The 57671-nt window shown below is 40.5% G+C and carries 39 protein-coding genes and 1 pseudogene (2 of these 40 cut by a window edge); 17 read left to right on the forward strand and 23 right to left on the reverse strand.

The features are described from left to right. The 10 genes from HMPREF9009_RS22155 to HMPREF9009_RS22200 all read right to left on the reverse strand — a co-directional run. Window positions 1-544, reverse strand: the 5' portion of a protein-coding gene (locus HMPREF9009_RS22155) for an alpha-L-rhamnosidase-related protein (protein WP_053095325.1). Its footprint begins 1676 nt before the window's first position; 544 of the gene's 2220 nt are visible here — the first part of the coding sequence; it begins with the start codon at window positions 542-544; its stop codon lies off the left edge, out of view. Between the two features lie 3 nt (window positions 545-547). After that, the gene (gene bglX, locus HMPREF9009_RS22160) at window positions 548-2779 is read right to left on the reverse strand and encodes a beta-glucosidase BglX (protein WP_053095329.1); all 2232 of its coding nucleotides are present in this window, start codon (window positions 2777-2779) and stop codon (window positions 548-550) included. A 23-nt stretch (window positions 2780-2802) separates the two neighbouring features. Further along, the gene (locus HMPREF9009_RS22165) at window positions 2803-4197 is read right to left on the reverse strand and encodes a sulfatase family protein (protein ID WP_004315868.1); all 1395 of its coding nucleotides are present in this window, start codon (window positions 4195-4197) and stop codon (window positions 2803-2805) included. Window positions 4198-4227: 30 nt separating this feature from the next. Then, window positions 4228-6984: a family 78 glycoside hydrolase catalytic domain gene (locus tag HMPREF9009_RS22170; protein ID WP_049703281.1), complete on the reverse strand. Its 2757-nt coding sequence runs from the start codon at window positions 6982-6984 to the stop codon at window positions 4228-4230. After that, a complete protein-coding gene (locus tag HMPREF9009_RS22175; RefSeq protein ID WP_049703282.1) occupies window positions 6974-8449 on the reverse strand; it encodes a sulfatase family protein in 1476 nt (491 codons plus the stop codon). The genes HMPREF9009_RS22170 and HMPREF9009_RS22175 overlap by 11 nt, the downstream gene beginning before the upstream one ends. A 91-nt stretch (window positions 8450-8540) precedes the next feature. Further along, complete coding sequence (locus HMPREF9009_RS22180; protein ID WP_049703283.1) at window positions 8541-9998, reverse strand: sulfatase-like hydrolase/transferase; 1458 nt, start codon at window positions 9996-9998, stop codon at window positions 8541-8543. Between the two features lie 142 nt (window positions 9999-10140). After that, window positions 10141-10809: a carboxypeptidase-like regulatory domain-containing protein gene (locus HMPREF9009_RS22185; RefSeq protein ID WP_008997691.1), complete on the reverse strand. Its 669-nt coding sequence runs from the start codon at window positions 10807-10809 to the stop codon at window positions 10141-10143. An 11-nt stretch (window positions 10810-10820) separates the two neighbouring features. Beyond that, window positions 10821-12548 (reverse strand): RagB/SusD family nutrient uptake outer membrane protein, encoded by a 1728-nt coding sequence (locus tag HMPREF9009_RS22190; protein ID WP_049703284.1) that lies wholly within the window; start codon window positions 12546-12548, stop codon window positions 10821-10823. Window positions 12549-12559: 11 nt separating this feature from the next. Next, complete coding sequence (locus HMPREF9009_RS22195; protein ID WP_049703285.1) at window positions 12560-15841, reverse strand: TonB-dependent receptor; 3282 nt, start codon at window positions 15839-15841, stop codon at window positions 12560-12562. A 246-nt stretch (window positions 15842-16087) separates the two neighbouring features. Continuing rightward, window positions 16088-17110: a FecR family protein gene (locus tag HMPREF9009_RS22200; RefSeq protein ID WP_049703286.1), complete on the reverse strand. Its 1023-nt coding sequence runs from the start codon at window positions 17108-17110 to the stop codon at window positions 16088-16090. Window positions 17111-17244: 134 nt separating this feature from the next. On the opposite strand from HMPREF9009_RS22200, the gene HMPREF9009_RS22205 reads away from it, so the two are divergent. Then, window positions 17245-17820, forward strand: coding sequence for an RNA polymerase sigma-70 factor (locus tag HMPREF9009_RS22205; protein ID WP_049703287.1), 576 nt, complete (start codon window positions 17245-17247; stop codon window positions 17818-17820). 313 nt (window positions 17821-18133) lie between these two features. On the opposite strand, the gene HMPREF9009_RS22210 is transcribed toward HMPREF9009_RS22205, so the two are convergent. From HMPREF9009_RS22210 to HMPREF9009_RS22220, 3 genes are all read right to left on the reverse strand, one after another. Further along, on the reverse strand, window positions 18134-20029 hold the full coding sequence (locus HMPREF9009_RS22210) for a sensor histidine kinase (protein WP_049703288.1): 1896 nt from the start codon (window positions 20027-20029) through the stop codon (window positions 18134-18136). Between the two features lie 116 nt (window positions 20030-20145). Beyond that, entirely contained in the window at window positions 20146-22782 is a 2637-nt protein-coding gene (locus HMPREF9009_RS22215; RefSeq protein WP_049703289.1) for a valine--tRNA ligase, read from the reverse strand. 64 nt (window positions 22783-22846) lie between these two features. Further along, entirely contained in the window at window positions 22847-23485 is a 639-nt protein-coding gene (locus HMPREF9009_RS22220) for a hypothetical protein (protein ID WP_049703290.1), read from the reverse strand. A gap of 140 nt (window positions 23486-23625) precedes the next feature. On the opposite strand from HMPREF9009_RS22220, the gene HMPREF9009_RS22225 reads away from it, so the two are divergent. The 9 genes from HMPREF9009_RS22225 (at window position 23626) to mazG (ending at window position 32525) form a co-directional block, all read left to right on the forward strand. Then, a complete protein-coding gene (locus HMPREF9009_RS22225) occupies window positions 23626-24678 on the forward strand; it encodes a DUF3810 domain-containing protein (RefSeq protein ID WP_049703291.1) in 1053 nt (350 codons plus the stop codon). 79 nt (window positions 24679-24757) lie between these two features. Next, on the forward strand, window positions 24758-25660 hold the full coding sequence (locus HMPREF9009_RS22230; RefSeq protein ID WP_004315852.1) for a helix-turn-helix transcriptional regulator: 903 nt from the start codon (window positions 24758-24760) through the stop codon (window positions 25658-25660). Window positions 25661-26053: 393 nt separating this feature from the next. Continuing rightward, the gene (locus HMPREF9009_RS22235; protein WP_008645402.1) at window positions 26054-26611 is read left to right on the forward strand and encodes a PD-(D/E)XK nuclease family protein; all 558 of its coding nucleotides are present in this window, start codon (window positions 26054-26056) and stop codon (window positions 26609-26611) included. A 2-nt stretch (window positions 26612-26613) separates the two neighbouring features. Beyond that, window positions 26614-27732 carry a hypothetical protein gene (locus HMPREF9009_RS22240; RefSeq protein ID WP_004315851.1) on the forward strand — a complete coding sequence of 373 codons (1119 nt, stop codon included), beginning with the start codon at window positions 26614-26616 and terminating at the stop codon, window positions 27730-27732. Window positions 27733-27738: 6 nt separating this feature from the next. Beyond that, window positions 27739-29013: a DUF805 domain-containing protein gene (locus HMPREF9009_RS22245; protein ID WP_004315850.1), complete on the forward strand. Its 1275-nt coding sequence runs from the start codon at window positions 27739-27741 to the stop codon at window positions 29011-29013. Between the two features lie 11 nt (window positions 29014-29024). Beyond that, complete coding sequence (locus HMPREF9009_RS22250) at window positions 29025-29612, forward strand: hypothetical protein (protein ID WP_008771153.1); 588 nt, start codon at window positions 29025-29027, stop codon at window positions 29610-29612. Window positions 29613-29623: 11 nt separating this feature from the next. Then, window positions 29624-30394 (forward strand): zinc ribbon domain-containing protein, encoded by a 771-nt coding sequence (locus HMPREF9009_RS22255; protein WP_004315848.1) that lies wholly within the window; start codon window positions 29624-29626, stop codon window positions 30392-30394. 135 nt (window positions 30395-30529) lie between these two features. Continuing rightward, a complete protein-coding gene (locus HMPREF9009_RS22260; protein ID WP_008771152.1) occupies window positions 30530-31699 on the forward strand; it encodes an ATP-binding protein in 1170 nt (389 codons plus the stop codon). A 37-nt stretch (window positions 31700-31736) separates the two neighbouring features. Beyond that, entirely contained in the window at window positions 31737-32525 is a 789-nt protein-coding gene (gene mazG / locus HMPREF9009_RS22265; protein ID WP_008020955.1) for a nucleoside triphosphate pyrophosphohydrolase, read from the forward strand. Between the two features lie 218 nt (window positions 32526-32743). On the opposite strand, the gene HMPREF9009_RS22270 is transcribed toward mazG, so the two are convergent. The 7 genes from HMPREF9009_RS22270 to rpsA all read right to left on the reverse strand — a co-directional run bounded on the left by HMPREF9009_RS22270 (window position 32744) and on the right by rpsA (window position 40149). Then, on the reverse strand, window positions 32744-33211 hold the full coding sequence (locus HMPREF9009_RS22270; RefSeq protein WP_049703292.1) for a hypothetical protein: 468 nt from the start codon (window positions 33209-33211) through the stop codon (window positions 32744-32746). Window positions 33212-33238: 27 nt separating this feature from the next. After that, entirely contained in the window at window positions 33239-33616 is a 378-nt protein-coding gene (locus HMPREF9009_RS22275) for a hypothetical protein (protein ID WP_004315844.1), read from the reverse strand. 47 nt (window positions 33617-33663) lie between these two features. After that, complete coding sequence (locus HMPREF9009_RS22280) at window positions 33664-34215, reverse strand: RNA polymerase sigma factor (protein ID WP_008016827.1); 552 nt, start codon at window positions 34213-34215, stop codon at window positions 33664-33666. Window positions 34216-34239: 24 nt separating this feature from the next. After that, window positions 34240-35781: a L,D-transpeptidase family protein gene (locus tag HMPREF9009_RS22285; protein ID WP_232313659.1), complete on the reverse strand. Its 1542-nt coding sequence runs from the start codon at window positions 35779-35781 to the stop codon at window positions 34240-34242. Continuing rightward, window positions 35771-36709 (reverse strand): ribonuclease Z, encoded by a 939-nt coding sequence (locus tag HMPREF9009_RS22290; RefSeq protein ID WP_049703294.1) that lies wholly within the window; start codon window positions 36707-36709, stop codon window positions 35771-35773. Before HMPREF9009_RS22290 ends, HMPREF9009_RS22285 begins: the two co-directional genes overlap by 11 nt. Window positions 36710-36852: 143 nt before the next feature. Then, window positions 36853-37854, reverse strand: coding sequence for an IS110 family transposase (locus HMPREF9009_RS22295; RefSeq protein WP_004297445.1), 1002 nt, complete (start codon window positions 37852-37854; stop codon window positions 36853-36855). 495 nt (window positions 37855-38349) lie between these two features. Next, the gene (rpsA, locus tag HMPREF9009_RS22300; RefSeq protein WP_008645692.1) at window positions 38350-40149 is read right to left on the reverse strand and encodes a 30S ribosomal protein S1; all 1800 of its coding nucleotides are present in this window, start codon (window positions 40147-40149) and stop codon (window positions 38350-38352) included. 96 nt (window positions 40150-40245) lie between these two features. Here rpsA and HMPREF9009_RS22305 point away from each other — a divergent pair, with 96 nt between their 5' ends. Beyond that, window positions 40246-46287: a DUF3320 domain-containing protein gene (locus tag HMPREF9009_RS22305; RefSeq protein ID WP_049703295.1), complete on the forward strand. Its 6042-nt coding sequence runs from the start codon at window positions 40246-40248 to the stop codon at window positions 46285-46287. A 50-nt stretch (window positions 46288-46337) separates the two neighbouring features. On the opposite strand, the gene HMPREF9009_RS22310 is transcribed toward HMPREF9009_RS22305, so the two are convergent. From HMPREF9009_RS22310 to HMPREF9009_RS22320, 3 genes are all read right to left on the reverse strand, one after another. Beyond that, window positions 46338-47468: a retron St85 family RNA-directed DNA polymerase gene (locus tag HMPREF9009_RS22310; protein WP_049703296.1), complete on the reverse strand. Its 1131-nt coding sequence runs from the start codon at window positions 47466-47468 to the stop codon at window positions 46338-46340. Window positions 47469-47675: 207 nt separating this feature from the next. Continuing rightward, the gene (locus HMPREF9009_RS22315; protein WP_049703297.1) at window positions 47676-49883 is read right to left on the reverse strand and encodes a DUF5686 family protein; all 2208 of its coding nucleotides are present in this window, start codon (window positions 49881-49883) and stop codon (window positions 47676-47678) included. Between the two features lie 168 nt (window positions 49884-50051). After that, window positions 50052-50876, reverse strand: a complete 825-nt coding sequence (locus HMPREF9009_RS22320; RefSeq protein WP_008645685.1) for an Rpn family recombination-promoting nuclease/putative transposase — start codon at window positions 50874-50876, stop codon at window positions 50052-50054. Between the two features lie 1122 nt (window positions 50877-51998). On the opposite strand from HMPREF9009_RS22320, the gene HMPREF9009_RS22325 reads away from it, so the two are divergent. The 6 genes and pseudogenes from HMPREF9009_RS22325 to HMPREF9009_RS22350 all read left to right on the forward strand — a co-directional run. Further along, the gene (locus tag HMPREF9009_RS22325; protein ID WP_008771147.1) at window positions 51999-52472 is read left to right on the forward strand and encodes a hypothetical protein; all 474 of its coding nucleotides are present in this window, start codon (window positions 51999-52001) and stop codon (window positions 52470-52472) included. 139 nt (window positions 52473-52611) lie between these two features. After that, the gene (locus HMPREF9009_RS22330; RefSeq protein WP_008020941.1) at window positions 52612-54801 is read left to right on the forward strand and encodes a glutamine synthetase III family protein; all 2190 of its coding nucleotides are present in this window, start codon (window positions 52612-52614) and stop codon (window positions 54799-54801) included. A 116-nt stretch (window positions 54802-54917) separates the two neighbouring features. Continuing rightward, window positions 54918-55619 carry a Crp/Fnr family transcriptional regulator gene (locus HMPREF9009_RS22335; protein WP_009039694.1) on the forward strand — a complete coding sequence of 234 codons (702 nt, stop codon included), beginning with the start codon at window positions 54918-54920 and terminating at the stop codon, window positions 55617-55619. Window positions 55620-55653: 34 nt separating this feature from the next. After that, the gene (locus HMPREF9009_RS22340; protein ID WP_008645681.1) at window positions 55654-56208 is read left to right on the forward strand and encodes an RNA polymerase sigma factor; all 555 of its coding nucleotides are present in this window, start codon (window positions 55654-55656) and stop codon (window positions 56206-56208) included. Between the two features lie 67 nt (window positions 56209-56275). Further along, window positions 56276-57436 (forward strand): FecR family protein, encoded by a 1161-nt coding sequence (locus tag HMPREF9009_RS22345; RefSeq protein ID WP_008645680.1) that lies wholly within the window; start codon window positions 56276-56278, stop codon window positions 57434-57436. 29 nt (window positions 57437-57465) lie between these two features. Then, a pseudogene (locus tag HMPREF9009_RS22350) lies at window positions 57466-57671 on the forward strand (SusC/RagA family TonB-linked outer membrane protein); its annotated part runs 2098 nt beyond the window's last position; the annotation flags it as partial.

Raw genomic sequence — 57671 nt, forward strand, 5'->3', positions numbered from 1 at the left:
CCTTGTCCCAAAAAGCCACCTTTTTTTCCGCATCAAAGCCGATATTGGATTCCGGCAACCTAAAATTGGGCTTTATACCCTTCGGAATATAAAATGACGGATGTATGCTCACCTTCCAACTATCATCACTTATATATCGTTGTTTGCCAATCGTCAAATCTACAGAAATTCCTGCCGTCGGACTATTTCTATGACTAAATCCCTCTTTTCCGAAATACCAGACCAAAAGAGCAATGGTGTTTTTCCCGGGCACTAATCCTTTTACATCCTGAAGAATATCACAGTAAGTATCTTTCGGATTAGGACCTCTTTTCAACCCTCCCTCTCTAACAACCAGTTCACCGTTTATCCACAACCAATATTTTGAATCAGCCGCAATCTTCAGCAAGTTATGCGACGCATCTTTCTCTACCGATATTTCTTTTCTAAAACATAGCCAGGAACCGGGAGTTACTTCAGCCGGATAAGTTATTATTTCAGCTTGAATCGTGTGCATTCCAATCAGGCTCAATAAGATACACACTAGCTTTTTAAGTTCATTCATTGATTATTGTTTTAATTCAACTCTTGTTTTCTTCACATTCAAAGCGCTATTCCCTACCATCACATCAAATAATCCGGGCTCAACGGTCCAACCTTTACAAGCGGATTCAAATCCCAATTCCTTTTCCGTCAGCATAAAACTGATTTCTTTCTCTTCACCCGGTTGCAGTTCCACTTGTTGGAACCCACGCAATTCTTTCACCGGTCTTGTAAGAGAAGCTACCAAATCCCGGATATACAATTGTACAGTTTCTTTTCCTGCATATTTACCAGTATTTTTCACCTTTACACAAACTTCCAAAGGAGTTTTCAGGCTAAATACCGAATCCTTTACTACTGGTTCTGAAATTAAAAAATCAGTATAGCTCAAACCATAACCAAAAGGATATGCAGGTTCAAAATCAATATCCTGATAACGACACGAATAACCTATCTCTTTATTCTCTGGACGACCGGTGTTTTTATAATTATAATAAATCGGAATCTGCCCTACATGCGCCGGGAATGTCATCGGAAGTTTTCCCGAAGGATTATAATCTCCGGCCAACACATCTGCAATGGCATTTCCCGCTTCCGTTCCCAACCACCAAGTTAATAATATGGCATCTGCATGGGGAGTCATTTCATTAAAAATCATTGGCCTGCCACCCATCAGCAAAACAACCACATTTTTACCTGTCTTTTTCAACTCTTTCACTAGCAACTGATGATTGGGATGGATGTTGATATCAGCACGTGATTTGGCTTCTCCACTATTTTCAAAGCGCTCGCCTACTGCCACAATTACCACATCCGACTGCATTGCAGCATTACGGGCATCCATCAAATGAAGTTCATTTGTTGCCAAATCATAACCATCCGCATACACAACGTCGGACTCAGGATATTTATTTTTCAATCCTTCATACACAGTCACCACCTCATCTACAATACCCTCATTCGCCCAAAAGCCCAGCATATCTTTCTGAGATTTAGCCAAAGAACCGATAACTGCAATTTTTTTCGGGTTATTCAAAGGTAAAGAACCTTGGTCATTCTTTAATAAAACGATAGACTTGGCACCAGCCTCCCGGGAAAGGTTTTTCAATTCTTCAGAAAGAACAACCTCCTTTTCACGTGTCTCGTCACAATAAAGAAAAGGATTATCAAACAATCCCAACTCAAACTTCTTAAACAAAATACGACGCACAGCATCATCAATATAATCTTCTGACACAGTACCTTCTTCAACAAGTTTCTTCAAATGAATATGATAAGCTCTGGACTCCATATCAATGTCACAACCTGCTAGAATCGCCTTCTCTGCCGCCCCCTTCAAATCTGAAACATAGCCATGAGGAATCATCTCACGAATAGAACCCCAATCAGAAACAGTCAACCCATTGAAGTTCCAGGAACCTTTCAATAAATCACGCTGAATATAAGTATTCCCTGTTGCCGGTATACCATTTATATCATTAAAACTATTCATAAAAGAAGCGACACCTGCATCAACTGCCGCTTTAAAAGGCGGAAGATAAACTTCATGCAATGTCTGTTCGGAAATATCTACCGTATTATAATCTTTTCCTGCAATACATGCTCCGTACGCCGCAAAATGTTTGGCACAAGCCATAATAGTGTGTGGATCCGACAAATCATCTCCCTGAAAACCGTTAACCCGGGCTTGGGCAACTTTACACCCATACCAGGTATCTTCTCCTGCTCCTTCCATTACACGTCCCCAACGGGCGTCACGACTAATATCAATCATTGGAGCAAAGGTCCAGTGAACGCCTTGCGCAGAAGCCTCTTTTGCAGCACCGGCAGCTGTACGTTTCATCAAGTCAAGATCAAAACTGGCAGCCTCGCCCAATGGAATAGGATAGATAGTCCGCAGACCATGCACAACGTCCAAACCAAACATCAAAGGAATACGTAGACGTGACTGCATTGCATATTCCTGCAACTCACGGGTATGTTTGACACTTTTTATATTCAACATGGAACCGACTTTCCCGGCTTTAATTTGTTCTATTTTAGTAGGATCTTCCACTACCGGTCCGGTTGCCTGCCAATTGCCTGTATATTGATTCAACTGCCCTATTTTTTCATCCAGAGTCATCAATTTCAATACGGAATCAACTCTCTGTTCATATTTATCGGGAATACTAAGTGTAGAGACCTTATCCGATATATTTCCTCCACACGAAACCAAAAACAACATTCCCGTAGCAAGTTTTACAAATGTCTTCATACTTTCTCTATTATTTAGTTTTATCATTTAATTACTTTTATCAAATTATCGACTCTCGTACGCATACGCCCGGCCAAATCAGCTTTATTCTTAATCAGATTCTTTTTTTCATAAGGGTCTTTTTTAATATCAAAAAGTTCCTCATAAATAGGAGTATGCGATTGATTATTCACAAAATATCGCATATATTTATAACGCTTCGTTACAAGTCCTTCCGTCTGTGGTATATACACATACCATCCTTTTTTATCTAAATTCATTAGGTGCTCGTAAAGAAATTCCTGCCTCCATTTTATCTTTTTACCTTCCATCAAAGGACGCAGACTTTCTCCTTGCATCTTTTCAAGCTGCCTTATCCCTGCATAATCCAGCATGGTTGAGGTCAGGTCAATATTCAACGCTATCTCATCAATTTTCTTTACCGGTTTCTCTAATCGCGGATCATAAATCACCAAAGGCAATCTGATTGACTCCTCATGTCCATACCATTTCCCTTCCAAACCATGCTCTCCCAAATAATAACCATTGTCACTAGTGAAAATAATCAGTGTATTCTTATCGAGTCCCATTTCCTTCAGCCTTTTTCTCAACTTGCCTATTGCCTCATCAATCCCCGCAATCAACCGATAATATCCTTTCACAGAAGACTGATACTTCTCATCCGTTCCGTATCTATTCTTAAAACGCACATATCCTTCATTTTCCCATTTACCATCTTTTCTAAAAGATTCGGGAAATAATCGATAGTAATTTTCTCCAAAAGTCTCCGGTTTATCAAAGAATTCGTCTTCGTACATAAAACTATATTTCTTATCAAAAGGAAACGGATCCTGTTCCGATTCGGTATGTGGACTTTTAAAACTCACTGACAGACAAAAGGGCTTCGTTTCATCCCTATTAGCCAAAAACTCGTCTATCTGTTCGGAAATCAGCCCCGTCAGATGCCTGGGATTGCCATCCTTATCTTTTTGATAATATGTTCCTTGTCCCGCAAGCCCCCTCCAATAATCAAACTCTTTTTGAGGTAAATAATTTCCTACACCATACTTTCCGATAAAACCGACATAATACCCATTGTCTTTCATTAACATTGGATATGTGTTTTTCAGTGCCTCTCCCCGTAAAGTACCCGAAAAGTCCGTAATTCCGTTACGGCGATTATACATACCAGTAAATATACTCGCTCTGCTGCAACAAGAAATGGCAGATGTGGCATACATATTGGTAAAAACCGTACCATCGTTTGCCAAACAATCGATATGAGGAGTTTGAATAGTGGTCTTGTTCATATACCCTACCGCATCATATCGCAAATCATCCGCCAAAAGAAACACAATGTTCATTTTTCCTTTTTCATAAGCCATCACCATTTGGGAACTCAAAGCTAAAATTCCCAACGAAAACAGATTATATTTCATTATTTATATTGTTACGTTTAACACTCGGTTCTACACCTCAAAAATATAATTGCCGGAACCCACGGATACTAATATATAGTTTTCATTATGAGTCTCAAGAATCCGACATTCTCCGACATCTTTCAAAGGTATGCCGCTTTCCGTGATTTCTTCTGCAGCTTTTGCCGGCAAATAAACAATCGCTTCGGAATTGGCCGGTATTTGTACATATAACCGGATTTTTCCAGATTTACGCACCCAACGGCAGGCAATATCCCCGTATGGCGAAGTGTATGAAGTAGAAGCCGAATTAATTCCTATCGGCATTTGAGGTTTTATTTTTATCTTCTTAAAACCAACAGATTCCCTTTGCTGGCTTATTCCACCCAAACCACTAAAGAACCATTCCATCAAATGCCCAAGCATACAGTGATTATTCGATACAAAACCATACGCCTGCCAGGATTCCGTCAGCGCAGTAGCCCCATAAGCCAGTTGCCATCCATACCCGGGGACGTCATATTTGGTATTCATTTTATAAATGATATCAGAATCTCCGTTTTCTTCCAAGACTCTCAACAAATAACGATAACCGATATCTCCGGAGGTCAAAGCGTAATTACGATTCTTAATATCATTAATCAAGTTCTGATATACAACCTCCCGATTCTGTTCCTCCACCAATCCGAAATAGAGAGAAATTGCATTCGCAGTCTGACTGTTACGGTCATATTGCTTAGTGGCAGTATTATAAAATTTCTCATTATAAGCCTTTCGGATGCAAGTAGCCAATTGTGTAAAACGCTCTTCATCCTTTTCCTCTCCAAGCAGTTTTGCTATTTGAGACATTATCGACGCATTGTAATAATACATACCGGTTGAGGTCACTCCATTCGATGTTAACTGCGAATACCCCGGATGCTTAGGTCCCAAATCAAACCAATCCCCCAAGCCATAAGCAACAATATAATTATCCGCACGAGTCGACAAATATTCCAAATATCGCTTCATATACGGATAATAAGCAGATAGCAGACTTTTATCTCCATACCATCTATAAACATACCAAGGTATAATAATAAATGCACTTCCCCATTCCGGAGAGTTCTCGAATCCATCGGCAAAACGTACATACTCCGGAGCAATAGAAGGAACAATGCCTTCCTGTGTCTGAGAATCTTTTATATCCCCCATCACTTTGCTATACAAACCATCCAACTGATACCTGTATTGCATGGCATGCTGCATAAGGTGAGCCACTTCAAGCCATCCAAGTTTCTCCCGGTGAGGGCAGTCGGTCAAAATACTTGCCAAGTTACTACGTATCGACCAGTCAATTAACTCATAGATCTTATTGAACATCGGCAGGGAACAAGAAAAAGACCCTGCTTCCGGAGAAGAATTTGTAGTATGCATCCCTGTCAATTCTACCAATTCAAGCTTTTCAATATTAGATACTTCAACATATCTGAATCCATAATATGTGAACTGCGGTTGCCATTCTTCCACCCCTTTTCCACTTAACGTGTAATTCCATAAATAAGGTCCACCCGACGCCCGTTGATTGACCGTACTATCTTTTTCCAGAAGTTCGCCGGGTTTCATCGTCATTTTATGCCCGCTATGACCTTTTACTTTCAAACGAATTATTCCTGAAAAGTTCTGTCCGAAATCAAAAACCCAATTCCCCTTTGAATTCTTATACTTCCGGACAACAGGAAGTATATCACGTACTGTAAGCGGAGCAGAGACTTGCGCTTTCAACCCCATCTCCGTTTTTGCAATAACCGGAGTTTTCCACGAATCATCATCAAATCCGGGATTCATCCAGGAAACCTGATATTTTCGGGCATCATAATCCTCTCCTCCATAAATACTCGAATAAGTAATCGGGCTTTCACAGACTTTCCAACTCCGGTCCGTAACAACTACCTCGGAAGAACCATCCGCATACTTTAAAGATAAGGCTAATTTCACCTTGGGAGCTCCAAAAGAAATCAATTGTTTGAAATAACGCTCACGAGGTACATTATAAAACCCGTTTCCCAGCATAACTCCCATCACATTTCTTTTCTTCAGTAATGCTGTCACATCAAAAGTCTGATAAAGAGCCGTCTTTGCATAATTTGTCCATCCCGGATCTAAAAAATGGTTTCCCACTTTCTCCCCGTTTATATAGAAATCAAAATGTCCCAATCCTGAAATATTCACAATCGCTTCTTTGACTTCTTTATTTATAGGTAGTTCTTTTCGGAACATTGGCAATTTATATCCACCCACTTTCCGATCACCGATCATCTTCCGAACCAATGGAGCATGTATTCCCGGATATAAGTTTTTCGCAGAATCATCCTTTTCCAAAGCAATCCATTGAGCCTTTCCCCAATCCCGTTCCTTCATCATGCCGGTCACAAACGAACCTTGTCTGCTCCATGCGGATTCTTCGCCTGCTTCATTCCAAACCTTGACTTTCCAATAATATCTAGTCGCGGAATGAAGTTCTTTACCTTGGAAAGGAACAAGGACGGAATTTGAAGAAAGAAACGTTCCTGAATCCCAAACAGTACCTTTATCGGCTGTCAGGGCATCCTCAGTATCTGCCACCAATATGCGATAAGCAGATTGGCGATAACCACGTTGCTGACATGCAACCTTCCAACCAAAACGCGGGGACTTACTTCCTATTCCCGACGGTTCAATTTGTTGTTCACATGTTATCTCATAAACGCTAAAAAGTGAAGTATTCCTTGAATGAACCGGCAAAACAGCCAGTAATAAAAGATATATGAAATATATATTATTTTTCATAGGTCACTACTTTAAAATTATCTCCACGTTCTTTCATCCATTTAACCAATAAACTACGGTGCTTTTTAAGAATCTCCCAGTACTCTTTTGAATAAGCCAAATTTATCGTTTCACCGGGATCTGTCATTAAATCAAACAATTGCTCATTACGTTCACCCGATGAATATATAGCATATTTATAGCGTCCGGTACGAATCATGCGCCCTTTTCTTGTCCTGTCTTTCAAATGATCCGCCAACTCCGCCACCACAAAATCACGCCAACGCTCTTCAGTTGGAAATATAGCCCGACGCAAACTCATTCCCGCAAAATTCGTCTTCGGGCTCACCCCGGCATAATCACAAAATGTCGGGACAAGATCGACTAAAGAAACTAAACCGGAGTTAACACCCCCCCGCTGCCACTTTTCCGGCAATACCATAATTAAAGGAACTTTGACAGATTCCTCGTAAAAACTAAGTTTTGCCGCCCATTCGTGAGCAGCCATACCGTCACCATGATCTGAAGTAAATATAATAAGAGAATTTTCGTACATTCCATTACGTTTCAAGGCTTCTATCACCTCCCCAATCTCCTTGTCAACCAACTCCGTCAATCGATAATACGAATTTAAGTAAGCCTGCCATTCTCTTCCGGAAAACCGGGACGACAACTGCACCTCATCTCCATAAGGGTTCGGCTTGACGCGTTTGTCTATTATGAACTCCGGCTCATCTACATTTTTACTGAAATTTCCGGGCAATGGCGGCAAATAAGACAACGAATCAGGATGTACCCCCATTGGTTCCGGCAATTTATATTTTCCAAAAGGACGAATATTCAACAAGGAATCCGACATTGTTTCCCAACCGACTTTACGGGGATACATACAAATATCGTGGGGGTTATGATAACTGACCGCCAAAAACAAGGGCTTCTCTCTTTTATCATAACCATCCAAAAACGAAACGACCGCATCCGTCAATGGCGGATCTGTTTCCGCTCCCAGCAACCAATGCTTGTTAGGTGCGTCCCAAAAAGGAAGTAATTCAAAACCATGCAAATATTTTATCTCATGTTTTGAACGCTGCGGATAAATTTCAGGAATATGCCATTTTCCTGCCCATACAGTCCGATAACCATTCTCACCCAACAGGTCACCGACGGTATGTATGCCTTCGCTTAGTTTTGAATTGTCATTCCATTCAACTCCCGCTTCACGAGCCATCAGTCCCGTCACGATACTTGCACGTGAGGGGCCGGAAACAGGAGAAGTACAATAAGCGTTCGTAAAACGAATTCCATCATTAGCCAAAGCATCCATATTGGGGGTATACAGGAAAGGATTACCCGCCGCACTCATGGCATTTACATTCTGTTGATCCGTAAAGATTAGAATAATATGCGGACGCTTCTGCGCAAAGCCCAAGAGCGGCAGTGCACAACAAGAAGACAACCAAACTTTCGTTATGCTTGAACGTTTCATCTCATTATAGTTCTATTTTTGTTTATACCTACTGAAAATAATCTAATTGTCACTGCCCGATCGCTTGCAAATCGAGATTATACTCCCAACATTACAACTTTTTATTATCAATCAGTTGTCTTTTTGCCGCATTCTGCCAAATCAACGGATCTTTTCTTTGCTTTAAGTCCTCATAAAGAGCTTTTCTCAAACGAACAAGTTCCGCTTTATATTCTTTTGAATAAACTAAATTGTTCAGTTCCCAAGGATCGCTTTCCAAATCATACAATTCATCCGTATCTGTAAGGTTCCATACATATTTCATACGTTTGTCACGTATCATACGTTGCACGAACAAACCAAATTGCTGACCGTTGTAATTACTGAACGCATATTCCCTCCAGTCTGAGGCCTCCTTTTTTTCTTCGATCAGAGGTAACAAGGACTCTCCCTGCGTTTTATAATCCAACTGATACATATCACAAAATGTTGCAGCCATATCCAGTTGATTATTGACAAACCGATCGACGATCCGATGTGACACTCCGGGAATTTTCATCACTAGAGGTACATGTACTTCCTCTTCATACATTACATAGTGCTTATCCACCATGTTATGTGAACCGGCAGCGTCTCCATGATCTGTAGTATATACAATAAGCGTGTTATCATACACTCCCATTTCCTTCAAAGCCTCAATAACCATACCTACAGCATCATCCAATTGAGTGATATTGGCAAAATAACGCTGCAAATAACCCTGCCACATCTCCCAATTCGAATCTTCCAACTCCCAATTATAAATCTGCTGTCTCTGAATATAGGGTTTATTCGACAAATCATCCCTGTAGTTCGGCCATTCCTGTATTTTTTCCTTATCATACATAGCGAGAAACTCACGAACAGGATAACATGGTAAATGCGGATCACTCGTATCAAAACGGACATGCCATTTTTTACCTTCGGATTGATATTTCTTAATCATTTCAATCACACGTTGTGCCAACCAATGTGTACGGGACTGCATTTTATCAACCGGATCATATCCTCCCATTACCCATCGGGAGTCCTGCCAGACATAATCAGGAAGATTATTCTTCTTACGCCAATTATTATAACTCCACTCCGGCACATAATCATCAAATCCGAAATCTTTCGGAGATTTCCGGTCGCTGACATGCCATTTACCAACATATCCCATCTTTATATCTTTCTCTGATAATTTCTCGGTCCACGTCGGACCATTGAAAGGAGTGACAGGCAACGTTATATCATAATTCCAAAGTCCCTTATGTTGTTCCGGCCATTTACCGGAAATCAAACTTTGACGGGCAGGACAACTTGTTGGTATACACGAATAGGAATTAGTAAAAATAACTCCTTCCGAAGCGAGTTTATCGATATTAGGGGTTTTCACCAAGCCTTTCCCTGAAAACCCTGTACAATCATAACGGTGTTGGTCCGCCTGAATAAAAAGTATATTCACATTTTCCGGTTTATTATCTTGTGCTTCCATCGTTTGAGAAGCGGTTAACAAACACAATCCTGAAATAAAAAAGTTATTTTTCATCTTTGATTCACTTTAACTCTAAATGTATTTTCTTGGTGAATGTTTCCTCAATGAAACACTTGTATTTTTTATGGCAAATAGCTCTAAAGTAGGAGGGACAAATCCCTCCTACGATAAAAAGTTTATCACAAAAATTCATTACTTACTCAAACATTATAGGAATCATTTTGCTATGATTGTAATCTCCTCCATTGGCAATATGAGTTACTCCTACACGGATATAATAGGTCGTCCCTTTTTTCAAATCCAAACCACTTACTTCGTAGGTGACTTCTGCCTCTTCTGAAGTCGCATGCTTCACTGCCTTTCTTTGAGTATTAGGCAAATCCGCAAATATAAAATTCGGATACTCGTTCCACATCACAGAATAATAATTAAACTTATTACCTTCGTTCCCACGAGCCTTGAAATGTACTACAAATTTCGTAGGATCACTCTTGTCATAGTCAACACTAAAATCAAATACTGAAACTCTGGGAGTCAATTTATATTCCCTATCAAGAGTACAACCATCCGTTATCGTTATTTCATCCTGAGCATTATCTATAATAGAAGCCCCGTTCTTACGAACATTCACTCTGTATGTACCTGCAACTAAACGTGATAAATTAAAATGACCGTCAGGTTTTGAAGTCACACTGCCATTAGCCGCTACAACAGGCTCCAAAACGACATCCACATCAGCTAACCCTTCACCTGTTACAGCATCCAACACGTATCCACTTAATGTTCCTTGTTCAAACTCGTTCATGTCATCACACGAATAACCAATGAACATACAAACCAATATATATAAACAAATCTTTTTCATAATCATGTTTTTTATTTCCATTCTTCATTTTGTTCTAAGTTCGGATTTCTAAGCAATTCTTCTTTAGGTAAAGGCAAAAAATAAAATTTCTCTAAAAACACCGGTTTATTCGTTTTATCATGGCGCTGTACGCGACGTGTATAGGTATAAGAAATCTCTTCACCATTTATCTTTTTACGTATCTCCATTGCTGTCACTTGATTGTTTAGTTTAAGATGTGCTAATTTCCAACGACGCAAATCCCAATAACGTTTATTTTCAAAAGCCAATTCTATATATCTTTCATTTTGAACCAATGTCCTAAAATCATCTTTAGATATGTTTTCTGGTATTCCATAACGTTCGTCATCACCTGGAAGTATACCGGCACGCTTACGAATCAATTTTAGTTGTTCTACGCCTTCTTCCGTTTCTCCAATTTCATTCGCTGCTTCAGCCAAGCCCAACAAGACCTCAGCATATCGAAGTTCAACCCATTGTGTATAGCTTCCTTTTCCATAGCCATAATCACCTTTCGTTCCGTCCAAAGACTCATCTGTCATTTTTCTCATATAATATCCTGTACTTGTTGCAGATTGATGAGAATCAATACCATCAAAATTATACATTGGAGAATTAGGGTCGGTGGATTCTGAAACAAATGTATACACCTTTTCGTTTCTTGGTCCGTATGTATCTCCATTCCATACGACAGTTGCTCGAAGGCGAGGGTCACGATAATCATACGGATTGGTTTCCGGATTACTTTTTACATACGGAGTACCATCTTTCATGGGAAACGCATCTACTAACTCCTGTACCGGACAATTGGCTGTTGCATCACCCACTGCCTGCGAACGCATCATATTACCCGCATCCCAACCATGAGTAATAGTTCCCTTTTTATAATCTTTAAACCATATTATTTCTTTGTTGTTCTCTCCTTTTTCTTTCCAAATTTCCGAAAATGTCGGATGCAAATCATAAACATCCAGTTCAATCACATCCTTATAGGTGTCGTATGCATCCTCCCAATATTTTCTTTCATTAGTCGGATTAAACATCGGACTTGCTCTATACAACTGTATTCTTGCACAGTATGCAAGTGCTGCTCCCTTTGTAATTCTTCCCCAGTTATCTCCACTGTATGTAATCGATAACAAATCTGCAGCTTCCTTCAATTCCTTTATAACAAAATCAAAACTTTCATCTGTCGTATTCCTTTTAGGATACAACAAACTCTCATCCGTTTCATCTTTGTCTATTACTTTAGTTATGATAGGTACTCCTCCATACACCTTTATCATTTCCCAATACAGATGAGCACGGAAGAATCTCACTTCTCCTATAAAACGGTCACGTCGTTCCTTTTGAGCCTGAGTAGCATTAGTTGGTAAAATATATCGTTCTTCAATATTTTGCAAAAACTCATTAGCCTTGCGTATACCACCATAATACCATTTTTGATACGGTACATCCGTACGATCGGCACCAAAACGCACACCATTTATCCAATTCACTGCACGACCATTATATCCACTACGAGCTTCATCGGAAATTATTCCCAACTCAGCGAGTCCGGGTCGTTCAAATAAACCGGTCGGCATCCAATTGGCATAAAATGAATTAACATTCAGCTCAATCATATTAGGATCACTCCACACATACGAATCATCAATAGCGCCTAAATTCTTTTTATCCAAAACATCTTCGCAAGAAACGGCTAAAAATGCGATTAAATAAAATATGTATTTTTTCATTGTATACTCATTTAAAAAGTTATGTTTACTCCCATATTGAAAACCCTTTGTTGAGGATAATAATTCGGTCCTCCATCCTGTTTTTCCGGATCATACCCCGGCATATGATCTATAGAGAACAAATTGCTTCCGCCAACATATATCCGCAAACGGTCCACTCCCACTCTCGACAATAAATCTTTTGATATGGAATATCCTAATTCTACATTCTTCAATCGAACATAGTTACCATTAATCAACCAGAATGTGGATGATTTATTATTTGACGGATGGTCAGGGCCCCAGGCCTTAGGATAGCGTGCATCACGATTATCCGGAGTCCAATGGTCTTCATACAAATATTTAGGCAAATTGGAAGCACCATTAATAAACATTTGAGTGGCAAAACCACTTAACATCACATTCCTGTTGGCAGCTCCCTGGAACAAAGCACTAAAATCAAAACCTTTCCATGAAGCCGAAAGATTCAAGCCAAACATTATTTCAGGAGTGTTGCTATAAGGAGAAACGACTTTCTTATCACGTTCGTCTATAATTCCGTCATTATTTAAATCTGCATATTTCACATCACCGGCCGTTGGCTGTGTTCCTTTAAACCGCGGCCATGCGGCTGCTTCTTCATCACTCTGAAATAATCCGAGTGCAACAAAACAAGCCCGATATCCCATTGTTTTTCCTACCGGAATATTCCAAGGTTCCGCCCCTGCAGCATAATCTTTTTCTATAACCTTATTTCTTGACCAACTCACATTTCCACCCACATGATACCGAAAGTCTCCTATTTTATTATCGTGCTTTACTTGCAGTTCAAACCCTTTCACTTTCACAACACCATAATTTTCAGAAGGCAAAGTTGCACCGAAAGTTTGAGGCATTGAAGCATTCCTTGAACCTAAGATATCGTATGTACGTTTATAGAACACATCCGCTTCCACAGCAAGTAATCCCTTATAAATAGATGCGTCCACCCCAAAATTGAATGTTGCAGTTTTTTCCCAAGTTAAATCAACATTCGGAATGCCACCGCTTACAATTGATTTTATCGGTGCTTGATTAAAAATATAGGCATCACCAAACGAATAGTTAGTCAACCACTGCCAGCCTCCTACAGCATCATTACCCAAGATACCGTACGAACCTCTGACTTTCAAATTATCCAAATTAGAAAACTTCTTCATGAAAGCTTCTTCCGATAGCCGCCATCCCAAAGATACTGAAGGAAAAAATCCCCATCTACGATCCGGGTGAAATTTTAATGACCCGTCATAACGGAACGAAAATTCAGCCAGATATTTGCCTTTGTAATCATAATTAAAGCGCCCTATGAAACCTTTGCGAGCATCTTGAGCAGGAGTTCCCCAATTTGACTGTTCTTCATCATCTCCACCTGCAAACAGCTGATCAATAGAAGTGAATGGAAAATTAGTTCTTGAAGCCCCTAATGTAGATCCCAATGATTCAAATTGTTCGTACACCAACAATCCGGACATAGAATGTCCTTTTATCTTTTTATTATATGTTAATGTCAAAGTAGATGTCATATTATTTCCAATGTACATTTCTTCCGAAAGAGAGGTTTTACCAAAAATGCGCTCATTGGCAACACTACCATCATCTCCCAACAAATAGAGAGAATAAGGAGTTAAAAATGACTTCGAATGGTTCGCACCTCGCACGTAGCTAAACAAAGCATTAAACTTCAATCCGTCTACATAAGGAATTTTTATATCAAAGCCTAGTTTAGCCCGATAATTATTCTTTTTATTTCTTTTATACCCGCTATCGTCACGTTCTGCTACTGGATGTCTACTACCCATATCATAGTAACTACCATCCGCGTTATAAATCTTTTCTAATGGAGACCGTCTAACCACATACTCAAATAATGAAGCAGAACCAACTTGTGGTTGTTCTAAAGTACTCTCCATCCCTTCCAAATCTAAACGGACATTGATATAATTATTGATTTTTGCATCAATATTAGCTCGCAGATTATAACGTTTATAATCAATTCCATCATACATCCCTTCATCGTGCAAATATCCTAAAGACATAAAATATTTGATCCGATCACTTCCACCGTTCACACTCATGTTATATTTCTGATTCAATGAATGCTTTTTGAAAGTTTCTCCAAACCAATCAGAACTCTCTGTTCGTGCTTTTTGAATTTGTTCATCATTGTAAAACAAATGCGCGTCTGAAGAGTTATTTATATCATATCCCATATTAGTTTGTGCCTCATTCCAAAGAGTTGCATACTCATAAGCGTTGAGTAATTCCGGATAAGCAGTAGGTGTAGAGATACCTAAATTTGTAGAGAAAGAGAATTTAGGTCTGCCATTCTCACCACGTTTCGTCGTAACCAATATTACGCCATTAGCTGCGCGAGAACCATATACCGCCGCAGATGCATCCTTCAATACCGAAATATTCTCTATTTCATCAATGTTAATCGCATCAAAAGCTTCTTTATTCACTTGAATCCCGTCAACAACATATAATACGGGCGCATCGTTCCAGGATGACTTCCCACGAATCAGCACTGATGCTCCTTGTCCCGGAAATCCATTTGCAGCCATTGAAATCACACCGGGCAATCTACCTGCCAATAAAGTGGAAGTATTACTTGCATGGGTTTCTGCGATATCTTTAGAAGAAATAGTCGCAACAGAACCGGTCAAATTTACCTTTTTCTGCGTACCATAACCCACCACTACTACTTCATCAAGCAGTTTTGTATCTTCTTCCAAGACTACTTTTAATGTTTTTCCTTCTTTTACCTTAACTAATTGAGGTTGATAACCGATATAGGATACGTTAATCATTGCTTTATCTGACGATACAGATAGAGTAAAATTTCCTTCGATATCAGTTACAGTACCAACAGAACCGTCTTTTTCTTTAATAGTAGCTCCTATGACAGGCTCATCATTTCTATCGACGACTTTACCGGAAACTTTCATTTTTTTATCTTGTTCAGGTACCAAAATATCTGTTGATAGAATTATTTTCTTATCCAATACTGAAAACTTCACACCCGTGCCGGCAAAAACTTCTTTCAAAACTTGAAAGATATTACTGTTATTGGCAGATACGGATACACGACGGCTCAAATCAACATGCTTGTTGTTAAAAAAGAAGTCAAAATCCGATTGAGCTTCTATTTCCTCCAAGATTTCCCCTACTGTTTGGTTACGCACATCAATACTTATCATTGCTTGCTGTGCATACACTTCAGTAGCCCATGTGATACTGACAGAACAAATGAGGCAAATAATAAATAGTTTCATAGATAGTGGAATTTGTTTTAAGGTAATCCAAAACGAGTTTATCATCCGTAATAATTGGATGCTACAATAATTTTGCATAATTTTGTAATGACTTAAAGTTAATAAAAAGTTTATCTAAGCTTGTCGCCAAACAAGCGGTAGAAAGATTTACTTATTTTCATACGGGAGATACGCCAATATCTTCCCGTATGTTTTTCTTTTAAGGAGCTCTGTTCTTCATATTATTTATTTTTTAAGGTTCGTAAATCAATAAATCTCTATTCTACTTTTCTCATCTTTTATATCAGCAGAATCTATGTATCGCCAACGAATTCGGGATGAGATTTTAAAATATTCCAATATTCTTTCTAAACGCTGATGTGTGAATGTTCCGGTAAACGAATATTTTTTCAAACGTTCATTCTTTATTATAAATTCTACGTTATATCGTTTCTCCAACATTCGCAAACTTTCTTCCAAAGGAGTGTCCTTGAAAATGATTTTCCCCTCTTTCCAAGCAATCTCTGACTCACCGGAAGTAGTGTAAAGTTGTACTTTACTATCTTTAAAATCATAGACCAATTTTTGTCCTGGCTTCATCAGCACTTTTTTCGAAACATTGTCACGCTTGAAAATAAAGCCGATCTTTCCTTCAACTAATGTCGCCGACACTCTGTCTTCCTTTTCATAAGCTTCTACATTGAAATGAGTTCCGAGCACTTCTATCTGCGATTGGTGAGAGGTAGAAACGACAAATTTCTTTTCCGGATTCTTAGCCACTTCAAAATAGGCTTCTCCCTGCAAACTTACATTTCTCGTGTCGCTATCGAAGCGTGAGGGATAACTCAAAGTAGATTCGGAATTCAGGAAAACCAACGTGCCATCGGGCAATGTCAGAGAAGTCATCATTCCGGGATTTGTTTTCACTTCCATCATTTGTGCCAATTCCTGTTCGCTTCCTCCCCAATGTTGTACCATCAGAGTAACGAGAAGTGGAATGAACAGCACTGCTGCCGCACGTTGCGCCCATTGCCACCACATCGTTCCCTTGTGTCTGTTACCCGACATTCTACTTTTCACCTTCAACAATGCTTTCTCCGTATCGACTTTCTTCATAACATTAACTGTATCCGTGGCAAGATAAAGAGCATGTATCTGTTTTGCCATCCGTCGATTTTCGTCCGATTCGCTCATCCACATCTCAACTTGCAGACGTTCTTCTTCCGTTGCCACCCCTTCACAATAACGTGGAAGCAGTTCTTCTATCGTATTTCTATCTGTTTTATCCATATCTTTTTTTATTGCCTTTTACTATAAGACAAGGGAGAATAGGAAGACTCCTAAACTAAAAACCATTTTTTTTAGAAAAATCTTTGTTTCTATCTAAAAAAGCTATATTTGCAGTTAAATTATGGAGCTAATACATGAAAGGAACTTATCAATCAGACAATGATTTTCTATTATCAGCCGTTCAACGCGGAGATCAAAAAGCATTCGATACACTGTTTCGGAGATATTATCCGATGCTGTGCGCATATGGTCACCGGTTTGTCGAGTTGGAAGATGCAGAAGAGATTGTAGAGGATTCTCTTTTATGGATTTGGGAAAATCGGGAAACACTGGTTATCGAGTCCTCTCTTAATTCTTATCTTTTTAAGATGGTGTATCGCAGGGCTTTGAACAAGCTTGCACATATCGATGCCACCCAACGGGCGGATACCCGCTTTTATGAAGAAATGCAGGAAATGCTGCAAGATACGGACTATTACCAGATTGAAGAACTTGTAAAACGGATTGAAGATGCTATCGCGGCACTGCCCGAAAGTTATCGGGAAGCTTTTGTGATGCACCGATTCCGGGATATGAGTTACAAGGAGATTGCAGAAACACTGGGGGTATCGCCCAAAACAATAGATTACCGTATTCAACAAGCGTTAAAGCAACTGCGCGTGGATTTGAAGGATTATCTTCCGTTACTACTACCTCTCTTATTTCCCTAGAGAGACGAAACATATAAGTAACCACCAATATTATTTCATTTGGCTATTACCTGTCAGCTAAAGTATTAATAGATAACTTGCGTTGTATTAAAGATAAACTTCCGTTCCTCTAAGGCAAAAGTTCCCTTTGACCTGAAACAAACTATAAACGAAAGTTCCAATTATATAAATGCAACCTTCATTTTTATAAATGCAAGTTTCATTTATAAAAACAAAGCTTCCGTTTATAGATTTCTCTTAGACAAAAACAACTTTGGCAGTAAGGAAAAGGAAGTTTGCAATAAGGAGACAGTAACTTATCTATTAACTAACTTCATCTCTTTCTATAAGGAAGTGTAAACCAGAAAGTAGATCCTTTCCCTTCTTCTGAATCTACTCCTATTTTTCCCCCGAGACGCTCAACAATCGTACGACAAATGGAAAGTCCTAAGCCAGTACCTTGAATGAATGGGTTATATTTTACGAATCGTTCGAAAACATGTTCACACTGTTCGTTTGACATACCACAGCCGGTATCTGATACATAAAAATAAATAGTATCGGTGTCTGTCATACGATACCCCATACAGATAGTGCCTGTTTGAGTAAATTTGATAGCGTTATTGACAAAGTTGGCAAGCAATTGTATCAGTCGATTCTTATCAATATAAAAAAGACAATCCGGCAAGCGTTCGGTAAATGCAAGGGTAACATCACTGTTTTTCAAACGTAACCGCATACTTTGTTCGATTTCCTCCATTGTCTGATTAACATCGATCGAGGAAGGATAGAAATCAAATGTTCCGGCTTCAATCTTCGACAAATCCAGAATATCATTAATTAATTGGAGCAACAAGTCGGTATTTGTTTCGATGATATCTGCGTACTCGCGCATTTCGACAGGATCTTCTGTATGGGGAAGCATATTTGAAAAGCCCACGATTGCGTTCAAAGGAGTACGTATTTCATGGCTCATGTTCGCCAAAAAGGCAGATTTCAATTGATTAGCCTGCTCCGCTTTCTCCACCGCTTCACTCAAACGGCTATACGCTTTCCGAAGAATACGAATATAATAGACAATAGCAGCTATCAAAAGTAATAGAAAAACAGAACTAGCAATAATCTTAACATAGTGTTGCTGAAAAAAAGTTTGAGGTTTATCAATATATACAGCATCGTCGGGATAACGACTTGACGGAATATTATAAGACTTTAATACAGGATAACAAAGATAGGAATTTCCTTCCCCTCCCACTCCACCCGGAATATTGCGGGCTTGTTCCCCATTCAATATACGATTCAGGATTTCCAGCAAAGAATCGCAAAAAGACTCTGTCGATACATAATACCCTCCTGCGAAAGTATTGTTCGACAAATTTTCGGGAGATAGCAAAAACAGAGGTGAGGGAGTAAAATTGGTTATAATTTCCTGTATGTGGTCGAAAAGGTAGTTGTTATCATTTTCATTATGGGACTCAAACCAGGAATAGTAAATAATCCCTGTATTAGGTTTATAACTATGCAGGGTATCCAGCAACATTTCTGTCGATAATTGAGTGGTAGAAAGCAGATCCAAACGTAAATCCGGAAAATGCTCTTCGACGGCTTCCTTTACATCTCTACGGGTTTCTTCACTAATATATCTGTCGTCTGAAATAAATGCCAGACGTTGCATATCCGGTATTAGTTTATAAATCAGTTCCACTGTTTCCTTCACATAATAATGCTGCTTTAAAAGTGTCAGATTATAGCCTCTTCTCCATTCTTCACCGGGGACACTATTGGTTTCTGTTAGTGGAGCATGAGACAGCAAAACGTCGAGAGAAGCAGGCAGGCGGTCGCGGGCATTTGTCACTATTACCGGAACGTCTTTCCATACGTCATCAAACAGTTCACGGCAGACAATCCATCCCGGATCTCCAATCAAGACAATGGCAGCGGGAGCTACCGAGTATTTCTCCCGTAAATGGGTGACTACGGCATCTGCTTCCATCTTATTAGACAAAGCTGGTACGGAAAGGGATTCCGCTTTGGCAGATATACCCTGCTTCTGAAGAGCATCGTGTATACACCAATAGAAATTTTTAGCCCAAGGCAGATTAAAATTAATGGAATTCAAAACCAGTACTTCTTTATTTGTTGTTTCAGTTCGGGCTGACACAGATAATAAGAATCCTTCTATAAAAAGGAATAAGCCTAAGAATGAGATGGTTCGGAGTACTTGTTTCATTTGTGATGTTCTATAATAGCTACGGCAAAGGTAGTATTTATTTCCATTTCGCAAAAAAAAGGCATCTCAAAATTAATTGAGATGCCTTATATTATATAAAACCAGGTATCAAAGAGTTATTTCTTCAACAAGATAGTAAGGCTTTCTTTCAAAGAACGAATGATACTTTCCGCATCCGCCTGTTTCTTGCGTTCAAGTTCTATGACGGCTGCCGGAGCATTGTTCACGAATTTCTCGTTGCTCAATTTCTTCACGATGCCTTGCAGGAAGCTTTCCTTATGTTTAAGTTCGGCCAACAGACGAGTGATTTCCGCATCTATATCAATCATGTCAATCAATGGTACGGCAAATTCTGTCGTTCCAACCATGAAAGAAGCAGCACCTTCTGCTTTTTTGAATACTACATTAATAGCAGAAAGGTTACACATCTTGATAATCACCGGATTCATTTTTTCTACCGGATGACTACCCACAACCTGCAATTCGAGTTGTTCCTTCAAAGCAATATTCTTCTGCAAACGAATACTGCGAACATTGCTGATAATTTCCTTAGCCAATTCAAATTCTTGCAGGAATTGCTCGTTTACCTCAAGAGGCTCCTTCATGAGAGTAACCATCAAACTTGCACCCGGTTCGCGCTCACGCAGTTGTTGCCACAGTTCTTCTGTGATAAACGGCATGAAAGGATGAAGCAACTCAAGCAGACGTTCGAAAGAACTAAGCACCATACTATAAATAAAGCCATTAATGGGCTGTCCATAAGCAGGTTTCACAATTTCCAGCAACCAGGAAGAGAACTCATCCCAGAACAGTTTGTAAACCAACATCAATGCTTCGCTCAAACGATATTTAGAGAACAAATCGGCAACTTCAACCGCAGCTGCATCCAGTCTCTGGTCGAACCATTGAACAGCCAGATGAGCATCGGGTGGAACTGGAATGGAACCTTTGCCATTAGTCCATCCTTTAATCAGACGGAAAGCATTCCATATCTTGTTGCAGAAGTTACGTCCCTGTTCGCAAAGGGCGTCGTCGAAAAGAATGTCGTTTCCGGCGGGAGCTGAAAGCATCATACCCATACGCACACCGTCGGCACCATACTTTTCGATCAGTTCCAATGGATCGGGAGAGTTACCGAGCGATTTAGACATCTTACGTCCCTGTTTATCACGAACGATTCCTGTGAAGTATACGTTCTTAAACGGCATCTGTCCCTCGTATTCGTAGCCTGCCATAATCATACGGGCTACCCAGAAGAAGATAATGTCCGGTCCTGTCACAAGGTCGCTTGTCGGATAGTAGTATTTGATTTCTTCGTTGCCCGGGTTGTTGATTCCGTCGAACAAAGAGATAGGCCACAACCAGGAAGAGAACCAAGTGTCCAGGCAATCTTCATCCTGACGAAGGTCTTCCATTGTCAGGGTGGCATTACCCGTCTTTTCTTTTGCTTTTGCCAGAGCTTCCTCGGGAGTAGCGGCTACTACATAACCACCTTCCGGCAGGAAGTATGCAGGAATACGATGTCCCCACCACAACTGACGGCTGATACACCAGTCTTTGATGTTTTCCATCCAGTGACGGTAGGTATTCTTGTATTTGGCAGGGTAGAATTTCAGATCGTCGTTCATTACCGGAGGCAATGCCATATCTGCAAAATGCTGCATCTTGAGGAACCATTGCATAGACAATTTCGGTTCGATCACAACGTTGGTACGTTCCGAATATCCTACCTTATTTGTATAGGCTTCTATTTTTTCGAGCAATCCGGCAGCTTCGAGGTCTTTCTCTATTTGTTTACGAACATCGAAACGGTCCATGCCGATATACATACCGGCAGCTTCGCTCAATGTACCGTTGTCATTGAAAATATCGATACTAGGCAAATTGTATTTTTCACCCAGCATATAGTCGTTTACATCGTGGGCCGGGGTTACTTTCAGACAACCCGTACCGAATTCGATGTCTACATAATCATCCTCAATCACAGGAATGACACGGTTTACCAGCGGAACGATTACTTTCTTTCCTTTCAGCCATTCGTTCTTCGGGTCGTTCGGATTGATACACATAGCCGTATCACCCATAATTGTTTCAGGACGGGTTGTTGCAACAACCGCGTAGCGACCTTCCGGATCACCTTCTACTTTATAGCGAAGGTAATACAGTTTTCCGTGTTCTTCCTTATAGATTACTTCTTCGTCAGAAAGGGCAGTCAAGGCTTTCGGGTCCCAGTTTACCATGCGGACGCCCCGGTAGATCAATCCTTTATCGAACAGATCGACAAATACCTTGATTACACTTTCACTACGTTTCTCATCCATAGTGAAAGCAGTACGATCCCAGTCGCAGGATGCGCCGAGTTTACGGAGTTGTTTCAGGATAATACCACCGTGCTCGTCTGTCCATTCCCAGGCATGTTTCAAGAATTCGTCACGAGATAGATCGGTTTTCTTGATACCTTGAGAAGCGAGTTTGTTTACAACTTTAGCTTCGGTAGCAATAGAAGCGTGGTCAGTTCCCGGCACCCAGCAAGCATTCTTGCCTTCCATACGGGCACGACGAACTAAAATATCCTGGATGGTATTATTAAGCATGTGTCCCATGTGTAACACACCGGTGACGTTCGGGGGCGGGATGACGATGGTGTAAGGTTCACGGCCATCGGGTTTTGAACTGAATAATTTGTGGTCCAGCCAATACTGGTACCACTTTCCCTCCACGTCAGCGGGATTGTACTTACTTGCTAATTCCATATTGTTTTATGTATATGATAATGTATATTCTAAAAATAACGGGTGCAAAATTAATAATTTAAATTCAAATCTTACCACCCTCGGGGTGTTTCTGTGCACGGAAAGAGAATTTATATCCCTCATAAAGAGCGAATCCGTAGAACAGGGCAGTCATCGACATTACATTTTTCAACAGAATAGAGAATATCTCTCCATAGTCTACACCTGCCAGGACTTGAAAATAACCCATTTCATAATCTTGGGAGATATATCCGATAATAGACAAGAAATCACCTAAGATGCAACTAACCAGAGATAATGCCGCACCGATAATTCCAAAAATGGGACGTATTCCCTTGCCCTGCCGCATCGCAAAACCTACCATGAATCCGATAGCAATGGGCATAAACCCAATCTGACGACCTGTAGAAACGGAGATCAGCCCCCATGCCACCGCACCAACGATGCATGCAACAACTGCACACAATACTCCTTTGGGCAGGTTCTCTTCGGCAAGCATTTCCTCTTCTGTCATGGATACCGGAAAGTCTTCCGGCTTGGGAGGCGCTAATCTTTCCAGTTCCTTATCTTGCTCAAAACTGTCACATTCTTCTTCAAAAACGGGAAGTTCTCCGGTACGTTTACAAACGAGTCCTTTTCCGTTCACAAAATCACGTGACACGCAATTCCTGCAATACTTTTCTATTTCTTCTGATGTAGCCATCTTATCCGGTTTATGTTGAATAACTTTCTCTGATTACGCAGGTGCACAAAGTCACTGTTAACAGATTTTTTGCAAATATAGAGGTATTTTTTCGCGCGACGTTTATTAAATGCATATTTTTGTTGACTGATTTTATACAAATGATGAAAAATAAGCCAAATGTAAGATATGTAGCCTTAGGAGCATTATTAATCCTGGTGTGGCTAACGCAATGGATTCCTGCTCTGGCAACGATCTATTCTCAAACAATCTATCCCCTTATCTCCTACGTCCTGTCGTTTTTTTCCGGTTTATTTCCTTTTGCCATAGGGGATTTATTTATTTTCCTTAGCATCACAGGCGTGATTGTTTATCCCTTTTATGCCCGTCTCCGCAAGAAGTTGCCTTGGAAGAAAATCTTATTGCGCGACGGGGAATACTTATTATGGATTTATGTATGGTTCTATCTGGCATGGGGACTGAACTACTCGCAGAAAAATTTCTATCAACGAACAGAAATCCCGTATACCGCCTATACTCCCGAGATTTTCCAAGAATTCGTAGATGATTATATTACTCAACTGAACCGTTCGTATACTCCTGTCAATAGTATCAATCAAGATTTGATACGAGAGGAAACTGTGCGAATCTATCATCAGTTAAGTGATAGCCTGGGCGTAAATCGTCCTCCACACGAGCATCCGAGGGTAAAAACAATGTTATTCACTCCCTTCATTTCGATGGTAGGGGTAACGGGTAGCATGGGGCCTTTCTTCTGCGAGTTTACACTCAACGGAGATTTGCTTCCCGTTAATTATCCGGCCACTTATGCTCACGAACTAGCCCATTTATTAGGTATCACCAGCGAAGCGGAAGCTAATTTCTATGCTTATCAGGTTTGCACCCGTTCAGAAGCGATGGGAATCCGTTTTTCCGGATATTTTTCTATATTGGGACATGTATTGGGAAATGCGCAAAGATTACTCCCGGAAGAAGAATACACCCGACTGTTTAAACGCATCCGACCGGAAATTATCGAATTGGCTAAGAATAACCAGGCGTATTGGGCTGCCAAGTATAGCCCTGTGGTCGGTGCTGTGCAGGATTGGATATATGACCTTTATCTGAAAGGGAATAAGATAGAAAGCGGACGACAAAACTATTCGGAAGTAGTGGGGCTGCTGATTTCCTATCAGGAGTGGAAAAAGAAATAAATATAGATTGTGCCTTGTTTTGGCACATAGTTTCACGATATTTGCAGCACTAATATAAAACGGATAAACTGATTTCTTTATGGCAAAAGATCTCTTTAATAGATATCTCTGGTTAGTAGACACAATCTATCGGGCTGGAACAATAACACTGGATGAAATTAATCGTAAATGGCTGCAGTGTGAAATGAGTAATGGAGAGGAAATCCCCAATCGGACTTTTCATAATCACCGGAAAGCTATTGAGGAACTATTCGACATTAACATAGAATGCGATAGACATAACGGATGTAATTATTACATAGAAAACACTGAAGAACTTAAAAAGGAAGGACTCAGAAAATGGCTCTTGAATACATTTGCAGTCAATACAACCCTCAATAAAAGCCACAAATTAAAGGATAAAATTCTACTAGAAGACTATCCCTCAGGAGAACAATATCTGATACCAGCCATTGAAGCTATTCATAATTGTATAACGTTGGAAATAACATATCAAAGTTATTGGCAGGACAAATCATATACATTTCAAATTGAACCTTATTGTATAAAAGCCTTCAAACAGCGTTGGTATATCGCAGCACGAAGTCCGTATTACAACAAAGTGTTGATCTACTCCCTCGAGCGAATACTCGAAATGGAACAAACAGATTTATCATTTGAGTGTCCTCAAACGTTCAATCCTAAAGTCTACTTCGACAACAGTTTCGGAGTTATTGTCGATGAAGAATATGATGTAGAAAAAATCAGAATAAAAGTCTACGGAAACCAATGTAAGTATTTCCGTTCCCTCCCGTTACACCATTCTCAAAAAGAAAGTGAAACACATAGTAACTATTCCATTTTCGATTATTCATTACGTCCTACCTATGATTTCTGTCAAGCTATACTATCGCATGGAAATCTTGTAGAAGTTCTAGAACCTCAATGGTTCAGAATTCAAATCGGAACAATGATTCAAAAAATGAATCAACTATATCAATGAATATTATCATAAATGTAATGAAGTGAGTATTCATTAGTAAATAATAAAGCAGTCCGGTCATCTTTTCTGATAAAATTCTTTTAATTCTAAAAAATGTTTCTTAGTTTTGTGATGTATAATCATTAAAAAGAAGTAGTAAGAAACAGAGAACTAAAATTTTCAGACATATTGATTGAACGTTAAGACGTATTATTTCGATTAGGTAAATCTGGTAAATTTATTCAATGATCCGAAATAATAAGTTGAAGTGACGTTCACACCCGAATAGGGCGTGGACTGCTTTTACTTATTTGGATCATAAGGTTTACCAGAACCTACCTAATCAAATAAGCTAAAAGTTAGTTTTACGCTCTTTTTTTTGTACCCATACATTCATTTTAAATTATATAAAACATGGAAAAAGTATCATTACTAATGAAAGATTCTTCCGAAGGAGATTCTCAAAAAGAAACCATGATAGACTTTATTCTTTCATGGACATTACGTAGATCTATACAGCAATACAGTGAAGAGAAACCTATCCTTTATCAATATTGTAGAAAGATTCTCGGCAAACTGATTGGCATCGAAATGACAGACGACGTGCAAGTCACTTCTGTTGAAACTTGGAAACAATGGAAATATATTGACCTATGGGCAAACATACGGATTACATGCAATGGAAAAGAAGAATTTCATGCTGTTTTGATTGAGAACAAAGCGTATACACCAACTCACCATAATCAATTAGCAAGATACAAGGCCATTTTCGACCAAGTATGTGAAGAGTATATGCCTAATACTAAAAGGCATTATATACTAATCACCGCCTTGGATGAAATGCCGGCTATGCTGGCAAACGAATGTAAAGAGAACGGATATATTCCATTCTGCTTGGGAGATTTAAATGATTATGAACAGCAAGATTCGGAAAGCGATTTGTTTAACGAGTTTTGGTTAAGATATTGGTAACTATGGGAAAATTTCTATTAATATGCCTATTCCTCTGTACAGGAATATGTAAGACAAGTGCACAAATAGTAGACTTATCAAAATTCGTTAAGGCAAAGAAAAGCAAGACAGAAGTATTCTCTCAAAAATTACAAAATACGAGAGATTCACTTCTAAGAATCTGCAAAATATATAAATTAGAAGATTTCAAATATAAATTTCCAACTATTTACTTAGGTGAATCAATGGAAAGTTTAAAAGCTAAATCAAAAGAATTCGAAAAAATCAAAGTAGAAATAGAAAATGCTATTAGCAAGAAAGAGTTAGAACAAAAAAGAGTAGACTCCATCCAAAAGGTCAATGATGCCGAAAGAATAGTACAAGAAAGAATAGCTGATTCTTTATATTTAATTCGGGCCGCCCAAACATGGGAATGGTTACATGATAAGAAAGGAAAATGGGAAACAATAGACCGTTCATATCCTAAAGAAGAGCATTACCAAGTAAATTCACTATTTCCCCAATATCAAGTAATAGACCAAAATGCCTATCTGAATGGAAAATTAGTAGGAGTATGCCATCCGGCTAAAAACAATAAAAACAATAGCGAAAAAGAACGTTGTTTTCGCATAGACGTGATGACTTTTTTATGCCAACAAGATTTTCTGAATAACAAATATGAGATACAAAAAGAATCACCTAAAACCCAAGAATACATAAAACAGAAATTAGGACTTAAAAAACAGCTGGAGCCGACTGACAGTCCTGTATATAAAGAAATGATAGCCAATGCAAGCAAACTCCGTATAGCACAAGAAAGGCTACGCAAAGGAGAAATTGATTTGAACACCTACAATAGAATTAAAACAAAATTGGGTGCCAAATTCACCGGAACGGTATATCAAGAAATGGCGGATAGCAACAGTCCGGAAATAAATGCAGGGAAAAGATATCTGGAACAATTACGTACTGATAACAAATCATTAATTGGGGAATATACCATTCAAAGAATAGATGGAACCAACTTCACCTATCAATTCCGTAATAATGAAGGAAAAAAAACGTTTAGCGTGAAAGTTTCATTCTTTGTCAATGAGAAAAAAAATGTTTTATATACAATTTCTTCACTTCAAAAGAAATAAGATACTATGGAAAAAGAAACAAAAAAATGCCCTTTTTGCGGAGAAGAGATTTTGGCTGTAGCCAAAAAATGCAAATACTGTGGTGAATGGTTAGAAGAAAAGCAAACGGTAACTAAGAAAATGGTTGCCTGCCCTGTTTGCACCGAACAAAGAGAAGAAGATGCCACAAGCTGCGAGAACAAAGAGACCCCACAGCCCTCTTTCTTATCCCACTATTTCATCCGTGTCATATGCAAGCAATATGCCGACTTTAACGGAATGGCCACAAGAAAGCAATATTGGCTTTACATCCTATTCTACAACATCATAGCTATTGCCGCATCATGCATAGATATATTATCGGGAATCGACTTCCAACTATTTGGAGAAAGCCTCGGCTATGGTTGGCTATTCACAATCGTCTCACTGACTCTCACCATTCCTTCACTCGCCATCGGTATACGTCGCTTGCACGACATTGGAAAAAGCGGATGGTGGTTTCTGATTGTCCTCCTCCCCTTAGTCGGTATCTTTTGGCTACTCTTCCTGCTGTGCAAGAAAGGAAATGCAGCTAACGCCTCCACTCCTTTAACCATTACCGACAAAATTGTGCTCAATGCGTCGATAGTAGTTGTAGCCATTCTGGTTGTACTCACCTATTTCAAATCTGCCAACCATCTCCAAATGCCTCAACTTCAACACAGCGATTGGACTCTTGACGGAGACACCGCAGGAGTGGATACATTGGGCAATATAGGTTATTCAAAAAACAGGCAAAGCATCAATAGCGGAAACAATGCGGAAATAAAAAAACGCATTATACACGATTTCTCTTGCTATTATGCCATTTATACCTTCTGCTACAACATGAAACAAGCCATAACTAAAGGATACAAAGGAGAAGGTTTGCTAACCCTCACCGAAGAACTTGTAGAAAATGACGATTTACTTGTCATCTCCAATACCGAATTTAAATGGTTATTGCAACAATTCGATTTCTCAAACTTCTCTCGACTATTACAGGCATACGCAAGTGGCAACAGGAGCTTCAGGAGTGATTTCACCGAGAGTGACTTGGGGCATACAGCAATAGAATGTCTTAAAAAACGCAAAGTTGTTTTCAACAGCCAATGGTTTGAGATATTCGACAACTATTTGCCCCATGACGAAGTACAAATAGAAGAGTTTCATAATTTGGGAAATAAAGAGTATCAGGTTGTATTCGATGGTTTTCACAACATATCTCCCAATTTCGTATATAACGTCAGCTATGCCAACGGACTTACCATTACAACGAATTAAATTTTACCATCATGAAACATAACAACTTACTTACATCATTCACTCTATTATCTCTTTTGTGTATCTTCTGCACCTCATGCAACGATATGGAAATGGCAAAAAAAGCGTGCGGCACATGGGAAAGCATCCGCATAGTCGAAGAAGACGGATGCAAAGAGAAAACCTATTATGATTTCGGTTCTGTGAAAGGGAGTATTCCTGGAGGAGACTTAAAAGAAACAACCTACTTCACCGAATGTGGAGAAGTTGAAGACGGACAAGAATATAATATGCAATGCAAAAGTATCATTGAAGGTACATGGAAGATAGAAGTCGGTGACATCTATTTCACTTACGACCTGTCGACTCTGAAAGTCACTTTTGAGGGGATTAGTTTCCCGGGCGCAGATAGATTATCCGAATCTCTTGCACAAAGTTTTATTAAAAACTATGGGCAATCACTCATTCAAGAATCAATAGAAGAATTGAAAGAACATCTCTATAATTGGTATTCAGAAAACGAAAACAACGAAGACTGTTACCAGAATGTGAATATTAAAGGAGACAATATGTCGTTCGATGCAACAGATGGAGTTATTAAACTGATAAGAATAAAATAAAACTTGAAAACATGATAAACAATACCAAACAATGCCCTTTCTGTGGCGAAGAGATACAAGCAACTGCAAAGAAATGCAGGCACTGCGGAGAATGGTTGGAAGACTCAGTTTCCAATACAAAAAATCAAGCCACTACAGAAGTGTCCTTTCAAAGGGATTCAAATAATCATAAAACAGAAGTGAATCATTTAAAAACTCCCATTTCTGACTTTGTCCTAATCCTATTTTGGACAGGAGTCATTGCGACATTCATTTCAATGTCACATCAAAGTGGAGTATGCCACCTTACCAATCCACACAAATGGCTACAAATCATGCAGTGGGCAACCTATATTCCAGAATGGGTGGCTGACTTATTGTCTGGCTTGGTCGATATAATATTCGCTTACGCCTTATATATAGGGATGAAACAACAAACCAAACCCATGAGCGGCTTATTAATTACCAATATTATAATCACTGTAGTAGTATCTTTTTTGATTTTATGTATGGATTTAATCTCTATTGCAGACGAAGATTACATTGGAATACTTATCTCTCTTTTTGTTATATTAGGTATGCTTATTACATCAACCATAATTGGAGTCCAATTTATCCGACACTTCAACGGACTATTAAATAAATTAGGATGGGGAATGTTGGCATCTCTAATCATAGTTATATCTGCCGCCGCTCTAATATCAGAAGATGAATTTAGTATGACTAATACAATTATTTCTTTTATTGAGTTTTGGATAATCAGCTATATTCTATATATACAAGCGGAATTATTAACGGATTGAGCCAACTAAATCCCTCAAGAAGACATTTTCATTTGATTAGCCTTACCAATTGCACAACAAAAGTGCAGAAAATTATAGTTTTCTGCACTTTTGTTGTGCAATTGACGTATATTTGCATATAAATATATACCAACCATGGACAGATTATACGAAAACTTCAATAAACTCCTTAAAGCTACAAGTACCGATTTCATCCGATACAAGTATACTGAAATAAACTGGGATAGCCATATGCTCGGACTTGTTGGGCCACGCGGGGTAGGTAAAACCACCATGTTCCTTCAACATATCAAGCAGAACATGAATCCGAAAGACACATTGTATGTTTCAGCAGACAATATGTACTTTGCCGATAATTCCCTGATTGACCTAACAGACAAATTCAGCAAACGAGGTGGCAAGCACCTATTTATTGATGAAATACACAAATACCCTAACTGGTCTCGTGAATTGAAGCAGATATTCGATTCTTATCCTGATATGCAAGTTCTTTTCACCGGTTCCTCTATTTTGGATATTTATAAAGGAACGGCAGATTTAAGCAGACGTGCCCCCATCTATGAAATGCAAGGGCTGTCTTTCAGAGAATATTTAAGTATGTTCCATCAAATTCATGTACCAGTCTACACATTAGAAGAGATACTGGAACATAAAGTTGAAATTCCGGGAATAGCACATCCACTTCCGCTATTCGCTGAATATATACAACACGGCTATTACCCGTTTAGCAAAGATATCACTTTTGAAATCGAGTTGAACCAAGTAATCAACCAGACTATGGAAAATGACATACCTCAATATGCTAATATGAATGTCTCCACAGGACGTAAATTGAAACAACTGTTGATGATTATTGCCAAAAGCGTTCCATTTAAGCCTGTCATGCAAAAACTTGCTGACATCATTGGAGTTAGTCGTAATTATTTAAGCGATTACTTACTTTATATCGAGAAAGCGGGGATGATAGCTCAAGTTCGCGATGACACAGGCGGGGTCAGAGGTCTGGGCAAAGTAGAAAAAATATATCTTGATAATACTAATCTCATTTATGCATTAGGAAGAGAGAATTCCAATATCGGTAATATCCGCGAAACATTTTTTTATAACCAAATGCGAGTTAAACAGGATATTATATCTTCCAAAATCTCAGATTTCCAAATAGGAGAAAGAACATTTGAAATAGGCGGAAAAAACAAAGGACAACAACAAATAACCGGAGCCAAAGAAGGATACATTGTAAAAGATGATATAGAAACCGGATACGGGAATATTATTCCACTTTGGAATTTCGGAATGAATTATTAATAATAGCCTTATAACAATTTTAATACAAAATATATTTATGTCACATACCAGACAAGAACAGATGGAAGCCTTCGGACGCTTCCTGGACATTCTCGACGAACTGCGTGTTAAATGTCCCTGGGACCGCAAACAGACCAATGAAAGTCTGCGTCCCAACACCATAGAAGAGACTTACGAACTTTGCGACGCCCTGATGAGGGATGACAAGAAAGAAATCTGCAAGGAATTGGGTGACGTATTATTGCACGTTGCTTTCTATGCCAAGATAGGCTCGGAAACAGGAGATTTTGACATCAAAGATGTTTGCGACAAACTGTGTGATAAACTGATTTTCCGTCACCCGCATGTATTCGGAGAGGTAAAAGCAGAGACAGCAGGACAAGTTTCCGAAAATTGGGAACAGTTGAAGCTAAAGGAGAAAGACGGAAATAAGAGTGTATTGAGCGGTGTACCCGCTGCCCTCCCCTCGCTCATCAAGGCTTATCGTATTCAAGACAAGGCCCGCAATGTAGGTTTCGACTGGGAAGAGCGTGAACAAGTATGGGATAAAGTGAAGGAAGAAATCGGAGAGTTTCAGGATGAAGTAGCCAATATGGATAAGGACAAGGCGGAAGCTGAATTCGGCGACGTTATGTTTAGCCTTATCAATGCAGCGCGTCTCTACAAGATCAATCCTGATAATGCTTTGGAACTTACCAATCAAAAGTTTATCCGTCGCTTCAATTATTTGGAGGAACATACTATCAAGGAAGGAAAAAGCCTGAAGGATATGTCTCTTGAAGAGATGGATGCTATTTGGAATGAAGCAAAGAAAAAAGGACTGTAAAACCCATGAGTAATATTGATTTAAATGCCATCATCGAAAGATGATTTGGAGTTCATAACACATGCCAAACAGGATATTCCACTATTGATTGCAGAAATAGAATACTTAAAATCAATGCTGTCTAAATAAAAAAATAGAGGCTCTATTCCGTGCGAGTAGAGCCTCTATTTTACTCAAACAGAGCGTCTATTCATACGAGTTAGACGCTCTGTTTTTCTTTATTTCTTCTTCGAATCGTTTCCTTTATCCTTGCCACGATTCATTCCTTTTATCATCTCCCGGTGGAAGCGCATTTCCGCACGCTGCACGAGAAATATCTTCTTACTGGAAAGAATCTTTTTGAACTTACCCAGATAAGTCTTATCAAGCTGATCGGCAGCAATACGATTGTTAGCTACCTTATCGTTGATTTCTGCATATTGAGCTTCCGTTGTCTTATCATCCTTGCCTTTGCGCATCAAATCCCACGATTCATCATTCAGCTTCTTCTTCTTATCCTGGAGTTCAAAATAGACGGGAAAGAACTTGGCTGCCTCCTTTTTACTCAATCCTGCCTGTTCGGTAATGAATTCCTTTTGTTTTGCCCTGAACTCCTCCCGGGATAAATGCTGATCACATCCGTCAGCAGCCCAAAGAACAGGCATAAAGCCACACAACAAAACAACCCATGCGATTAGTTTTCTCATTTTCTGTATTCAATCAGTTTTAATAAATCATTCTACACTTGCGTCACTCAAATAAACATATAACGAATAATCATCCAGCATAGCGCGGTCTAGTGCCACATCCAGCATTTCGTCCGATACGACTTCAGTATCCACCTCCGTCACCGCCACTTCATCGACCGCAGCAGGCTTGTGATCTGTCGACGCTACCCGGATAATCAGGGCCGCACCTACAAACATAGCAGCGAGATAGAGCAATGGTTTCAGTCTTGTCCATGTGCTGACAGATTCTTCCTTGAAAACAACTTTTTCTTTTTCAGGAAGTTTATTCATTACCTCCGAAGTCAGGTTTTCAAAGTAACCATCAGGCACTTTGAAGGAATTTTCCTTACCAAGCTTCTTCAATAGGATATCTTCTTCTTTCATACGTTTTTCTCCTCTCTTTTACTTAGACAACGTCCAATTTAAAAGGTTTAATCTATTTCTTCTAAAAACTTCTCTATTTTCTTCACCGCATGATGATATGACGCCTTGAGCGCACCAACCGATGTGCCGAAGATTTCCGACATCTCTTCGTATTTCATTTCCTGATAATATTTCAGGTTGAACACCATACGCTGTTTTTCCGGCAAAGTCAATAGAGCTTTTTGCAGACACAACTGTATTTCGTCGCCCGAAAAATAGGAGTCACTTTCCAACTTCTGCACAATCGCAGCTTCAGGATCGTCAATATCCACGGTAGTCATAGCGCGCTGCTTGTTCAGAAAGGTAAGACATTCGTTCAGCGCGATGCGATAGAGCCAGGTAGACAGTTTCGCCTCGGCACGGAAATAATCGATATTCGTCCATGCCTTGATGAAAGTGTTTTGCAGGAGATCGTTCGCATCCTCATGCGACAGTACCATCCGGCGGATTTGCCAATATAATTGCTCGCTATACTGCGCCACAATCATTTCAAATCCTTTCCGCTGTGTACTCTCCTCCTGAAGGAGTTTCAGAACTTCGCGTTCGTTATAAGGAATCATAATCTCTTGTATCTGTATGTTTATTTATGGTTTCAAATTCAGGTTGTTCATTGCTTCTAGTAAAGACGAATCATATTTATAAATGTCCTCACAATACCTCAAATTATTATCGGCAGACAGATAAACCGTCTGATAATCTATAAATAAAGGTATATATTTCTCTAAACTATAATGTTTCAGTTCGCGATAGGCCGCACTGACAGGCAGCTTCTTCCCCTCTTCACTCACCGGCTTGATATCCATTGCAATGCGGATACGGTCTTCCAATAATTCATCCGGTTCTTTCAACAGGAAGAACGCGAAGTCGAGTGCTTTCTGAAGGCGGACGCAACCGTGGCTCACCGCACGATTGTTTCGCGTGAAAGCCCACCGGGAAGGAGTATCGTGCAGATATACAGAATGAGGATTAGGAAAGCGGAAGATGATGCGTCCCAATGAATTCCCCGTTTTATTGTCCTGCTTCACCGTATAAGGTACACCTTTTCCTGCATATTTAGCCCAATTAACCTGATGAGGGTTTACTTGTAAGCCGTTCTTATCGTATACCTTCATGCGATTACGGGTGAAATAGGTCGTATCTCTGCGATAAGTAGGGATGATTTCTTTCCTGATAATACTTTGAGGTACATTCCAATACGGATTCAGTTCCATATAATAAATCCTGCTCGACAACAGAGGAGTTTTATTTTTCACACTCCCCACACAGATACGCATCTCCAGGATAGAGTCCGTTTCTTCGTTGATTGCCTGCAACATGAATGCCGCCACATTGGCTATCACATATTTCTGTCCTTTGTCCAATGCATATTGCCAACGTGCCCGCTCCATATTAACCAACAGACGATTCCGGTAATAATCCGTAGTATCCGTTTTCCCCCAAGCATTTACACGAACCAGTTCTTCCTGCATCTTGCGATAAAGCGGAGAAGAAGGTTGTGCTCCACGAAGAGCAGCAATTGGATTTGCACGCAATGAATCGAGGGCGGCATTTGCAAAAGTTACATCACAATGTTTTAAGGGAATACGATTGATCGAATCATTCCATCTGTGTTCCGAAGGCAGGAAACCAAACTTCAACTGGCACACATACGAAAGATATGCGGCTGTCAACTGATATTCCACATCTGCCAACAGACGGTTCATTGTCTTTCCTTCCTGCAACTTCAAAGAACGTATTTGTTGCAATCTCTCACGGATGCTATCGACCGAATAAAGATTCGGGTTAATGCCATGCCGTGAGATGTCTCCCAGCCAGAACAACATAGAGTCCGCCACCTGTGCGGCAGGTTTATCGGACACGAGCGAGTCATTCAACCAGAAGAATTCATCTTTTTCCCGATAATGGGCCAACAAAGCCGAATCCCAGGGAGTTACGGGGTTTTCGTTCAAATAGGAACGAATCATCAGACGAATACTGTCGGCATCTATTTGATAAGCAGGGTTGAACAACTCTTGCAGGGAAGCCAGAGAGTCCGGTATCGGAGATTGGGGTTTCTCTTTTTTACAGGCTGCCAAACAACCGATGAACAGGATTACCGCTCCCCAAAGCAGGCGTCTATTTCTCATACACAGTTCCTCCATCAACGTCAATACACATATTCTCTTTCGCTAAAATGGTTTGCGGGAAAATGGCGGATGCTTCATCAAATAGAATAGATTCATCCTCGTAACGGGCTGAAAAGTGTCCGATCACCAATTGTTTCACATTGGCGTCCAAAGCTAGTTGTGCGGCTTGCGCAGCCGTAGTATGATAAGTTTCCTTGGCACGTGCCTGCTCTGTCTGCGCAAAGGTAGCCTCATGGAAAAGCAAATCTACATTGCTGATTTGTTCGGCAAGCGACGGGCGATAGATTGTATCGGAGCAATAAGCATATTTACGAGCCGGAGCCGAAGGACGGGTCAGACGCAAATTGGGTATTACTTCTCCTTCGGGAGTTACAAAGTCTGCTCCATTCTTGATACGGTTCAGTTCATAGACCGGGACTTTATAAAAGTCCACCATGTCTCTGATGATATGGTTCGGACGCTGTTTCTCTTCAAAAAGGAAACCGCAACAGGGAATTCGATGTTTTAAAGGGATGGTGGTCACAGTCACCGAACGGTCATCGTAAATGAGCATCGGTTCTTTCGTTTCGAATTCATGGAAGAACACCTTATAAGTCAAAGTCTTACAAAAGAAAGCAAGCATCGGTGCAAACAGTTCTTCCAGTCCTCGTGGAGAATGAATATGCAAATCGGCTGTTCTTCCCAATAATCCGAATGTAGAAATCAGCCCCAACAATCCGAAACAATGGTCACCATGTAGATGAGAGATGAAGATATGATTCAATCGGGAAAATTTCAGTCGCGAACGGCGTAACTGCATTTGTGCTCCCTCGCCACAATCAATCATAAATAGTTTTTCACGCAGGTTCACGACTTGAGAGGTCGCAAAATGTCGCGTGGTAGGCAAAGCGGAACCGCATCCCAATATATGTAACTCAAATTTTTCCATGGTATGCAAAGATAAAGCATTTCAGATTCAATCTTGCAAAGGAAGAAACTTTTTTTTCTATTCACCACGGAATTCTAAGACCTATGCAAATAATAGGCCTATAAAAAACAGTTAAAGAAGTTAAACGGGCTATTTCAGTCCGTTTACTTTTTGTAAGTCATTAACTCCACAAAGGGTGTTCCCCTTTTGACCACAGCAAACATTCTTCCTACTAGTTTAAACTTGACTGCATTTAGCACTACTCCATAAGCTTTCCCTTCCTTCCTTTTCCTTTCATAATACTCTTTCATTTCCTTATCCCATACAATCGCTGAATTAGCAGCTTGTGAAAGATCCGCTTTCAATAGTTTTGCTCCCGTGGGATAAACCCTTGTTTTACCTTTAATACTTGTTCCCGAAGAATGCTCAAAAGGAGCAATACCTAAATAACATGCATATTGACGTGCCGTTTCAAATGCCTGAAAATTATTAGTATGTATGATTGTATTCATCGCATTGATCGTCCCAATGCCTTTAATACTGTTTAAGAGCTCATAATTTCGGAGAATAGATGGGTCTGAATTGATAATTTGCAGCATTTCTTCTTCAACACTTGCAATTTCTTCATCCAGTATCTTTACCATATGGGCAGCGCGCTCAATGGTAGAAGTCATTTCACAATCTTTTCTATCAGTGAGAAAACCTTTGTATTCAGCTTGCTGCTTTACAAAACGTTTTCTCTCTGCAGCAAAGTCACGCAAACGGATAATTGAACTCCCTGACAGCTTAGAGTAAGATAGTTCATCCCGATGAAGATAAGCAAAATAGGCTATTCTTTCGGCATCTACACGGTCATTTTTCCCACGTACCAAGCCTAAGGAACGTTTTAAATGAAGAGGATTGAAAGAACAGTAATCGATGGATGCTGCTTCTAGAAAAAGGCATAAGTCAAAACTGTAAATACCCGTATTTTCCATACTAATGACCAGCCTTTTCTTTGCCATGTTTTTCTTTTTCAACCAACAAAGAAGAGATTTGTAGCCCTCTTCTTTGTTTAAGAAGCGTTCATAATTTGTTTCGTCCGCATGTTTCTTTGTAGGAACGTAAATAACAACATCCAAAGTTTTTTTTGAGATGTCAATGCCAATAAACCATTTCTTTTCCATATTTTTGCACTATTAAAGGGTTAACCATAGGTTGAACAAACTATATCCTTTAATAGGCCAACGACCTAAAATTCTAATTGGATCTGTTCAACTGATAAGGAAAGAAGGACTAATTCCGTGGATAGGGCTTCTGCCTAGAGGACACAATGGGTCACCTACTTTCCTTGGTTAACTTGTTTTAACCACAAAGGTAATATTTCAACCTTTATTTTTCACAGTGCAAATCTAAAGGAGGACGCAGAGGGTAAGAAGGGTAAGGAGGATATGGAGAAGATGCGGAGGATAAGAAGAGGGTAGATTTATATAAATAAAATATATCGCCATCGTTAGTTTGTTAAATCAAGCCTTCACCCCCTCTGTATTCTCCATATCCTTCCTGTCCTCTATACCCTCTCTATATCCTCCCTACCCTCTGTGTCCTCTGCGTCCTCTGTGGTGAATAAAAAAAGGCGCCCCCAACCGGGAGCGCCTTCATCAGAAAATATTCTGTTCAGATTATTTCTTTCCTTCCAACTGTTCTTTCAATGCAGCCAGAGCGTCGATGTCGCCCAAAGTAGTTGAAGCAGCTTGGTTTTGAATCATCGGAGAATCTTCTCTCTTACCAGAAGATGCTTTCTTTGCGCCAGAAGCAGCTTTCTTTTCTGCTCTTTCTTCAGCTTTAGCTACATCTTCGAAGATACGGCTGTGAGACAGGATGATTCTCTTAGCGTCTTTATTGAACTCGATCACTTTGAATTCAAGTTTCTCATCCAACTGTGCTTGTGAACCGTCTTCTTTTACAAGGTGTTTCGGAGTTGCGAAACCTTCTACACCGTAAGGAAGAGCTACAACAGCACCCTTATCCAACATTTCGATGATAGTACCTTCGTGTACAGAACCTACAGTGAACACAGTTTCGAATACATCCCAAGGATTTTCTTCGAGTTGTTTGTGGCCAAGGCTCAAACGACGGTTGTCTTTATCGATTTCCAATACCTGAACTTCGATGTCAGCACCAATCTGTGTAAATTCTGACGGGTGTTTTACTTTCTTAGTCCAAGAAAGGTCAGAGATGTGGATCAAGCCGTCTACACCTTCTTCGATTTCTACGAATACACCGAAGTTAGTGAAGTTACGTACTTTTGCAGTATGCTTAGAACCTACAGGATACTTTTCTTCGATTGTTTCCCATGGATCTTGTTTCAGTTGTTTGATACCCAAAGACATCTTACGTTCTTCGCGGTCAAGTGTAAGAACAACAGCTTCTACTTCGTCGCCTACCTTCATGAAATCTTGTGCAGAACGCAGGTGTTGGCTCCAAGACATTTCTGAAACGTGGATCAAACCTTCTACGCCAGCAGCGATTTCGATGAATGCACCGTAGTCAGCCATAACAACCACTTTACCTTTCACCTTGTCACCAACCTTCAAGTCAGTATCAAGAGCATCCCATGGGTGCGGAGTCAGTTGTTTCAAGCCAAGAGCGATACGTTTCTTTTCGTCATCGAAGTCAAGGATAACAACGTTGAGCTTCTGATCCAGTTCAACCACTTCTTTCGGATCGCTAACACGTCCCCAAGAAAGGTCAGTGATGTGGATCAAACCGTCTACGCCACCAAGGTCGATGAATACACCGTAAGATGTGATATTTTTAACAGTTCCTTCAAGAACTTGTCCTTTTTCGAGTTTACCGATGATTTCTTTCTTCTGTTGTTCCAGTTCAGCTTCGATAAGAGCCTTGTGAGATACAACAACGTTTTTGAATTCCTGGTTGATTTTAACCACTTTGAATTCCATTGTTTTGCCAACGAATACATCATAGTCGCGGATCGGTTTAACGTCGATTTGAGAACCCGGCAAGAATGCTTCGATTCCGAATACGTCTACGATCATACCACCCTTCGTGCGGCACTTGATGTAACCCTTGATAATTTCTTCATTTTCCAGAGCGGCGTTAACGCGATCCCAAGAACGAGTAGCGCGGGCTTTTCTGTGTGACAGAACGAGCTGTCCTTTTTTGTCTTCCTGATTTTCGATGTATACTTCTACTGTATCACCTACTTTCAGGTCCGGATTGTAACGGAATTCATTCAAAGGGATGATACCGTCTGATTTGTAACCGATGTTCACAACTACTTCACGCTTGTTCATTGCGATTACGGTTCCGTCAACAACCTCACGGTCGTTCACTTTGTTAAGCGTACCGTCGTAAGCTTTTTCAAGTTCATCGTGGCTAACGTTGGTTACTGTTTCGCCATTTTCATAAGCATCCCAGTTGAAATCTTCAATAGGAGCTACGTTCTTTAAGTTTTCCATTAATAATAAAATTGTTTAATACTTTAATTAAATAAGACATTATATTATCTATAAATCGGGCGCAAAGGTAGAAATATTTTCTTGATTGACAAAAGAATGGCAGAAGAAAAGAGATTTATATCCGTATTTTTTGTAATATTGCAATTCTTAATTTATACAGTTTTTGCCATGGACGAGAGATTGGACAAAGTCAAGGTGCAATGCGACTATTTACCGCTTATTAATTTTGCGATACAACAAAACGGAGCATCGGTCATTCATCAGCTTTCTATTGAGAACACGACATCTGTCCCACTGAAGGACATTCAAGTAGTAATCACGACAGAACCGACTTTCGGAAACGCCGCTCCGATGGCTGTGGAACAGATCCCGGCAAACGGTTCGATCCGTCTGTCGTCATTCAATCTCACTTTGTCCGCCAACTACTTCACACAACTGACCGAACGTTTATCCGGCAACCTGAAAATTGAAATTACTGCTGAAGCGGAACCGATATTCTGCCAAACATATCCTATCGACATCCTGGCATACGACCAATGGGGCGGACTCAACGTATTGCCCGAAATGCTGGCTGCTTTTATCACTCCCAATCATACGGCTATCTCACCGATTATCAAAAGAGCAGCTTCCATCCTGGGGCAATGGACCGGCAACCCGTCTCTCGATGAATATCAAAGCCGCACTCCGGACAGGGTGAGGAAACAGATGGCTGCCATCTATACGGCTATCGCGGAGCAACAGATTATATATAGTACCGTTCCCGCCAGTTTCGAAGAATATGGGCAGCGTGTCCGGTTAGCCGATTCTGTGATGGCACAGAAATTGGGAACCTGCCTGGATATGGCTTTGCTCTATGCTTCCTGTCTGGAGGCAATCGGGCTGAATGCTTTAATCGTCATCACGCAAGGGCATGCCTTTGCAGGAGCCTGGCTGGTGCCGGAAACTTTCCCGGATCCTACGATTGATGATGTTTCTCTATTAACGAAAAGAACAGCGGAAGGAATCTACGACATTACTTTGGTTGAAACGACCTGCATGAACATGGGACATTCGTCCGATTTTGACGATGCGGTGAAGAAAGCAAACGGAAAGTTGACGGATGGGAATAACTTCCTTCTTGCAATAGACATCAAGAGAGCGAGATATTCGGGTGTACGTCCCATCCCTCAACGTATTTTGCACGGACAGGTATGGGAAGTCGACGAAAAAGAGACCAACATTCAGAAAAGTGCCGTTCATGCCACTCCGCAAAGTATCAATCCGTATGATTTATCGGGCAATGAAACCCAGACCGTAATCACCAAACAACTGTTATGGGAAAGGCGGTTGCTGGACTTGAGCCTTCGCAACAACCTGCTGAATATCCGGATTACCAAAAACACGCTCCAACTGATCCCGGCTAATCTGGCTTGTCTGGAAGATGCATTGGCTGACGGAGAAGAATTCCGCATCCTGCACCGCCCTGCCGATTGGGAAAGCCCGGCGATGGATTTCGGAATTTACTCCTCTGTACCGGAGTCTGATCCGGTGGTTGGTTTCATCAACTCGGAGCTTTCACAGAAAAGATTGCGTTTTTATCTGTCCGAAAACGATTTAGGCAAAGCACTGACTCACCTATACCGTTCCTCGCGTACCTCTATTGAAGAGAACGGAGCCAACACTCTTTATCTGGCTCTCGGACTTTTGAAATGGTATGAGACTCCTTCCAGCGAACGTCCCCGCTACGCTCCCATCCTGCTAATGCCGGTTGAAATCATCCGTAAGTCGGCAGCTAAAGGCTATGTGATCCGTTCACGGGAAGAGGAAACGATGATGAATATTACGTTATTAGAAATGCTTCGCCAAAACTTCGGAATTACCGTATCGGGATTAGACCCGTTGCCCACCGATGAAAGCGGCGTTAACGTCAAACTGATTTATTCCATCATTCGTAACAGTATCAAAAACCAACGCAAATGGGACGTGGAAGAGCAGGCCATCCTAGGCATCTTCTCTTTCAATAAGTTCATCATGTGGAATGACATTCACAATAATGCCAATAAACTGATTCAGAACAAAATTGTTTCAAGCCTCATCAACGGAAAGATAGAATGGGAAGCCGCAACAGAAGAAATAGACGCAACGGATATGGACAAACAACTGTCGCCAACGGACATCGTATTGCCTATCATTGCCGATTCTTCGCAATTGGAAGCCATTTACGAAGCCGTACACGATAAGACTTTTATCCTGCACGGCCCTCCGGGAACGGGTAAATCGCAAACAATTACCAATATCATCGCCAACGCGCTTTACAAAGGGAAACGTGTCTTATTCGTTGCGGAAAAAATGGCTGCCCTCTCCGTTGTTCAAAACCGACTGGCAGCTATCGGTTTGGCTCCGTTCTGTTTGGAAATTCATTCCAACAAAACAAAGAAATCCGCTGTTATCTCACAACTGAAAGAAACAACGGAAATTATCAGGCAGACACCTCCCGAAGAATTCAAAAAGGAAGCGGAGCGTTTGCTGAATTTGCGGGCAGAACTGAATCAGTATATTGAAGCCCTGCATAAAGAATATCCGTTCGGAGTTTCACTATACGACGCCATTATCCATTATCAATCTGTAGACGTCGAACCTTGTTTTGAGATTCCACAACCTTATCTGGATACATTAGACAAAGATACATTTGCGCAATGGGAAGAGGCTATCGAATCGTTAGTCAGAACCGCCAATGCGTGCGGACACCCTTATCGGCATCCATTAACAGGCATCTCGATTTCCGAATATTCATCTGCCGGAAAAGAAGAAGCCTCCCAATTACTTACCGCTTTCATTGATTTATTAAATACCATCCGGCAGAAGTTGGATGTATTTTCCGTACTTCTGAAAGATACGGATATACACCCTACACGCAAGGATTTCCAAACGATTGCCTGTATCATCCGGAGAATACTCGATATTCCGGAGCTGACTCCGGGATTGCTGACTCTGCCGTTATTGAATGAAACGCTGAATGAATATCGTGAAGTGGTGGTTCATGGGCAAAAACGTGATGAACAAAGAAAAGAAATAGAGGCAGGATTCACCAAAGAGATTCTGTCTATCAACGCAAAGCAGACGGTAGCCGAATGGAACCGGGTATCCGATCAATGGTTCCTTCCCAGATATTTCGGTCAGCGAAAAATCAAAAAGGCTATCAACATCTATGCTTTAAAAACCATTGAAACAGAAGACATCAAACCGCTACTCCACCGGATTATCCGGTATCAGGAAGAAAAGGACGCTGTTCAGAAATACACTGGCCAACTCCCCTCTTTGTTCGGACGATTCGGCAAGAATGAGGATTGGACTGCCATTGAGCAGATTATCAATGATATGGCTTCTCTTCACTCACATTTGCTGAATTACGCAAAGGACATTGCCAAGGTGTCACAAATCAAACAGAATTTGTCTGTACAGCTCACAGAAGGGATTCAAACATTCAGAGATATTCACGCTCACTCTTTCAATGAACTGTATCAGTTGTCGGATACACTCACAGTCATTGAAAAGAAGTTGTCCGGCACGTTGGGTATATCAACAGAAGAGCTTTATACCTCTTCAGCCGACTGGATAACGATTGCGCTATCAAAAGTCCAAACCTGGAAAGATAACCTCGACAAACTCAAAGACTGGTATCAGTGGTTACAAGCATACCAAACTCTGAATAAACTGGGAATCGGATTTGTCGCGACAGAATATAAGGAAAAGAATATCCCTACCGACCAACTGACAGACATCTTCTGCAAGAGTTTCTACCAGGCGGTTATTCAGTATATCATTGCCAAAGAACCCACGCTGGAATTATTCAACGGCAAAATTTTCAACGATATTATTGCTAAATACAAACAAATATCCGCCAAATTCGAAGAAACGACCAAAAAAGAATTGTTTGCGCGGCTGGCTTCCAACATTCCGTCTTTTACTCACGAAGCTATCCAAAGTTCCGAAGTGGGCATCCTTCAAAAGAATATCCGCAACAATGCTCGTGGCATATCCATCCGCAAGCTGTTCGATCAGATTCCTACTTTATTGTCGCGTATGTGTCCGTGTATGCTAATGAGCCCGCTTTCCGTCGCTCAATTCATTGATACGGATGCTGACAAATTCGATTTGATTGTCTTTGACGAAGCGTCACAGATGCCTACTTATGAAGCGGTGGGCGCTATTGCCCGAGGCAAAAACGTGATTATCGTGGGGGACCCGAAACAAATGCCTCCTACCAGCTTCTTCTCGGTCAGCACCGTAGATGAAGATAATATTGAGATGGAGGATTTGGAGAGTATTCTTGACGACTGCCTTGCTTTGTCTATCCCTTCCAAATATTTATTGTGGCACTATCGAAGCAAACATGAGAGCCTCATCGCTTTCAGCAACTCCGAATATTACGATAACAAACTGATGACTTTCCCTTCTCCGGACAACATTGAATCGAAAGTCAGGATAGTCAACATCAACGGTTATTATGATAAAGGCAAATCGCGCCAAAACCGGGCGGAAGCTCAAGCGGTGGTAGACGAAATAGCCAGAAGATTGAGAAGCGAGGAATTGAGAAAGAAAAGTATCGGTGTGGTGACTTTCAGCATCGTTCAGCAAGCCTTGATAGAAGACTTACTTTCCGACCTCTTTATCTTCCATCCCGAACTGGAAACTCTTGCTCTGGAATGTGACGAACCGTTGTTTATCAAAAACCTGGAGAATGTGCAGGGAGATGAACGGGACGTTATTCTCTTTTCTGTGGGCTACGGTCCGGATGCGGAAGGACGTGTCAGCATGAATTTCGGCCCATTGAACCGGGTAGGTGGCGAAAGAAGGTTGAATGTGGCCGTTTCCCGTGCCCGGTATGAGATGATTATCTATTCCACTTTAAGATCGGATATGATTGACCTGAACCGGACTTCCTCTATCGGAGTAGCCGGATTAAAACGTTTCCTCGAATATGCGGAGAAAGGAACTAGGAATACAATCAACAGTGTGACAGCCCAATCAACGGAAACAGCAGCCTCCATCGAGAATATCATTGCCGATAAACTGCGTTCATTGGGATACACCGTGCATACAGACATCGGATGCTCCGGTTACAAAATAGATATAGGTATCGTTGACACCGAAAATACCTCCAACTATCAATTAGGTATTATCTGCGACGGCAAAAACTACAAACGTACCAAGACCGCACGTGACCGGGAAATTGTGCAAAACAATGTACTGAAAGCACTCGGCTGGGATATCTACCGGATATGGACTATGGACTGGTGGGAAAAACCGGACGAAGTAATAGCTGCTATTCAAGAGGCTATCGCACGCAAAAAGAGTTCAAAGGTTAATGCCCAAACAACGACAACCACCGAAATTGATTCTGCCCCAATGACAGCAGAAAAAGAATCTGTGAACAAAGAGTCGACAGACAAAGAAAAAATAACAAAAGAAGAGCCAATAAAAGAAGAGTCAATAAAAGAAGCAGTACCGACTGCAGAGAGAGATAACAATGAAATTTCATTTGTACTCAAAGCATCACCTGCCACTTCTGAAAAGCAAACTGCTTCCGCATCTTCCGCACAAAGCGGAATACAGCAAAAGTACCGATCGGCAAAGATCACTCCAGGCAGCTATTCGCCGGAAGACTTTTTCTTTAGTGAAAGCTATTCTATCCTCACTTCTCAAATACGGAAGATTATAGAGAATGAAGCTCCGGTCAGCAAATCATTGCTTTGCAAGAAGATTCTGTCTGAATGGGGAATCAGTCGTTTGGGAGCACGGGTAGAATCACAGATAGAGACAGCTTTAGATGCACTAAATATCCATCGCACCGAACATGAAGGATTTGTTTTTTGCTGGAAAAACAGAGAGCAATGCATCTCCTACTCTATTTATCGTCCGGTTTCCGAGCGGGAAGCGACAGATATAGCTCCCGAAGAGATAGCCAATGCCATCCGACAACTGTTGACAGACTCCATCAGCCTGCCTGTGGCAGATTTGATAAAAGCATGTGCACAACAATTCGGCTTTGCCCGTATGGGATCGAACATAGACGCTGCCATGCAAAGAGGTATTCGCGAAGCCGTGAAAAGGAATTATGCCAAAATTGAAAATGAACGGGTGACGATTGCGGATTAAATGTTGGTTCGAGTGATCCTGTCTAGTAGATTCAGGTGACAGAAATTAGATCAATACCCTTTCTCCAAACGTTTCAGGGCAGCAATAGAATCGGATACATAGCTATTGTCCGGTTCTATTGACCGCCAATAACAAAGCTCTCCAATCAGCCGTTTCAGATAGACAGGATCACTCGAACCAATCCGTCGCTGATGTTCTGCCAAACCTTTCGTCAGGATGAAATAGACATTCTTTCGGATTTCCCTCTTTCTGGCTTTAGGGATAGTCAGTTTCACACCGGAAGAGATGGACACTCCCGTGATAATCTTTCTACCATACTCATTGATGAAACGGGTCTTTTTATGATTCGGTTCGAATTTCTCATCACGAATGATTTGTTTAATACGGGGAATAATCTGCTCTTTGGGAAATACATCTCCCGAAAAAGTCAGGTCATCGGCATACCGGGTATAAGTCAGTCCGTATTCCGCTGCCAATGCCGCCAACTTCCTATCCATCTCATAACTAACGATATTACTTAACGACGGACTTGTAGGCGCTCCCTGCGGCAAATGTCTGTGCAAACAACACAACGTTCCCAATACTTTAGATACATTTTCCGGATAACCGATCTTCTCAAATGTCTTTTTCACTCTCGGACTCCGTATAGAAAAGAAAAAATCATGAATATCCATTTTCAACACATACCGCTTTCCTAAATGAGGATTGGCATTGTCGACTACAGAATGACCGTTCCGGAAACCTACCGCTGCCGGATGAATCATCGTTACAGGTGATAATATACGTGAATTAATAGTCGCTTGAATGGATTGCATTGTTTTGTTAGGAGCAGAGATCATACGATACCCTCCTTTTCTTTTTCTCATCCAAAATTCCCGGTAATGTACAGAAACGTTTCGTAGTATTTCCTTCAATTGTCCCGTTTCCATTCCCAACAGATTGGCACACCAGACAACAGCCGATTCATCATACTTTTGAACATACTGTGCTCTTGAAACTGTCGCTCCCAAAGCATGCCTAAGCCAGGCTCCATGCTCCCATTTTACTTTAGTAGTCTTTTCTTCCTTACTACCGTCTGTCGCTTTCCATCTTTTATACCCCTCTTGTTTTCTGCTTGAGGAAATCATCTTATAAATCAGAAAACCTGTGACAATAAGTATCGTTATTAGAATTCCGTCCATTTTGTATTATGTATATAAACAAAGAGAAGAGAGGATGAGTTATTTACTAAAATAAATTTAGGTATTTATACCTTAGAATTTATTTTCTAGGAAAAACACCTGTGCTTACGAGGCGACTACACCTCTTTGATGCTAAATTCGGCCCTCATCCTCTCTTATACAAAGATAAGTATAATCTTTCGATAAAACAACCGGAACGGGGAAAAACTATCGGTTGAACAACTCAAACGTGAACTTACAGCCTATTCCTCCGAATTTCCAGTTTTCGCTGCTTACGAAGACTCCCACGTCGAAAATATGCGTACCGATGCCATATCCGACTTCCAGATAAGGTTGAAGATGCGGCATAGAAAGTGCACTGATGTAAATACGTTCATTCTGCACATAACGGGTGTACTTCATCAGATGCCGGAGAATAAGGAATGGAGCTTCGTAGGTGAAATGTCCCCGCACATAACGACGGGAGGAGTTATACCAACGTGAGTCAAGCACCTGAAATACTCCGCCGATTTCATCATTCCAGCCTACGGGAAGATTATGGCGGGAGAAATTGGCAAAGTCCACAAAATACAGTTCATCCTGATTGGTGAATGCCCCGAATCCGAAACGATAATAAATATTACGCATCAATCCCATCCGGATTTGATGCTGAAGGTCAAACTCTATTCTTTCATATTCGCCCGTACTTTTAAATACTCCTTTAATTCCCCGTTCATAATCGACCGAGAAGGTTGGATAGATAGAATGTAAGTTTATCTTTCGCTTTCCGTTCATATAATAGTAGAGTCCCGGCGTCCACTCTATCCGGATGCGGGGAGCGAAACTGATATAAGTGTTCTTGAATTTATCCATAAACTCCGGAGGCGGCATCGGATAATCACCGGTAATCACAAAACGGGAAGGCTCTACGGCTGTTCTTTTATGGGCAGAGAAACCCAGACCGATATCCAGTCCGTTGACTATCTCAACTGTATGGCGGAAGTTAAAATACAAGTCCTTGAAATAATCAAGATGAATTAAATCGAAATTAAAGATACTATCCGGCATGGCTTTCAGTTCGTCGAGCACCTTACTGCTATAAATACGGTTACCATTACCCACATTCAACCGGAAGAATCCCCGTTTCTGCGGCCAGTATTCAAAGTCGGCATTCAACGACCAGTAAAACTCTTTACGCGTAAAGTTGTATCCGAGTTTCGGCACAATACGAAGTAATTTATCCCCTCTGAAAAGACGGTTGTAACGGAAATCCTGCCGATAAGACAAACCGTTGCTTCCGCTATAACTGAATAAAAGCGGATTTATAAACGGAGAAAACCGTACGCTTCCGATATTGGACAAATTGAATTTATAATCTTCTACCATCAAATCGCCCATCGTTCCCCAAAAGGCCTGACTCTTGGATGGCTTTTGTATGGTAGCTGTGTCACGTCTAAGCGCATTGTCGAAATATAGTTTTTTCTCGCTCTCGTTCAAAGGGATCGGGCGCATGATAGCAAAGGTAGAGGCGTCCGTCTTATAAGCATTCGTATCACACTGCAAGGAGAAAGATTCCGAAAGATTATATTTCCTCTTCTCTTTCTTACGTACCTTTTTTTCTTTCAGTTCGATGGATTTATAATCTAAAGAAGCGGTATAATTACCATCTACCTTATTTCCGAGGAATTTGAAAAGGGCTTCTACATCATAACGCACCGGCAGAAATTCATTTTTCTTGCCGACATCTCCCATCTTAATCCAACAGGTAAATGTTATCAGTTCCGATCTTCCCGAAAAACGGATTTCACGAACACTCCAGACGTTGCTGCTAACCACCATATATCCACCTACCAACTGATCGCTCTTGGTACGGGGAATAAAGCGGACTCGATAATCCAGATTATTAGGATCTCCCATCACACTGTCTATCTGGTATTTATAGTATTTCTGTCCGTTTTTAGCCAGTGGTGATAACAAGCGTTCATCATTCAGCAAAGACGAAGAGTAGATATTTACATTAAAGTATTCGAGCAAGCCCGGCAATCCCCTGTTTCCTCTCACCGTTCCCTGGGAGGCTTTTACTTTCTGGTCGTAAATATTGGGAGCCGTATAATGCAGGTCACTGTACGTTTCAAGCAGATATTCGCGAACGCCCTTTTGCAAACGAAACATGGAAGGCACATAGCGGAGAATAAAATTCTTCTTCTGAATATCCATCTTACCTTTTATATATAGGTTCGCGCGATAATCGCTGACTATCGTTTCATACAAAGGCGCAAAGGTCATCACACGTTCTATGATGGAGTCGGCAGAGATTTCCTGATGGGTATAAGGATTCATTATATAATTATTGGCTGCCCCCTTTGATATAAAAGAGAACAGACACAATATGCATCCTATCAATATTTTATCTCTCAATTGTCGTATCTCCTTCATTAACGTAGGCAAATATAAAAAAGAATATCGAAAAGCAATGGAATTAAGCTACTAAAAAGAGTTATCAGGGGAAGGAAGCTTTTCACACCGGATTAATATAAATATAAGAATAAACAAAAACGACTCATGTTTGAATGCATGAGTCGTCTATTAATAATAGGAGAAAGATTATAATTTCTCTATTTCTTCTTTCGAAATACCCGTAGATTTTATGATAATATCATTATCCACTCCTAATTCTTTCAATTTACGGGCTGTTTCTCGTATACCTTTTTGTATACCTTTTTGTTCTGCAAAGTCCAACGTATTAAAATAATCGTTGTAAACTTTCCATTCTTCCTCGTACTGCATTCTTTCCTCCTGGGTCATATTCGCTTTGGAGGCTAACTTTTCCAGTCGTTCAAAAACGGCTTTGCGAGCCTTGAAAGGCATTCGATCAAGTGTATCCATGTGCTTTAATATATAAATCCAGCGTTCAAAATCATTTTCACATTCATCCTCTTCTTTATTAAAGTTCGGCAATTCAATAAAAATCTGCCGGAACTTACTATTGAAAAGCTTACCTGTATCCCTGTCAGAAAGGACAACATCCGTTCTGATTTTAGAGGGTATATCCTTGTCCATCACGAAGTTCATGAAGAACACTCCGTACACAGCATCTAATTGAAAGTTCCAAATCCCTTTTCTCGCTTGTTGGGTAATAGCCCTAGAGAGATAGAAAAGGGCACGGTCTTTAAAGTAAGGCTGTTCCCGGTTCTGCATTTCTACGATAATATGCTCCCCCGTATTGGTTCTACAATATATATCATAGATAAGTCCTCGTTCTGTTTTTACTTCCGGCTGCTGTTCGTTGTTTAGGAACTGGATGTCGGTAATTACATGCTCTCCTACGAGCAAATCATTCAAGAAGTCGATTAATAACTCCTTTTCTACCTCTCTGCCGAATAAAAACTTAAAGCCAAAATCGGTAAAGGGATTGATAAATCTTCCCATTATTTCTTGTATCTCAATTATAGAACAAAGATAGAGTTTTTTTGTTGAATAGTGTCAAGTATGGGAGGATAAAATAAAATCAAACCAATACCTAACATGAAGTATATGGTTTGATACTACGCAATATCGACTCTATATCACGATTTTAAAGTTGATTTATGAATAGACAACTAGAGTCGTCTGTTCGGTCAACTAAAGTCAGCGACTTAGACAACTGCAGTCGGCTGTATGGTCAACTGAAGTCGGCTGATACCATGTTAACTATTTCAATCTGTTATCCGGTCATATTCATCTTCTTATATCCTTCCATATAAAGAAACGCCTAAGCTTTTGTTTGAACCGGGGGGCTTTTCGTTAGAGTGTGAAGGATGTGAAAAGCTAAAACGAGGTCATTAAATCACAGCAAACATCTGTCATACTACAACTTACGAGTCTGTGAAACTTGTGGAAGGCAAAAGTAAACTTTTATTTCTAAGTTGACAGAGAAGTTGATATACTTTATTTTACCATGATTTTTGAAAAGAATCAAACCACCGCTAGTTTGATTCATAACGGTACAGAAATGAACTAAATGATAATTTTGCGGAGTGCCCTGAAAGGGCTTAATTATATAGCGTAGGGCAACGCCCTACGAAAAAACGGTAGTCTGAATTTGCGCCCTGAAAGGGCATAATTGTATACAGTTCCGCCCTTGCAGGGCTTGTGGCTGGTGTGTCTTTTTCGTAGGGCGTTGCCCTACGCTATATAATTAAGCCCTTTCAGGGCACCCCAATAAATATATAATTGTAAGGCTTTCAGCCTAACTGCTAAATTCCCATTTAATTAAGAACTGCATAAAAAAGAGAAATACTTACTCTTACCTTTTTATTTCTCCTTTTATTCTTGACAAAGAAAAAAATTGTAGTATCTTTGTGATACTCTTCATATCAACCAGGCAGGGAACCTGCCTCGTTTTCGTGGCAGGCATTTTTATGCCTGTCCTGATGCTTCATATGGCGGTTTCGTACCCCCGTGTGGAGTGTTAATGCACCCACTGCCTGGTTGGTGAAGAGTAACGGGAAAGGCGGAACCGCTCTTATTTCATAGAAAATCTTCGCCTACCACCTTATTCATAATTATATTATGGAAACAAAACAAGTTACCGTTCAACCAGCGGTGGGAGGCATGATAAAGGCTTCCAAAGATTCATTTGTTATTCCTAAAGAAGAATTAAAGGATTTCTACCTTAAATTCGCTTTCCTCCTAAACCCGGATTCCTGCTCCATAAACCGCACCGAATTCGAACTATTAAACATTCTGCTGAAAGACCTGAAAAAAATCTTGGCAGCATTGACTCACCTCAACACCCATCCTTGGGATGAAGGCATCGCAGAAATCCAAATTTCATGCGGTGTTTACTCCCTACAAGATAACTTGAGCAAAGAAAAACGTATGCAAATGAACACCTCTACGGGTAAACACCTACAATTTCTCACCCAAATGGCTATGGACAGTCCAGTGTTCAAACAGTTATTCAAGAACTATCACAACCATTATATCCAAGTGGAAAGTTTGGTTAAACAGATGGCTAAAGAAATGGACCAACAGAAGCAATAAGAACAGAAGTTAGAGAATCAACAGAGGGGGTATCTTTAGAAAAATACATTTATTTCTAAAAATACCCCCTTTAAAATAGGGGTACTTTCAGAAAAAACATATAATTTTGCACCATCAACCGATAAAAAGTAGACCATTTATGTCAAAAATGCGTTTTTTTGCCTTACAAGAGCTTTCCAACCGGAAACCTCTGGAAGTAACTGCTCCTTCCAACAAACTCTCTGATTATTATGGTAGCCACGTGTTCGACCGCAAGAAGATGCAGGAGTATCTTCCCAAAGAAGCCTACAAAGCTGTAACCGATGCTATCGAAAAAGGTACGCCTATCAGCCGCGAAATAGCAGATTTGATTGCTAACGGCATGAAAAGTTGGGCCAAGTCACTCAACGTCACTCACTACACACACTGGTTCCAGCCTCTGACAGACGGAACAGCCGAGAAACATGACGGTTTTATCGAATTCGGCGAAGACGGCGGAGTAATCGAACGCTTCTCCGGAAAACTACTGATCCAGCAAGAACCGGATGCCTCTTCTTTCCCTAACGGCGGTATCCGCAACACTTTCGAAGCACGAGGATATACAGCCTGGGATGTTTCTTCACCGGCATTCGTGGTAGACACCACTCTTTGTATCCCCACTATCTTCATTTCTTATACAGGCGAAGCACTGGATTACAAAACTCCCTTATTGAAAGCACTTGCCGCTGTAGATAAAGCAGCAACGGAAGTCTGCCAACTATTCGACAAGAACATCACCCGCGTATATACCAATTTAGGATGGGAACAGGAATATTTTCTAGTTGACTCTTCCTTATATAATGCACGCCCCGACCTCTGCCTGACGGGACGGACACTGATGGGACACTCTTCCGCCAAAGACCAACAGTTGGAAGACCACTATTTCGGCTCCATCCCTCCACGTGTCACGGCATTTATGAAAGAACTCGAAATTGAGTGTCACAAACTGGGTATTCCCGCCAAAACCCGTCATAACGAAGTAGCCCCCAACCAATTTGAGTTAGCCCCTATCTTCGAAAACTGCAACCTTGCCAACGACCACAACCAGCTTGTTATGGATTTGATGAAACGTATTGCAAGGAAACATCACTTCAATGTACTCCTGCACGAGAAACCATACAGCGGAGTAAACGGTTCGGGCAAGCACAACAACTGGTCGCTCTGCACCGACACCGGCATCAACTTGTTCGCCCCCGGAAAGAATCCGAAAGGAAACATGTTATTCCTCACTTTCCTGGTAAACGCCTTAATGATGGTTTATAAAAACCAGGATTTACTGCGTGCCTCCATCATGAGCGCCAGCAACAGCTACCGTTTGGGAGCCAACGAAGCTCCTCCCGCCATTCTCTCCTGCTTCCTGGGTTCACAACTATCGTCCACTCTCGACGAAATTGTCCGCCAGGTAGGAAACGAGAAAATGACACCGGAAGAAAAAACCACCCTGAAGTTAGGTATCGGACGCATCCCCGAAATCCTACTGGATACTACCGACCGTAACCGCACCTCTCCTTTCGCATTCACCGGAAATCGTTTCGAGTTCCGTGCCGCAGGTTCGTCTTCCAACTGTGCCGCCTCCATGATTGCAATCAATGCCGCCATGGCAAACCAGTTGAACGAATTCCGTGCATCAGTAGAAAAGCTGATGGAAGAAGGAGTAGGCAAAGATGAAGCCATCTTCCGCATACTGAAAGAAACGATTATCGCCTCCGAACCGATTCGTTTTGAGGGCGACGGTTATTCTGAAGAATGGAAACAGGAAGCCGCACGCCGCGGACTGACTAACATCTGCCACGTACCGGAAGCCCTGATGCACTATATTGACAACCAATCCAAATCAGTGCTGATTGGCGAACGTATCTTCAACGAAACCGAATTGAACAGCCGTCTGGAAGTGGAACTGGAGAAATATACCATGAAGGTGCAAATCGAAGGCCGTGTACTGGGCGACCTCGCCATTAACCACATCGTACCGACTGCCGTTGCCTATCAGAACCGGTTGCTCGAAAATCTTCGCGGACTGAAAGAAATATTCCCGGCTGAAGAATACGAAGTGTTGAGTGCCGACCGCAAAGAGCTGATCCGTGAAATTTCACACCGGGTCACTTCCATCAAAGTACTGGTTCGCGAAATGACCGAAGCACGAAAAGTTGCCAACCACATGGAGAACTACAAGGAAAGAGCATTTGCATACGAAGAAAAAGTACGTCCATACCTCGATCAAATCCGCGATCACATCGATCATTTGGAGATGGAAGTGGACGATGAAATATGGCCGTTACCCAAATACAGGGAACTGTTATTTACTAAATAAAATGCCTATAAGATTGCACGAAAGCTCCCACTTTTGTGCAATCTTTTTATAGATTCGTTCATTTTCTCATTTTTTCTTTTTACTTTTGTGCTGTATAACACAGTTTTGTAGCACTCATGGTAAAAATGAATATGTCAGACATCGATATTTCGGAACCGTTATCCGATATGTTAGCTCCTTTAAATAACGAGCAAAAGGAGTTTCTGATGAACAATTATACGATACAAACCTACAAAAAAAATGAAACCATCTACTGCGAAGGGGAAACACCTTCTCATCTGATGTGTCTTATCAGTGGGAAAGTAAAAATCTTCAAAGATGGCGTGGGAGGTAGAAGTCAGATTATTCGCATGATTAAACCACGCGAATACTTTGCTTATCGTGCTTATTTTGCCAAACAAGATTTTGTAACTGCCGCAGCAGCTTTCGAACCCTCTGTTGTTTGTCTGATTCCTATGAATGCTATCTTAACTTTAGTTGCCCAGAATAATGACCTGGCTATGTTTTTTATCCGCCAGCTTTCTATTGATCTCGGCATCTCAGACGAACGCACTGTCAATCTGACACAAAAGCATATCCGCGGACGCTTGGCCGAATCTCTCATCTTCCTGAAAGAAAGCTACGGCTTGGAAGAAGACGGATCTACTTTGAGCATTTATCTTTCACGCGAAGATTTAGCTAATCTCTCTAATATGACTACTTCGAATGCTATCCGCACATTGTCACAGTTCGCTACGGAACGACTGATTACAATCGACGGAAGAAAGATCAAAATCATCGAAGAAGAAAAGCTGAAGAAAATAAGTAAGATTGGATAAGAAAATTCCTGCACCAGTCGCTCCACCCTAAATAGTGAACATACATATAGAAAATATAATTGCAGACATCAGACGTGGTAACAAACAGGCTTTCAAAAAGCTATTTGATGACTACTATCCTATTCTTTGCGTGTTCGCATCCCACTATATTGAAGACAAAGAAGTTTGCAAAGACATTGCGCAAGATGTATTGTTAGCTTATTGGGAACGGAAAGAAGATTTCGACAACATTTTGAAAGTAAAAAGCTTCCTTTATACCGTCACCCGAAATAAATGTCTGAATCACCTAAAACATGAACAATTAGATATTCCTAATTTTTCCGGACAGGAAGAATTCGATAGTGGTTTTGAAGCTGCTATTATCGAACAGGAAACATTCCACATGGTTCGCAAAGCGGTAGAAGAATTGCCTACCCAAATGCGAAATATCATCTTATACTCTATGAAAGGGTTAAAAAACCATGAGATTGCTGACAAATTGCAAATTTCAGAAGGCACTGTCCATACGTTAAAGAAATTCGCCTATCGCAAACTTCGCGAAAGTCTCAAAGGCATAAATTACACCTTATTACTATTTTTATGCAAATAAAGTAACTTTTTGATTACCCCGTTTTTTCGATTGGATTGTTTTACTTATATAACAAATCGAAAAAACGATGAATTCATTCAAAGAAAAATTTAAAATTGCAAAAATCTTAGCTTCCTTATTTACTCATTCGTCTACTCCCGAAGAGAAAAAAAACTATCATGCGTGGTTGGATGAAAATCCGGAGCATCAAAAAATAGCCGACCGGATATTAAATAAGGAAACGTATGAAGAAAACAGCCGGTTAATAAAAAGCTTCTCTTCACAAAAGGCATGGGACAGAATCTATCCGCTACTAGGAGGAGAAAAAACATCCGGTTTTCTTTCATGGAAAAGGAGTCTGAAATATGCGGCTCTTCTTTTGCTATTGTTAATACCGATTTCATACCTTATTTATAATTGGGTAGCCGGAGAACCAATCGGTGAAATCACTCCAGGAACCCATGGCGGAGAACTGACTTTAAGTAATGGCAACACCTTCAACCTTTTTGAGAATGTCCTTCCGGAGGGTGCAACTGAAGTGTTCATCATTGACTCCAAAGGGATAAATTATCAAACTCCTGCCAACAAGCCCAAAGTGAAAGAAATCAAAAATACGCTTCGTACACTGCATGGTATGGAATGTCACATTGTCCTTTCGGATGGAACAAAAGTACATCTGAACGCAGAATCACAACTGACTTATCCGATTTGTTTCAGCGATAAGGAACGCATCGTACAGGTTGAAGGTGAAGCCTATTTTGATGTTGCTCCAGATAAAGCACATCCTTTTATCGTGCAAACACCGCACACTTCTATTCGGGTGACAGGAACTTCTTTCAATGTAAGGGCTTATGCGGATGAAGAAGTGGAAAGTACTACACTAATTAGTGGAGCTATAGAGATTAGCAGTGAAAACGAAGATTATGAATTGATTCCAAACCAACATTTCGTATATGACAAAAATAGTCGGGAAAGTACCGTATCTAACGTAAATACAGAATTATACACTTCCTGGGAGTCCGGATCATTCATATTTATGAACGTTCCTCTTGAGAATGTAATGTCATATCTTTCCAAATGGTACGGATTCACATACACTTTTGAAGACGATGCAGCCAGACAGGTACAAATCGGAGCTTATCTCAACCGCTATGCAAACATGAATCCAATTATCGACATGATAATGGAATTAAATATGGTAGACATAAAACAAAGAGAAGGTATACTGCACATTTCTTATAAACAATAACTATTAATACATATTATAACTAACGCATTATGAAAAAACGAACACAATCCTCCTCAAAGGGAGTATCTTATGTAAGCAGAAATTTCGTTAAGCTCTGCCTTTTATGGATATTCTCCCTTTCTTCACTTATGATTCAAGCACAAGACAATCAGCGAATCTCCGTTGATCTGAGAGGCGAAAGCCTGGAATCTACGCTTTGGTATTTGCAAAACCGTACAAAATTCATCTTTATGTA

The organism is Bacteroides sp. 3_1_13, assembly GCF_001185845.1.
GTDB classification, from domain to species: Bacteria; Bacteroidota; Bacteroidia; order Bacteroidales; family Bacteroidaceae; genus Bacteroides; species Bacteroides xylanisolvens.

Excerpts from the sequence above, each read along its gene's own strand:
- bglX (WP_053095329.1), bottom strand. The coding sequence starts at position 2,779 with ATGAAGACATTTGTAAAACTTGCTACGGGAATGTTGTTTTTGGTTTCG.
- HMPREF9009_RS22165 (WP_004315868.1), bottom strand. The coding sequence starts at position 4,197 with ATGAAATATAATCTGTTTTCGTTGGGAATTTTAGCTTTGAGTTCCCAA.
- HMPREF9009_RS22170 (WP_049703281.1), bottom strand. The coding sequence starts at position 6,984 with ATGAAAAATAATATATATTTCATATATCTTTTATTACTGGCTGTTTTG.
- HMPREF9009_RS22175 (WP_049703282.1), bottom strand. The coding sequence starts at position 8,449 with ATGAAACGTTCAAGCATAACGAAAGTTTGGTTGTCTTCTTGTTGTGCA.
- HMPREF9009_RS22180 (WP_049703283.1), bottom strand. The coding sequence starts at position 9,998 with ATGAAAAATAACTTTTTTATTTCAGGATTGTGTTTGTTAACCGCTTCT.
- HMPREF9009_RS22185 (WP_008997691.1), bottom strand. The coding sequence starts at position 10,809 with ATGAAAAAGATTTGTTTATATATATTGGTTTGTATGTTCATTGGTTAT.
- HMPREF9009_RS22190 (WP_049703284.1), bottom strand. The coding sequence starts at position 12,548 with ATGAAAAAATACATATTTTATTTAATCGCATTTTTAGCCGTTTCTTGC.
- HMPREF9009_RS22195 (WP_049703285.1), bottom strand. The coding sequence starts at position 15,841 with ATGAAACTATTTATTATTTGCCTCATTTGTTCTGTCAGTATCACATGG.
- HMPREF9009_RS22200 (WP_049703286.1), bottom strand. The coding sequence starts at position 17,110 with ATGGATAAAACAGATAGAAATACGATAGAAGAACTGCTTCCACGTTAT.
- HMPREF9009_RS22205 (WP_049703287.1), top strand. The coding sequence starts at position 17,245 with ATGAAAGGAACTTATCAATCAGACAATGATTTTCTATTATCAGCCGTT.
- HMPREF9009_RS22210 (WP_049703288.1), bottom strand. The coding sequence starts at position 20,029 with ATGAAACAAGTACTCCGAACCATCTCATTCTTAGGCTTATTCCTTTTT.
- HMPREF9009_RS22215 (WP_049703289.1), bottom strand. The coding sequence starts at position 22,782 with ATGGAATTAGCAAGTAAGTACAATCCCGCTGACGTGGAGGGAAAGTGG.
- HMPREF9009_RS22220 (WP_049703290.1), bottom strand. The coding sequence starts at position 23,485 with ATGGCTACATCAGAAGAAATAGAAAAGTATTGCAGGAATTGCGTGTCA.
- HMPREF9009_RS22225 (WP_049703291.1), top strand. The coding sequence starts at position 23,626 with ATGATGAAAAATAAGCCAAATGTAAGATATGTAGCCTTAGGAGCATTA.
- HMPREF9009_RS22230 (WP_004315852.1), top strand. The coding sequence starts at position 24,758 with ATGGCAAAAGATCTCTTTAATAGATATCTCTGGTTAGTAGACACAATC.
- HMPREF9009_RS22235 (WP_008645402.1), top strand. The coding sequence starts at position 26,054 with ATGGAAAAAGTATCATTACTAATGAAAGATTCTTCCGAAGGAGATTCT.
- HMPREF9009_RS22240 (WP_004315851.1), top strand. The coding sequence starts at position 26,614 with ATGGGAAAATTTCTATTAATATGCCTATTCCTCTGTACAGGAATATGT.
- HMPREF9009_RS22245 (WP_004315850.1), top strand. The coding sequence starts at position 27,739 with ATGGAAAAAGAAACAAAAAAATGCCCTTTTTGCGGAGAAGAGATTTTG.
- HMPREF9009_RS22250 (WP_008771153.1), top strand. The coding sequence starts at position 29,025 with ATGAAACATAACAACTTACTTACATCATTCACTCTATTATCTCTTTTG.
- HMPREF9009_RS22255 (WP_004315848.1), top strand. The coding sequence starts at position 29,624 with ATGATAAACAATACCAAACAATGCCCTTTCTGTGGCGAAGAGATACAA.
- HMPREF9009_RS22260 (WP_008771152.1), top strand. The coding sequence starts at position 30,530 with ATGGACAGATTATACGAAAACTTCAATAAACTCCTTAAAGCTACAAGT.
- mazG (WP_008020955.1), top strand. The coding sequence starts at position 31,737 with ATGTCACATACCAGACAAGAACAGATGGAAGCCTTCGGACGCTTCCTG.
- HMPREF9009_RS22270 (WP_049703292.1), bottom strand. The coding sequence starts at position 33,211 with ATGAGAAAACTAATCGCATGGGTTGTTTTGTTGTGTGGCTTTATGCCT.
- HMPREF9009_RS22275 (WP_004315844.1), bottom strand. The coding sequence starts at position 33,616 with ATGAAAGAAGAAGATATCCTATTGAAGAAGCTTGGTAAGGAAAATTCC.
- HMPREF9009_RS22280 (WP_008016827.1), bottom strand. The coding sequence starts at position 34,215 with ATGATTCCTTATAACGAACGCGAAGTTCTGAAACTCCTTCAGGAGGAG.
- HMPREF9009_RS22285 (WP_232313659.1), bottom strand. The coding sequence starts at position 35,781 with ATGAGAAATAGACGCCTGCTTTGGGGAGCGGTAATCCTGTTCATCGGT.
- HMPREF9009_RS22290 (WP_049703294.1), bottom strand. The coding sequence starts at position 36,709 with ATGGAAAAATTTGAGTTACATATATTGGGATGCGGTTCCGCTTTGCCT.
- HMPREF9009_RS22295 (WP_004297445.1), bottom strand. The coding sequence starts at position 37,854 with ATGGAAAAGAAATGGTTTATTGGCATTGACATCTCAAAAAAAACTTTG.
- rpsA (WP_008645692.1), bottom strand. The coding sequence starts at position 40,149 with ATGGAAAACTTAAAGAACGTAGCTCCTATTGAAGATTTCAACTGGGAT.
- HMPREF9009_RS22305 (WP_049703295.1), top strand. The coding sequence starts at position 40,246 with ATGGCAGAAGAAAAGAGATTTATATCCGTATTTTTTGTAATATTGCAA.
- HMPREF9009_RS22310 (WP_049703296.1), bottom strand. The coding sequence starts at position 47,468 with ATGGACGGAATTCTAATAACGATACTTATTGTCACAGGTTTTCTGATT.
- HMPREF9009_RS22315 (WP_049703297.1), bottom strand. The coding sequence starts at position 49,883 with ATGAAGGAGATACGACAATTGAGAGATAAAATATTGATAGGATGCATA.
- HMPREF9009_RS22320 (WP_008645685.1), bottom strand. The coding sequence starts at position 50,876 with ATGGGAAGATTTATCAATCCCTTTACCGATTTTGGCTTTAAGTTTTTA.
- HMPREF9009_RS22325 (WP_008771147.1), top strand. The coding sequence starts at position 51,999 with ATGGAAACAAAACAAGTTACCGTTCAACCAGCGGTGGGAGGCATGATA.
- HMPREF9009_RS22330 (WP_008020941.1), top strand. The coding sequence starts at position 52,612 with ATGTCAAAAATGCGTTTTTTTGCCTTACAAGAGCTTTCCAACCGGAAA.
- HMPREF9009_RS22335 (WP_009039694.1), top strand. The coding sequence starts at position 54,918 with ATGGTAAAAATGAATATGTCAGACATCGATATTTCGGAACCGTTATCC.
- HMPREF9009_RS22345 (WP_008645680.1), top strand. The coding sequence starts at position 56,276 with ATGAATTCATTCAAAGAAAAATTTAAAATTGCAAAAATCTTAGCTTCC.